At 71.3% G+C, this 57671-nt stretch carries 48 protein-coding genes and 1 pseudogene (2 of these 49 running past the window's edge); 28 read left to right on the top strand and 21 right to left on the bottom strand.

Annotated features, from left to right (window positions below; translation table 11 throughout):
- Positions 1 to 173, top strand: partial view of a sirohydrochlorin chelatase gene (locus OG780_RS35745; protein ID WP_328455184.1) — the end only. 748 nt of this gene lie to the left of the window's left edge; only the last 173 of its 921 coding nucleotides appear in the window; its start codon lies off the left edge, out of view; its stop codon occupies positions 171 to 173.
- 222 nt (positions 174 to 395) lie between these two features.
- Here the strand turns inward: OG780_RS35745 and OG780_RS35740 are convergent, their stop codons facing one another.
- Complete coding sequence (locus OG780_RS35740) at positions 396 to 1442, bottom strand: lactonase family protein (protein WP_328458618.1); 1047 nt, start codon at positions 1440 to 1442, stop codon at positions 396 to 398.
- A gap of 327 nt (positions 1443 to 1769) precedes the next feature.
- Positions 1770 to 3269, bottom strand: a complete 1500-nt coding sequence (locus OG780_RS35735; protein ID WP_328455181.1) for an FUSC family protein — start codon at positions 3267 to 3269, stop codon at positions 1770 to 1772.
- Between the two features lie 241 nt (positions 3270 to 3510).
- Between OG780_RS35735 and OG780_RS35730 the strand changes: the two genes are divergently transcribed.
- The 3 genes from OG780_RS35730 (at position 3511) to OG780_RS35720 (ending at position 5725) form a co-directional block, all read left to right on the top strand.
- The gene (locus OG780_RS35730; RefSeq protein WP_328455179.1) at positions 3511 to 3987 is read left to right on the top strand and encodes an Lrp/AsnC family transcriptional regulator; all 477 of its coding nucleotides are present in this window, start codon (positions 3511 to 3513) and stop codon (positions 3985 to 3987) included.
- A 150-nt stretch (positions 3988 to 4137) separates the two neighbouring features.
- The gene (locus OG780_RS35725; protein WP_328455177.1) at positions 4138 to 4833 is read left to right on the top strand and encodes an HAD family hydrolase; all 696 of its coding nucleotides are present in this window, start codon (positions 4138 to 4140) and stop codon (positions 4831 to 4833) included.
- Between the two features lie 253 nt (positions 4834 to 5086).
- A complete protein-coding gene (locus OG780_RS35720; protein WP_443062250.1) occupies positions 5087 to 5725 on the top strand; it encodes a TetR/AcrR family transcriptional regulator in 639 nt (212 codons plus the stop codon).
- Between the two features lie 91 nt (positions 5726 to 5816).
- Here the strand turns inward: OG780_RS35720 and OG780_RS35715 are convergent, their stop codons facing one another.
- Positions 5817 to 6446 (bottom strand): dihydrofolate reductase family protein, encoded by a 630-nt coding sequence (locus OG780_RS35715; protein ID WP_328455175.1) that lies wholly within the window; start codon positions 6444 to 6446, stop codon positions 5817 to 5819.
- A gap of 113 nt (positions 6447 to 6559) precedes the next feature.
- Positions 6560 to 7624, bottom strand: coding sequence for an NAD(+)/NADH kinase (locus tag OG780_RS35710; RefSeq protein WP_328455173.1), 1065 nt, complete (start codon positions 7622 to 7624; stop codon positions 6560 to 6562).
- Between the two features lie 621 nt (positions 7625 to 8245).
- Between OG780_RS35710 and OG780_RS35705 the strand changes: the two genes are divergently transcribed.
- From OG780_RS35705 to OG780_RS35695, 3 genes are all read left to right on the top strand, one after another.
- On the top strand, positions 8246 to 8926 hold the full coding sequence (locus OG780_RS35705; protein WP_328455171.1) for a class I SAM-dependent DNA methyltransferase: 681 nt from the start codon (positions 8246 to 8248) through the stop codon (positions 8924 to 8926).
- A gap of 195 nt (positions 8927 to 9121) precedes the next feature.
- Positions 9122 to 10762, top strand: a complete 1641-nt coding sequence (locus tag OG780_RS35700; protein WP_328458616.1) for a SpoIIE family protein phosphatase — start codon at positions 9122 to 9124, stop codon at positions 10760 to 10762.
- Positions 10763 to 11236: 474 nt separating this feature from the next.
- Complete coding sequence (locus tag OG780_RS35695) at positions 11237 to 12850, top strand: multicopper oxidase family protein (protein ID WP_328455169.1); 1614 nt, start codon at positions 11237 to 11239, stop codon at positions 12848 to 12850.
- Positions 12851 to 13561: 711 nt separating this feature from the next.
- Here the strand turns inward: OG780_RS35695 and OG780_RS35690 are convergent.
- Entirely contained in the window at positions 13562 to 13984 is a 423-nt protein-coding gene (locus OG780_RS35690; protein WP_326789272.1) for a secondary thiamine-phosphate synthase enzyme YjbQ, read from the bottom strand.
- A 194-nt stretch (positions 13985 to 14178) separates the two neighbouring features.
- Between OG780_RS35690 and OG780_RS35685 the strand changes: the two genes are divergently transcribed.
- Positions 14179 to 15267: an NAD(P)-binding domain-containing protein gene (locus tag OG780_RS35685; protein ID WP_328455165.1), complete on the top strand. Its 1089-nt coding sequence runs from the start codon at positions 14179 to 14181 to the stop codon at positions 15265 to 15267.
- A 198-nt stretch (positions 15268 to 15465) separates the two neighbouring features.
- Here the strand turns inward: OG780_RS35685 and mltG are convergent.
- Both mltG and OG780_RS35675 read right to left on the bottom strand, forming a co-directional pair.
- A pseudogene (gene mltG, locus OG780_RS35680) lies at positions 15466 to 16320 on the bottom strand (endolytic transglycosylase MltG); the annotation flags it as partial.
- A gap of 44 nt (positions 16321 to 16364) precedes the next feature.
- Positions 16365 to 18164, bottom strand: coding sequence for an ABC transporter ATP-binding protein (locus tag OG780_RS35675; protein WP_328455163.1), 1800 nt, complete (start codon positions 18162 to 18164; stop codon positions 16365 to 16367).
- A 114-nt stretch (positions 18165 to 18278) separates the two neighbouring features.
- Here OG780_RS35675 and OG780_RS35670 point away from each other — a divergent pair, with 114 nt between their 5' ends.
- Both OG780_RS35670 and OG780_RS35665 read left to right on the top strand, forming a co-directional pair.
- Positions 18279 to 18743: a MarR family winged helix-turn-helix transcriptional regulator gene (locus tag OG780_RS35670; protein ID WP_326789270.1), complete on the top strand. Its 465-nt coding sequence runs from the start codon at positions 18279 to 18281 to the stop codon at positions 18741 to 18743.
- A gap of 168 nt (positions 18744 to 18911) precedes the next feature.
- Positions 18912 to 21857 carry an FAD-binding and (Fe-S)-binding domain-containing protein gene (locus OG780_RS35665; protein ID WP_328455161.1) on the top strand — a complete coding sequence of 982 codons (2946 nt, stop codon included), beginning with the start codon at positions 18912 to 18914 and terminating at the stop codon, positions 21855 to 21857.
- 82 nt (positions 21858 to 21939) lie between these two features.
- Here OG780_RS35665 and OG780_RS35660 read toward each other — a convergent pair whose 3' ends face one another.
- Positions 21940 to 23589, bottom strand: a complete 1650-nt coding sequence (locus OG780_RS35660) for a peptide-N4-asparagine amidase (protein ID WP_328455159.1) — start codon at positions 23587 to 23589, stop codon at positions 21940 to 21942.
- A gap of 102 nt (positions 23590 to 23691) precedes the next feature.
- Complete coding sequence (locus tag OG780_RS35655; protein ID WP_328455157.1) at positions 23692 to 24441, bottom strand: L,D-transpeptidase family protein; 750 nt, start codon at positions 24439 to 24441, stop codon at positions 23692 to 23694.
- Between the two features lie 231 nt (positions 24442 to 24672).
- On the opposite strand from OG780_RS35655, the gene OG780_RS35650 reads away from it, so the two are divergent.
- The 4 genes from OG780_RS35650 to OG780_RS35635 all read left to right on the top strand — a co-directional run bounded on the left by OG780_RS35650 (position 24673) and on the right by OG780_RS35635 (position 29696).
- Positions 24673 to 26541, top strand: coding sequence for an ABC transporter ATP-binding protein (locus OG780_RS35650; protein WP_328455155.1), 1869 nt, complete (start codon positions 24673 to 24675; stop codon positions 26539 to 26541).
- The gene (locus tag OG780_RS35645) at positions 26538 to 28442 is read left to right on the top strand and encodes an ABC transporter ATP-binding protein (protein WP_328455153.1); all 1905 of its coding nucleotides are present in this window, start codon (positions 26538 to 26540) and stop codon (positions 28440 to 28442) included. The genes OG780_RS35650 and OG780_RS35645 overlap by 4 nt, the downstream gene beginning before the upstream one ends.
- A 471-nt stretch (positions 28443 to 28913) precedes the next feature.
- Positions 28914 to 29384 carry a DUF5709 domain-containing protein gene (locus tag OG780_RS35640; protein ID WP_326789264.1) on the top strand — a complete coding sequence of 157 codons (471 nt, stop codon included), beginning with the start codon at positions 28914 to 28916 and terminating at the stop codon, positions 29382 to 29384.
- A gap of 36 nt (positions 29385 to 29420) precedes the next feature.
- Positions 29421 to 29696 carry a type B 50S ribosomal protein L31 gene (locus tag OG780_RS35635; protein WP_328455150.1) on the top strand — a complete coding sequence of 92 codons (276 nt, stop codon included), beginning with the start codon at positions 29421 to 29423 and terminating at the stop codon, positions 29694 to 29696.
- A gap of 104 nt (positions 29697 to 29800) precedes the next feature.
- Here the strand turns inward: OG780_RS35635 and OG780_RS35630 are convergent, their stop codons facing one another.
- Positions 29801 to 30595 (bottom strand): metal-dependent hydrolase, encoded by a 795-nt coding sequence (locus OG780_RS35630; RefSeq protein WP_326789262.1) that lies wholly within the window; start codon positions 30593 to 30595, stop codon positions 29801 to 29803.
- A gap of 145 nt (positions 30596 to 30740) precedes the next feature.
- On the opposite strand from OG780_RS35630, the gene OG780_RS35625 reads away from it, so the two are divergent.
- On the top strand, positions 30741 to 33254 hold the full coding sequence (locus OG780_RS35625; RefSeq protein WP_328455148.1) for a DEAD/DEAH box helicase: 2514 nt from the start codon (positions 30741 to 30743) through the stop codon (positions 33252 to 33254).
- A gap of 19 nt (positions 33255 to 33273) precedes the next feature.
- Positions 33274 to 34140, top strand: a complete 867-nt coding sequence (locus OG780_RS35620) for an acyl-CoA thioesterase (protein ID WP_328455147.1) — start codon at positions 33274 to 33276, stop codon at positions 34138 to 34140.
- Here the strand turns inward: OG780_RS35620 and OG780_RS35615 are convergent.
- The 7 genes from OG780_RS35615 to OG780_RS35585 form a co-directional block, all read right to left on the bottom strand.
- Positions 34077 to 35138, bottom strand: a complete 1062-nt coding sequence (locus OG780_RS35615) for a DUF6397 family protein (RefSeq protein ID WP_328455145.1) — start codon at positions 35136 to 35138, stop codon at positions 34077 to 34079. The genes OG780_RS35620 and OG780_RS35615 overlap by 64 nt on opposite strands.
- A 127-nt stretch (positions 35139 to 35265) precedes the next feature.
- A complete protein-coding gene (locus OG780_RS35610; protein WP_328455143.1) occupies positions 35266 to 35679 on the bottom strand; it encodes a roadblock/LC7 domain-containing protein in 414 nt (137 codons plus the stop codon).
- A gap of 224 nt (positions 35680 to 35903) precedes the next feature.
- The gene (locus OG780_RS35605; RefSeq protein ID WP_326789257.1) at positions 35904 to 36509 is read right to left on the bottom strand and encodes a GTP-binding protein; all 606 of its coding nucleotides are present in this window, start codon (positions 36507 to 36509) and stop codon (positions 35904 to 35906) included.
- Between the two features lie 194 nt (positions 36510 to 36703).
- Complete coding sequence (locus OG780_RS35600; protein ID WP_326789256.1) at positions 36704 to 37117, bottom strand: DUF742 domain-containing protein; 414 nt, start codon at positions 37115 to 37117, stop codon at positions 36704 to 36706.
- Positions 37118 to 37136: 19 nt separating this feature from the next.
- Positions 37137 to 37574, bottom strand: a complete 438-nt coding sequence (locus OG780_RS35595; protein ID WP_328455140.1) for a roadblock/LC7 domain-containing protein — start codon at positions 37572 to 37574, stop codon at positions 37137 to 37139.
- Positions 37571 to 40117: a sensor histidine kinase gene (locus tag OG780_RS35590; RefSeq protein ID WP_328455138.1), complete on the bottom strand. Its 2547-nt coding sequence runs from the start codon at positions 40115 to 40117 to the stop codon at positions 37571 to 37573. The genes OG780_RS35595 and OG780_RS35590 overlap by 4 nt, the downstream gene beginning before the upstream one ends.
- 62 nt (positions 40118 to 40179) lie before the next feature.
- Positions 40180 to 40953 (bottom strand): MHYT domain-containing protein, encoded by a 774-nt coding sequence (locus OG780_RS35585; RefSeq protein WP_328455136.1) that lies wholly within the window; start codon positions 40951 to 40953, stop codon positions 40180 to 40182.
- 152 nt (positions 40954 to 41105) lie between these two features.
- On the opposite strand from OG780_RS35585, the gene OG780_RS35580 reads away from it, so the two are divergent.
- Entirely contained in the window at positions 41106 to 41705 is a 600-nt protein-coding gene (locus tag OG780_RS35580; protein WP_328455134.1) for a class I SAM-dependent methyltransferase, read from the top strand.
- A 72-nt stretch (positions 41706 to 41777) separates the two neighbouring features.
- On the opposite strand, the gene OG780_RS35575 is transcribed toward OG780_RS35580, so the two are convergent.
- A complete protein-coding gene (locus OG780_RS35575) occupies positions 41778 to 42536 on the bottom strand; it encodes an alpha/beta fold hydrolase (RefSeq protein WP_328455132.1) in 759 nt (252 codons plus the stop codon).
- A 109-nt stretch (positions 42537 to 42645) separates the two neighbouring features.
- Between OG780_RS35575 and OG780_RS35570 the strand changes: the two genes are divergently transcribed.
- The 3 genes from OG780_RS35570 (at position 42646) to OG780_RS35560 (ending at position 44606) form a co-directional block, all read left to right on the top strand.
- Positions 42646 to 43179 (top strand): PadR family transcriptional regulator, encoded by a 534-nt coding sequence (locus OG780_RS35570; protein WP_328455130.1) that lies wholly within the window; start codon positions 42646 to 42648, stop codon positions 43177 to 43179.
- Positions 43180 to 43288: 109 nt separating this feature from the next.
- Entirely contained in the window at positions 43289 to 43606 is a 318-nt protein-coding gene (locus tag OG780_RS35565; RefSeq protein ID WP_443062249.1) for a hypothetical protein, read from the top strand.
- Between the two features lie 133 nt (positions 43607 to 43739).
- Positions 43740 to 44606, top strand: a complete 867-nt coding sequence (locus OG780_RS35560; protein WP_328455128.1) for a hypothetical protein — start codon at positions 43740 to 43742, stop codon at positions 44604 to 44606.
- Between the two features lie 134 nt (positions 44607 to 44740).
- Here OG780_RS35560 and OG780_RS35555 read toward each other — a convergent pair whose 3' ends face one another.
- Positions 44741 to 44923, bottom strand: coding sequence for a hypothetical protein (locus OG780_RS35555; protein ID WP_151473737.1), 183 nt, complete (start codon positions 44921 to 44923; stop codon positions 44741 to 44743).
- 304 nt (positions 44924 to 45227) lie between these two features.
- Here OG780_RS35555 and OG780_RS35550 point away from each other — a divergent pair, with 304 nt between their 5' ends.
- Positions 45228 to 46571, top strand: a complete 1344-nt coding sequence (locus tag OG780_RS35550; protein ID WP_328455119.1) for an esterase-like activity of phytase family protein — start codon at positions 45228 to 45230, stop codon at positions 46569 to 46571.
- A gap of 62 nt (positions 46572 to 46633) precedes the next feature.
- Here OG780_RS35550 and OG780_RS35545 read toward each other — a convergent pair whose 3' ends face one another.
- Complete coding sequence (locus OG780_RS35545; RefSeq protein WP_328455118.1) at positions 46634 to 47197, bottom strand: hypothetical protein; 564 nt, start codon at positions 47195 to 47197, stop codon at positions 46634 to 46636.
- Between the two features lie 609 nt (positions 47198 to 47806).
- Positions 47807 to 48973, bottom strand: a complete 1167-nt coding sequence (xylA, locus tag OG780_RS35540; RefSeq protein WP_328455116.1) for a xylose isomerase — start codon at positions 48971 to 48973, stop codon at positions 47807 to 47809.
- Between the two features lie 217 nt (positions 48974 to 49190).
- On the opposite strand from xylA, the gene xylB reads away from it, so the two are divergent.
- From xylB to adh, 7 genes are all read left to right on the top strand, one after another.
- Positions 49191 to 50636: a xylulokinase gene (gene xylB, locus OG780_RS35535; RefSeq protein ID WP_328455114.1), complete on the top strand. Its 1446-nt coding sequence runs from the start codon at positions 49191 to 49193 to the stop codon at positions 50634 to 50636.
- 172 nt (positions 50637 to 50808) lie between these two features.
- The gene (locus OG780_RS35530) at positions 50809 to 52017 is read left to right on the top strand and encodes an ROK family transcriptional regulator (RefSeq protein WP_328455112.1); all 1209 of its coding nucleotides are present in this window, start codon (positions 50809 to 50811) and stop codon (positions 52015 to 52017) included.
- Between the two features lie 308 nt (positions 52018 to 52325).
- Positions 52326 to 53810, top strand: coding sequence for an APC family permease (locus OG780_RS35525; RefSeq protein ID WP_328455110.1), 1485 nt, complete (start codon positions 52326 to 52328; stop codon positions 53808 to 53810).
- Positions 53807 to 54820, top strand: a complete 1014-nt coding sequence (locus tag OG780_RS35520) for an acetamidase/formamidase family protein (RefSeq protein WP_328455109.1) — start codon at positions 53807 to 53809, stop codon at positions 54818 to 54820. Before OG780_RS35525 ends, OG780_RS35520 begins: the two co-directional genes overlap by 4 nt.
- A gap of 126 nt (positions 54821 to 54946) precedes the next feature.
- The gene (locus OG780_RS35515) at positions 54947 to 55546 is read left to right on the top strand and encodes an N-acetylmuramoyl-L-alanine amidase (protein ID WP_328455107.1); all 600 of its coding nucleotides are present in this window, start codon (positions 54947 to 54949) and stop codon (positions 55544 to 55546) included.
- A 99-nt stretch (positions 55547 to 55645) separates the two neighbouring features.
- Positions 55646 to 56983, top strand: coding sequence for a GAF domain-containing protein (locus tag OG780_RS35510; RefSeq protein WP_328455105.1), 1338 nt, complete (start codon positions 55646 to 55648; stop codon positions 56981 to 56983).
- Between the two features lie 360 nt (positions 56984 to 57343).
- Positions 57344 to 57671: the 5' portion of an aldehyde dehydrogenase gene (adh, locus tag OG780_RS35505; protein ID WP_328455103.1), read on the top strand. Its footprint extends 1196 nt past the window's final position; only the first 328 of its 1524 coding nucleotides appear in the window; its start codon is at positions 57344 to 57346; its stop codon lies off the right edge, out of view.

Raw genomic sequence — 57671 nt, 5'->3', positions numbered from 1 at the left:
TGATCGGTCCGGAGCTCGACGCGGGTCTGCTCGACGCGGCTGCCAAGGAGGCCGGCTGCAGCGCCGCCGAGGCCCTCGGCCCGTACCCGGCGATCGGCAAGCTCGCGCTCTCCCAGTACACGTCGGCGCTCGGCATCGCGCCGCCGCAGACCCAGGGAGCGCCGGCCTTCTAGTCGGCCGCCGCACACCCGCACCACCCGTACCGCCCGCACATCGAAAGGGCCCGCTCCTGAACCAGGAGGGGCCCTTTCCCGTTGGCGCGGGGTACACCCGGCAGAGCCCTCGGGTGTACCCGGCCGACCGGGCACGCGCCCCTAGGGCGCGTGCCCCTAGGGCGCGTGCCCCTAGGGCGCGTGCCCCTAGGGCGCGTGCCCGGTCGGCCACATCCGGCCTGATCAGCCGAAGATCACACAGGACGCGGCGGGCGCCTGGACGGAGCCGCCGCGACGCGGAACGCCGGTGTCCGGTTCGACGGCGAACCAGGTCACGTCGCCGGAGCGCTCGTTGGCCGCGTAGAGGAAGCGCCCCGAGGAATCGAGGGCCAGCGCACGGGGCCAGACGCCACCGCAGGGCACCTCGGCGACGAGCGTGAGCCCCTCGCCCCCCGCGTCGACTTCGAGCACGGAGACACTGTCCTGCCCGCGGACAGCGGCCCAGACGAAGCGACCGTCGGGCGAGACGACGATGCCCGAGGGGTACGCGTCGCCGTCCGGGACACCGGAGAGGAGCGGCGTCTCGCCGACGGGTCGCAGCGAGCCCTCCGCGGCGTCCCAGCGGCAGACGGTGACGGTCGGAGCGAGTTCGTTGAGGACGTACGCGTGCTCGCCCCGCGGGTGGAAAGCGAGGTGGCGCGGCCCTGAGCCGGGGCGCAGGGCGATCTCGCGGTGCAGGGTGAGCGTTCCGCCGTCGAGGGCGCACACCCGGACCGAGTCCGTGCCGAGGTCCACGCTGACCGCCCAGCGGCCGGTGGGGTCGGGCTGCACGTGGTGGGCGTGCGGTCCCTGCTGTCGCTGTGTGTGCGGACCGGAACCGGTGTGCCGCAGCACGCTGGAAGCGGTGGGCGCCAGTCCGCCGCCGGGGCGGACCGGTACCGCGCTGATGCTGCCCGAGCCGTAGTCCGCGGTCAGGACGTGTCCGTCGAAGACACTGAGGTGGGTGGGGCCGCTGCCGCCGGTCCGGGTCGGCGGACCGGTCAGTTCCGGCTTGTCGCCGTGCGCCCGGAAGGCGGCCACCGCGCCCTCGGCGGTCTCGCTGACCGCGTACAGGACGTCGTGCGCGGGCGCGAACGCGAGATACGAAGGGTCGGGTACGTCGTCGACGGCGCTCAGCACGGTCAGTGCCCCGGTGTCCGGGTCCACGGCCGCCGTGAGGACACCGAGGCCTCCCGCCGCCGTGAACGACCCGATGAACGCCCGCTGTCGCCGTCTGCCGCCGTACGCCACTTCTGTCCCCTCTCGGTCCCGCGTCGTCGGGGCGACGGTAGCAGTCACGACGCTGCGGTCTAGACCAAAGCGGGCCGACCGGCCGACGGGGACACGAGGGTGCGCGGAGCCCGCGAGACGGCCGCCACGAGCGTTCTCGGCGTGCGCCGGGGGGTTGGACGCCGGAGACCGCCGCGAGGCCGTCCAGCGGGCACCCACGCCCTATCTGTGGATCTTGAGGGTGCCTTTGGCCGGCGGAGCTTCACGGCAGCGGTGTCCACAGAGGAAAAAACGGCCCCCCGGGACGCCGGAGAGCATCCCAGGGGGCCGAGGAAGAGCCCGGCGGCGTCAGGCGCCGACGAGCCGCGAGCCGCGTCGCGGTCCGCGCAGCGGTGTCGCCATCGCGACGAGCGCCCGCTCCAGTCCGTGCAGGTGCACGAGGGCCTGCTCGGCACCGGGGTGGTGGCCGGGGACGCCGTGGTGGGTCGCCGAAGCTCCCCCCGGTACGGCGCCGACCAGGGACTCCATCGCGGTCTCGACCCGTCGGCAGGCCGCCGTGAGGCGGGCGTCGTGCGAGGCGTCCGGGTCGGCGGCGACAGCGGCGAGCCCTCGTACCTCGCGGGCGCAGTCGTCCAGCAGGGCGAGGATCGCGCGGGCCCGCTCCTTGCGCTGCCGCATCGGGTTGAGCGGATGCACCAGGGGTGCGAGAGCCATCCGTACACGCCCCAGGAGTGCTTCGAGCTCCCCCGCGAGCGGCGCGGGGTCGGCCTGGGCGTCACCCGCGAGCCGCCGGGCGGCCGCCGAGGTACAGCCGTGCACGGCGCGCAGGGCGCGCTCGATCCAGCGGTCGGTGACCGTGTGCGTGGTGATCGGCAGGACGAGCGCCACCGCGAGAGCGGCACCGAGCGCGCCGACACCGGTCTCGGCGAGCCGGAGGCCCAGCAGCCCCGGATGCAGGACGCCGAGCAGCCCGTAGAGGAGGCCCGCCATGACGGTCACGAAGAACATCATCCAGCTGTACGAGGGCGCGGCCGTGTAGAAGATCCCGAAGACGCTCACCGCGACGAGGGCGGCCGTGGGCGCGGGCGCGCCGTGCAGCGGTACGGCGACCAGGAGCCCGGCCCCGATCCCGACGAACGTGCCGACCACGCGCCGGAAGCCGCGGACCAGCGTCTCGCCGCGCGAGGCCGTGTTGACGAAGATCCACCATGCGGTGCCGACGGCCCAGTACCAGCGGTCGTGCGAGAGGAGCTGGCCCGCGGCGAGCGCGAAGGCGCAGGCCGCGGTCGCCTGGAAGGCCTGACGGGTGGCGGGGCGCGCCAGCCCGCGCCCCTCCAACGGCAGCGGCGCGGCCGGCAGGGGGCTGCGCCGCTCGATGCACCAGGCGCCGAACCGCACGGCCGAGGACGCCGCGAGCGACAGGGCGACGGCGGCGTACAGCTGCGGGAGCTGGCCGGGCACGGCGTGCAGGAACTGGGTCGTGAAGAACATCATGAACGCGAAGATGCCGAGCGCGTGCCCGCGCGGGCCGAAGCGGCGGGCGTACACCCCGGCGAAGACCACTGCGAGCCAGATCGTGTCCCGCAGCATCGGCGCCCCGTGCAGGGAGGTCGCCACCGCGAGGACCGGGAAACCGGCCACGGGGAGCAGCGCGGTGGTGCCGGCCTGGCCGCGCACGGTCGGGTCGCCGACCGTGAACATCGCGAGGAGCGCCGCGAGCCCGCCGGCGATCGAGGCGGGGAGCGAGAGTCCGGCCGACTGGCACAGCGTGACCGCGAGGCCGATGCCGAGCACCGCCCGGATCGAGACCCGCAGCCGGAACAGTCCCGGATCCGGCGCCATGAACATCTTCTTCACCTTCGGCGTCCCGCCCCCACTTCGCAGTTCAACACAGGTTTCGGCATGCGCGGCGCACATGCGAAAGGCGCCGCGGGTCCGGTACGGCGTCCTTGCCGTCCGGCGCTGCGCAGCGCCATCGATACGGACAAGGTACGCGGCAGCCCGGAACTGGCTCAACCGGCTCGGTTTCGACTGGGCCATTGGTACAGTCGAAGGAGAACATTGTCGGCCGCGAGGAGGCCAACGGACCATGCCCGTGGACGAGCTCGACACCCGCATCCTGCGGCTGCTCCTGGAGCAGCCGCGCACCAGCGTCCGTGAATACGCCCGCGTCCTCGGTGTCGCCCGCGGCACGCTCCAGGCCCGCCTCGACCGGCTGGAGCGGGACGGGGTGATCACCGGGACCGGCCCTTCGCTGTCCCCCGCGGCCCTCGGCCATCCCGTGCTCGCGTTCGTGCACATCGAGGTCACACAGGGCCATCTGGACGACGTGGGCGACGCGCTCGCCGCCGTACCGGAGATCATCGAGGCGTTCTCGATCACCGGCGGCGGCGATCTGATCACCCGGGTCGCGGCGCGCGACAACGCCCACCTGGAGGATGTGATCCAGGCCCTGATCAGCCTGCCGGGCGTGGTCCGCACCCGGACCGAGGTGGCACTGCGTGAACGGGTCCCGCACCGGCTGCTGCCGCTGGTGGAGTCGATCGGCCGGGCGGCACAGGGCTGACCGCGCCGCGGTCGGATCACTACCGGGGTCTCGCTGCGGGCGGGCCGCTCCCGGTCATCACTGCGGGCGGATCACTCCGGCACCTCACCGCGGGCCGATCACGCCCGCGCATCACCGCGGTTGGATCACTCCCGGGCATCCTTGACCTCTATGAGCACCCTCGACGGCACTTCGGTCATCTTCGATCTTGACGGAACGCTCGTGGACAGCGAGCCGAACTACTTCGAAGCCGGGCGCCGGACCCTCGCCGGGCAGGGCGTCACCGACTTCACCTGGGCCGAGCACGAGAAGTACGTCGGCATCAGCACCCAGGAGACGCTCGCGCTCTGGAAGGAGCGCTACGGCCTGACGGCCCCGCTCGAAACCCTGCTCGCCGAGAAGAACCGCCGCTACCTGGAACTGGCCCGCGCCTCCACCCGCGCGTACCCGGAGATGCGTGCGTTCGTGGAACTGCTGGCCTCGGCCGGCGTCCCGATGGCGGTCGCCTCCGGTTCCTCGCTTGAGGCCATCGAGGCCATCCTGGCCGGCACGGGCCTGGACTCCCGGCTCACGACCGTGGTGTCGGCGGACGAGGTGGCGCACGGCAAGCCCGCCCCGGACGTGTTCCTCGAAGCGGCGCGCCGGCTGGGTGCCGACCCGGCGGACTGTGTGGTGCTGGAGGACGCCGCGCCGGGCGCCGTCGCCGCGCACGCGGCCGGCATGCGCTGCATCGCCGTCCCCTGTCTCGCGGCGCAGGCCGACGATCCCGCCTTCGCGCGGGCCGATCTGCTCGTGCGCGGCGGCCAGGCCGAGTTCACGGCGCGGGCCGCGTACGACTGGCTGGCGAGCGGGGCCCCGCGTCCCTGAACCGGAACCCGTCGGCGGCCATTTCTGAAGTCTCCGGCCGGAATTCCGCCGGGTGCGCCAGAATGCCGGTCGGCGAGAGGTTCCGGACACCGCGCGGAGCGGTTCGGCCACCGCGGGGGCGGGCCGGCCGCTTCGGCAGGCGCTGGGCACACGGCGTCCGCGATCGCCCGCCTCGTGCCGGCCGTCCCGTCGCCGAGGGCGGTCCGGCCGTGTCACCGGGAGAGATCCGGCCGTCGTTCCGGAAGGAGTAGGCGTGCACCCCGACAAGGACGCACCCGCGGGCTCGGGGGCGCCGGCAGATCAGGACGGACCGCTGCGTTCGGACGCGCGACGCAATCGCGAGCGCATCCTGGCCGTGGCCCTGGCGGAGCTGACCCGCTCCGCCGACACGCCGCTGAGCGCGATAGCCAGGAAGGCGGGGGTCGGTCAGGGGACCTTCTACCGCAACTTCCACCATCGCGAGGCCCTCATCCTGGAGATCCACCGCCACGAGGTGCGGCAGGTGACCGACGCGGCGGCGCATCTGCTCGCCACCCGACCGCCGGATCGGGCACTGCGGGAGTGGACGGACCGTCTCGCACGGTTCGCCATGGCCAAGGCGGGCCTGGCCGAAGCACTGCGGACGACCACCGGCACACCTCGGGGCGTCCTCACGAGGCTCGACCACAAGCCCCTGAGCTCGGCCGTGGCACTCCTGCTGCGGACCAACGAGGAAGCGGGCACCATCCGGCCCGGTGTGACCGCCGACGACTTCCTGCTCGCCGTCGCCGGACTCTGGCAGCTCGACCGGCACGGGGACTGGCAGGCGCACGCCCGCCGCCTGCTGGACCTGGTGACGGACGGCCTGCGCGTCGGCGCACCCGGACCGGGCGGGCCCGCGCGGAAGGACTGAGCCCGCCGCTCGCCCACGGAGGCCGGCCGTACCGCCCGCCACCGCACCCGGGCCTGACCCTGGCGCGGGCCAGGCCTGGAAGGCGACCAGGTCAGCGGCGGACCAGCCTGACGTGCGTCGCGGCCGGCGATCCGACCAGCTCGGCCACCCGGTAGCCGTCGATCCCGTCCCCGAGGTTGTCGAACAGGCGCTCTCCCCGGCCCAGGAGCCGCGGGACTACGGCCAGGTGCAGTTCGTCGAGGAGTCCCGCGCGCAGGTACTGCTGGACGGTGCCCGGTCCGCCGCCGATCCGGACGTCCTTGCCCTCCGCCGCCTCGAAGGCACGGGCGAGAACCGTCTCCACGGGTTCGTCGGTGAAGTGGAAGGTCGTTCCGCCCTCCATGACGACCGAGGGCCGCAGATGATGCGTGTGCACGAACACGTCGTTGTGGTAAGGAGGGTTGGGGCCCCACCAGCCCGTCCACGACTCGTCCTCCCACGGTCCGCGCCGAGGCCCGAACATATTGCGGCCCATGATGGTGGCGCCGATGTTCTCCTCGCTGCGCTCCACGCACTCGACGTCGATTCCTCCCTTGCCGTCGGCCAGGTCGCGCATCGCGGCGAACATCCACTCGTGCATGCCCTCGAAGCCCTCGCCGAGCGGATGCTCGAGACACTGGCGGGGTCCGGCGGCGTAACCGTCCACCGAGACCGTGATGTTGTGTACGCGCAGCTTGGGCATGACCGTGCTCCTTGGGTCCGTGGTTTCCCGCTCTCACCCGTACGTCGAACGGGGCGCGCCTGGATCGACGACTTTCCGGAAAGTCCCCCGCCCGAGCGCGACGCGCCCCTCCGTCAGCGAGCCGCCGAAGGGGGCGGCAGGCGCAGTTCGGCGAGGTCCGGGGGGATGGGGGTGTCGGGGCGGAAGAACGGAGCGGCTTCGACGTCGGCGGCCGTGGCCGGTGCGTCGGTGAGGCGGAAACGGTCGCGCAGCCGGCCGTAGAAGTCGGTGGGGTGCAGGCGGATCAGACGGACCCGCTGCGGAGCCCGGAAGACCCCGATCCAGTCGCCGGGGTCGAGCACCCCGCGCAGTTGGCCGTCGATGCTGACGGCGGCCTGGCCCGAGTGGGGCAGCACCCGCAGGGCGACGGGCTCGTCCGGCGCGGCGACGACGCTGCGGTTGAAGGTCATGTGGGGCGCGATGGGAGTGAAGACGACCGCGTCCATGTGCGGGGAGAGCACGGGACCGCCGGCGGCGAAGCTGTAGGCGGTCGATCCGGTGGGGGTGGCGACGGCGAAGGCGTCCGCCGAGTAGGAGGCCAGCCGCCGTCCGGCGAGATAGACGCCGACGCTGACCTGACGGTCACGGGCCAGTTTCTCCAGGACGACGTCGTTCAGGGCCGCGACGTCCAGTGCCACCCCCCAGCCGTCACCTTCCGTCGTGTCGGCTCTGACCTGCGGCGGCGGCAGGGCGGGCCCCCGCCCGTAGCAGAGCACGGCCTCCATCGATCCGGGGACCTCCAGGACCCGGGAGGCACGCATGGTCAGCGTCATCCGTTCCTCGACGATGGCCTTCCCCTCGTGGACCGCTTGCAGCGCCCGCGTGACGTCGGCCGCCGGCACCTCGGTGAGGAACCCGACCTTGCCGAGGTCGACACCCAGCACGTTCGCACCGCTCTTGACGGCGATCCGGGCGCCACGCAGGAAGGTGCCGTCGCCACCGAGCGTGACGACGAGGTCCGGGTTGCCGGCCGCCTCCGCTTCCTCGCGTCCGCCGCGACGCCGCTGGTCCTTGGCCCAGACGTCGATCTCGGTGCACCGGATTCCTCGCGCGTCGCACCAGTCGTGCACGGCGCGGGCGGCATCGCGGGCCGCCGTCCGCCCCTGGTGGACGACCAGGCCGACACGGTGCACGGACACAGCGACCTCCAGGTCCACGTAGGGTATGACTCGATCCTTCCATGAATGCGACATTTCGGTACGGGCGGACGGGCAGACGGCGGGCAGACGGACCGTCCGGCCGCACCGGGCGCCCCCGCGGAGTCGTCGGACCGTGGGGAGCCGCCGTGCGGGCGTCGCTTCGCGGGTGGGAGGCGCGAGGGGACACCGGTCCCCGCCACCCGCGCCACCGCCACACGATCCGGCGCCGAAGAGCGAGGCGTGCGACCGGGCCAGAGCCTCAACTCCGCATATGGAGCGTCGACTTCGGCATGTCACTTACTACAGGCAGAAGTTGGCGCCAGAAGCCGCATCAGGTCACCCTTTTCCTCCGGACGGATTCCAGCCGTATCGACGTCATCAGGTGCGGCGACTCGCTTCCGTTCGCGGCGCGTTCGGGTGCTGTCAGCGGCGGAGCAGAGGGCAAGGGAACGGTTCCGCGGGTCGAACATTTTTGGACACTTGGGCATCCCGCCGAACACTGAACGACTATCGTCTCGAATTGACGTCTCCTGAGCGACCGACATGGCTCGGAGATCCAGTCATGGCCGTTTTCATCCGCATCACGGACCGCTTCGACAGCCCCCATGAAAGGTTCCTTTCGTGATCAACAGCAATCCCGGGCCTGATTACGAGAGCGTCCTGCTCGACCGCAAAGGCCAGGCCGAAGCGTTCGACGCCATCGGTGACCGCTACGACGAGGCCTTTCCGCACAAGGAAGGCCAGGTCACCGCAGGCGAGTGGCTGATCGGATCACTGGGCGAGGGGGCGCGGGTCCTGGATCTCGGCTGCGGCACGGGCGTACCGACCGCGCGCCAGCTGACGGACGCCGGGTTCGAGGTCGTGGGGGTCGACCTCTCCGGCACCATGGTGAAGCTCGCGAGCGCCTACGTCCCCGACGCGACGTTCCATCAGCTGGACCTGGCCGACCTGCGCCCGGGCGGACCGCGCGACCTCGGCCGCTTCGACGCCGTCGCCGCCTTCTTCTCGCTGCTGATGCTGCCGCGCGCGGAGATTCCCCTCGCTCTGCGGACCGTCCGTCATCTGCTGGCGCCCGGCGGCCGGTTCGTCCTGTCCATGGTCGAGGCCGATGTGGACAACTTCGCGATCCCGTTCCTCGGGAACACGATCAGGGTCTCCGGCTATCTGCGGGAGGACCTGCACAAGGTCATCGAGGAAGCGGGCTTCGAGATCGTCAAGGAGACCTCGTACACGTACGCCCCCGCGGTGACCGATGTCCCACCCGAGGAACAGGTCTTCCTGTGCTGCCGGCGGTGTGACTGAGGAGGCGGAGTCCGAGCCGCGGACCGGCGCCACCCACCGGACGGGACAGAACGCGTGACCGAGCATCACACCCACCACGAGGGCACCGCCCCGGCACAGGACCTGCTCCCGCCTGCCGCGGTGGCGGACGACGGCCTGCCACAGACCGACCGCCTCCGGTATCTCGACGTGGCGACGCGGCGGATCGCCCGCGGGATGGACCTCGACGAGACGCTGCGGGAACTGAGGCAGGCGGCCGTACCGGCGTTCGCGGACGCGGTCTTCATCCACCTCGACGATCCGCTGCCGGTGGGCAGGGAGCGGTCGACGGCACCCGTCGTACTCCGCCTGCACAGCTCCGAACGGGCACTGCCGGCGCCGCCGCACGCCGCCGGGGCCCCGCACGCCGGTCCGACCCCGCCTCCACCGCCGTTCCCCGAGGTCGCCGAGCGCGTGGATCCGGCCGGCGCCGGCCGGCTCGCGGAGCTGCTGCGGGACGGGCGTCCCACGTTCGGTGACGCGCCGGGCAACGCGCCCGCCGTCGCCGAACTGCTCGCGGCGGGGACCGACCCACGGTGCACCCTGCCGCCGGGCCACCGTCTGATCATCGCGCCGCTGCGCGGCAGCCATCACGTCATGGGCACGGTCGTCCTGTTCCGGGGCGCCGAACGCCCGGCCTTCACCAGCGACGATCTGCTCGTCGCCTCGCAGCTGGCCACGCACACCGCACTCGGGGTCCAGAAGGCGGTGATGTACGGCCACGAGGCCGCCGTGGCGGACACCCTCCAGCACACCATGCTCCCGTCGTCGCTGCCCGAACCCACCGGGATCCGGCTGGCCAGCCGCTACCTGCCCGCCTCGAAGACCGCCCAGGTCGGCGGCGACTGGTACGACGCGATCCCGCTTCCCGGCAACCGCGTCGCACTGATCGTCGGCGACGTCATGGGCCACTCCATGACCTCCGCCGCGATCATGGGCCAGCTGCGCACCATCGTGCAGACCCTGGCCGGTCTCGATCTGCCGCCCGACGAGGTCCTGCACCATCTCGACGAGCAGGCCCAACGGCTGGGCAGCGACCACATCGCGACCTGCCTCTACGCGATCTACGACCCGATCTCGCACCGCCTGCTGATGGCGAACGCCGGCCACCCGCCCGCGGTACTGCTCCACGAGGACGGCCGGGCCGAGGTGCTGGGTGTTCCGCCCGGCGCCCCGATCGGCGTCGGCGGTGTCGTCTTCGAGTCGGTGGAGATGGCCGCGCCCACCGGGGCGACCCTGGTGCTGTACACCGACGGACTCGTCGAGTCCCGTGACACGGACATCGGAAGCGGCGTCGAGGCACTGCGGATCCGTCTCCAGAGCACCGCCCGGGGACTCGCCTCGCTGGAAGTGCTCTGCGACCACGTGCTGGGAACCCTGGGCCCGGGGTCCCGCGACGACGACATCGCCCTGCTCGCCGCCCGGTTCGACGGCTTCCCGCCGGACAGCGTCGGTTACTGGTACCTGGCTCCCCACCCGATGACCGCGGGCCAGGCACGCCGGCTGACCCGCAGGGCCCTGCGCCGCTGGGGCCTCGAGTCCCTGGTCGACCCGACGGAACTCATGGTCAGCGAGATCGTGACGAACGCCGTGCGGTTCGCCTCGCGGCCCCTCTCGCTACGGCTGCTGCGCACCGACGTGCTCCGCTGCGAGGTGACCGACGACTCGCCCCAGGTGCCCAGGATGCGGCAGGCCGGCTTCGGGGACGAGAGCGGTCGCGGCCTGTTCCTGGTCAATCAACTCGCCCTGCGCTGGGGCGCGACACGCCTGAGCAGCGGCAAGGTCGTCTGGTTCGAGCAGAAGATCCCGGCGAAGTAGCGGCCGCTCCGGTCCCATTCGGCCGATTTCTGATCGACGGTTCCGGGGCACACATACCCAGCCAGGGTATCGTGGCGGTCCTAGGGCCTGCCGTTCGGATCAGGCCCCCGGGACGCGGGGCCTGATCCGAACGGCAGGCCCTAGCTCGCAGGAAGTGCGGACGCCCCTGATGACGGTACGAAGGTTGCCCCGGGCCAGGTTCGACGGCGCCGCCCGCCGGGTTCGCGGCCTGGCCGTCACACCGTGCCCCGTGGCCGCCGTACCGCTCCGTCACGACATCCCCGGCACGACCGCCGGCGCGATGCGGCCGGCCTCACCGCACGCCCTGCCGGGATCGGTCGCCCGACCCGCCGTTCCTCTCCCCGTCGTGCACATAGGCCACGTCCCCACGGCTCTCCGCGTCGCCTGACGCCGTCCGTCCAGCCGTGTGGACCGTCCCGAAACGCCTGTCGCGCATCGAGAAGAGGACTCTTCGTGAACAGCATCAACCGTCGCACCGTCCTCGCGGGCCTGGGAGCGGCAGGTACCGGCCTGCTCGCCGCCTGCGGCAAGGACGTCCCCCACACGCCCTCCCTCCTCAGCCCCACCGGATCCCAGGTCGCCCGCGCGGAGAAGAAGCGCGGCGCCACGGGCAGGGTCGTGAGCATCAACGTGACCTCCGCGCCCGCCACGCTCGACCTGGGCGGCGGCGTACTGGCCAAGTCCTGGGCCTTCAGCGGCCAGGTTCCCGGCAAGGAGATCCGCATCTCCGCCGGCGACACGCTCTCCGCCGAGCTGTCCAACCAGCTGCCCGGTGCCACCACGACGTCCCTCCACTGGCACGGCATCTCGCTGCGCAGCGACATGGACGGCGTTCCGCCGGTCACGCAGAACCCGGTGCGGGCAGGCTCCAACTTCACGTACCGCTTCGTCGCCGACAAGCCCGGCACGTACTTCTTCCACCCGCACGTGGGTGTCCAGGTCGACCGCGCAATGTACGCGCCGCTGATCATCGAGGACCCCAAGGAGCCGCTGTCGTACGACGACGAGTGGGTCGTCGTCCTCGACGACTGGCTCGACGGCGTGACCGGGACGCCCGACGACGTCTTCGCCGAGCTCAGCCATCACATGTCCGGCATGGACATGAACAGCACGGGATCGAGCCGGGCGACGTCCTCACGGTCCCCGTCCATGCCGATGTCTCCGTCCATGCCGATGTCCGCGTCCACCCCCGGGTCCCCGTCCGCGTCCTCCGGCGACGGCCCGTCGACACGCTTCAGGCTCACCGGCACCGCCAGTCCGCTGCTCGGCCGTGACGCCGGCGACGTGAACTACCCGTACCACCTGATCAACGGACGCGTGCCGACCGACCCGGCCGTCTACACCGGCACCCCCGGCAGGCGGGTCCGCCTCAGGATCGTCAACGCGGGCGCGGACACCGCGTACCGTGTGGCGCTCGGCGGCCACAAACTGACCGTCACCCACACCGACGGCTTCCCCGTCGAGCACGAGGAGGTCGACACGCTGCTGGTCGCCATGGGCGAGCGGTACGACGTACTGGTCACCCTCGACGACGGCGTCTTCCCGTTCGTCGCACTCGCCGAGGGCAAGGACGTCACGGGCATGGCCCTCGTGCGGACCGGATCGGGAGGCCTGCCGGATCCGGCCGTGCGACCGAAGGAACTGGACGGCCGCACGGTGACCGCCGGGCAGCTGCGCGCGAGCGACGGCGTGCGGCTGGAGACGAAGGATCCCGACCAGGTTCTGCGCGTCAAGCTCACCGGCAGCATGGGCACGTACGACTGGGCCATCAACGGCAAGCGGTTCGACATGGCCGACCCGACCTCGAACCCGCTGCTGGTCCAGGAGGGCCAGCGGGTCCGGTTCGACTTCGTCAACGCCACGAACATGTGGCACCCGATGCACCTGCACGGCCACACGTACCAGCTCGGTGATACCGGACCGCGCAAGGACACGACCATCGTGCTGCCCAGGTCGAAGGTGTCCGTCATCTTCGACGCCGACAACCCCGGGCAGTGGATGCTGCACTGCCACAACGCCTACCACAGTGAGGCCGGGATGATGGCGCTCGTGGCCTACGGGGCCTGAATCCACGGAGCGTCGGCACGGGGTCGTGGCCGGGACGCGACGCCGACGGCACTCGCTCTCCTCGTCCCACGGGTCGCCGGGCACACCCGGTGACCCGTACACCGTGGCTCCGGCAACAGCCGCCCAGCCGTCAGGGAACAGGTGTCAGCGAATTCGCGGTGTTCGACAAAGCTGCCGGATCCTGCCGAAATCGCCTGCGGCGGCGGACGTTTCCGACAAGATCCGTCCATGCACACCAAGGGGGACCGACTTCGTGCCTGGGTGACCGGCCCGGACGACCGCACCCTCCGAGAACTGCTCATGATTCCAGGCATGTCGGTGCACATTCCGGGGGTCGCGACCGCCTTGAACGGGCAGTCGCCGCGTCTGAGGCGCCACGAGATGCCGGCCGCTCGTACCTGGCTGAGCCGCACCGGCGCAGCCGGCCTCGCGGCGATCGTGCAACACGCGACGGACCGGACGCTGTTCCGCCTGGAGCGGTGTCACGGACATCCGGGCGGAAGAGCTGTCGGCACCCGCCACGGAGCATCTGCGAGAGGTCGATTCCGTGCTCGCGCAGATAAACCCTGTACAGCCTCTCCGACAGTCCCGTCGCCGACGGCGGGAGCGATCACGAGCACAGCGTGCGCACCCTGTGCTCCTGAGGCCGCGGCAACCTGCCGGCCTGCCCGGGTGACGAGCGCCGCGACCACAGCCGTCAGGGCCGACCGCTCAGCCCAGGAAACTCAGCCGCACCTGGCGATTCGGGTTGTCCCGGTTCGTGTCCACCAGGCACACCGACTGCCATGTCCCCAGCTCCAGAGCCCCGTCCACCACCGGCAGGGTCGCGTGCGGCGGGACGATGGCGGGGAGGACGTGGTCGCGGCCGTGCCCGGGGCTGCCGTGACGGTGCTGCCAGCGGTCGTCCGCGGGGAGCAGGGAGTGCAGCGCGGTGAGGAGGTCGTCGTCACTGCCCGCGCCGGTCTCGATGATGGCGATTCCGGCGGTGGCGTGCGGGACGAAGACGTTCAGGAGGCCGTCACGGCCCGCCGCGACCTCGCGGAGGAAGGCCTCGCAGTCGCGGGTGAGGTCGACGACCGTCTCCGACGAACCGGAGGAGATGTTCAGGACCTGCGTGGTGAAGGCATCGGACATGCCTCAATCCTCTCCCATACGGGGGCTCCCGGCTTGCGGCGACGGCGCTCGGCGCGGGTCGTGGACAACCGGCCACCGAGCGCCGACCGCCGGCGGCTCACGGCGCGAGGCACGAGGCACGGTTCGTTCGTCAGGTGGCTCACAGCGAGGTGCCCGGCGGGAAGATCCCGGACCCCGGTCCGGTTCGTAGAAGCGTGAACAACACCGGGGTGAGCGCGCGTGAGGTCGAAGTGGTCGTCGTCGGGGCGGGTCAGGCCGGTCTGGCGGCCGCCTACCACCTGCGGCGCACGGGCTTCGAGCCCGAGCGTGACTTCGTCGTGCTCGACCACGCGCCCCACCCGGGCGGAGCCTGGCAGTTCCGCTGGCCGTCGCTGACGTACGGCAAGGTGCACGGGATGCACTCCCTGCCCGGCATGGACCTGATGGACGCGAACCCGGACCGCCCCTCCTCCGAGGTCATCTCGACGTACTTCGCCGCCTACGAGCGCGCCTTCGACCTGCGGGTGCAAAGGCCGGTCGACGTCAGGACCGTCAGGGAGGGGGCCGGCGGCCGGCTGCTCGTGGAAGCCGGCGACCGTACGTGGTCGACGCGGGCGCTGATCAACGCGACGGGTACCTGGGACCGCCCGTTCTGGCCTCGCTATCCGGGCCAGGAGACCTTCCGTGGGCGGCAGTTGCACACGGCGCAGTATCCGGGCCCCGAGTGGTTCGCCGGGCGGCGCGTGGTCGTCGTGGGCGGTGGCGCCTCCGGGACCCAGCATCTGATGGAGATCGCCGCCCACGCGGCCGGGACCACCTGGGTCACCCGGCGTCCCCCGGTCTTCCGCGAGGGCCCCTTCACCGAGGAGTTCGGGCGGGCCGCCGTCGCTCTCGTCGAGGAGCGGGTCCGGCAGGGGCTGCCGCCACGGAGCGTGGTCTCGGTCACCGGGCTGCCGCTGAACGACGCGATCCGCCAGGCGCTGGCCGACGGCGTGCTGGACCGGCGGCCGATGTTCGACCGGATCACCCCGGACGGTGTGGAGTGGGCGGACGGTACGCGTGTGGACGCGGACGTGATCCTTTGGGCGACCGGTTTCCGGGCGGCCATCGATCATCTGGCGCCGCTGCGGCTGCGCGAGCGGGGTGGCGGCATCCGGGTCGAGGGAACGCGCGCGGTCGCCGACCCGCGCATCCACCTGGTCGGCTACGGGCCCTCCGCGAGCACCATCGGTGCCAACCGGGCCGGCCGGGCGGCCGTACGGGACATCAGGCAGTTGCTGGCGAACGCGCCGGTCGCCGTGTGATGCCCCGCACGCCTGTCAGTTCGTGGGAATGACCGTGGGAGTCACCGTGGGGGTACCCACGGGCGTGACCGAGGGCGTGACCGCGGGAGAAGCCACGGGAGGGGCTGCGGCAGAGGTCTCGGGCGTGACCGCGGGAGAAGCCGGGGACGTGACCGCGGGAGAGGCCGCCTGGGGGAGCTTGGACGAGGCGGGAGAGGTGGACGCGGTGGGCGGTGCGGCCGTGGGGGACGCGCTCTTGTGGTGCAGCCGGTTGAACTCGGCCACGTTGCGCTGGTGTTCCTCGTAGCCGGCCGTGAAGCGTGTGTCGCCCGGCTTGACCGTGACGAAGTACAGCCAGTCGCCCGACGGCGGGTTGACCGCGGCGCGCATCGCCTCCTCGCCGGGGTTGGCGATCGGCGTGGGCGGCAGGCCCATGCGCCGATACGAGTTGTACGGGCTGTCGAGCCTGGTGTCCGCCTCGCTGGTGTTCAGCGTGGAACGGTTCAGCGTGTAGTTGATGGTCGAGTCCATCTGCAACGGCATACCGCGCTGCAGGCGGTTGTAGATGACCCTGGCCACCTTGCCCATGTCCGTCGCGGTCGCCGCCTCCGCCTGCACGATGCTCGCGACGGTGACCGCCTGATAGACGTTCATCGTGTTGCGCTGCGCGCCGGCGGCGATCGGCGCCCCGTTGAACCTCTTGTTCGCGGTGTCGACCATGAACGTCAGCAGGGACTCCGGAGTCGCCTTCTCGCCGATCGGATAGGTCGCCGGGAAGAGATAGCCCTCGGGGTTGCCCCTGGCGTCGTCCGGAAGTCTGAGGTGGGCTTTCGCCAGGGACTTCTTGGTGGTTCCCGCGGGAACCCGGAGGGCCTTGTCGACGGCCGCGTAGACCTGTCCGGAGCGCCAGCCCTCCGGAACGACGAGCGACGTCGGGCGGGCGTCGTCGTCTCCCATGCTCAGCAGCGGCACCGCCACGGCGGTGGCCGCCACGACGGCGCCGGTCGCGATGAGGGCGACCCGGCCCCGGCGCGTCAGTCGAATCGTGCTCCGTGGCGGAGTGTTCATCTGCATAACGGGCACGGTAACGCGCTATTGCCAACAAACCCGGCATATCGTCATCTTGTCGGTGCCAGTTGGGCGTCCCGGTGGACGAGAGCGGCATAGCGCCCCTCCCCCGCCAGCAACTCCTCGTGCGTGCCTCGCTCGACCGCGCGGCCCGAGTCGAGGACGACGATCTGGTCGGCGCCGCGGATCGTGGACAGCCGGTGCGCGATGGTGAGCGTGGTGCGGTTGGCCGACAGGGCGTCGATGGCCTCCTGGACGGCATGCTCCGTGCGGGTGTCCAGGGCACTGGTCGCCTCGTCGAGGATGAGCACGGGCGGATCACGCAGGATCGTGCGGGCGATGGCGAGGCGCTGCTTCTCGCCGCCGGAGAACCGGTGGCCGCGTTCACCGACGACCGTGTCGTACCCGTCGGGCAGCGACGCTATGTGGTCGTGGATCTGGGCCGCCCGCGCCGCCGCGTGCAGTTCCTCGTCGGTGGCGTCCGGCTTGGCGAAGCGCAGGTTCTCGGCGACCGAGGCGTGGAAGAGGTACGTCTCCTGGGAGACGACGCCGACCGCGCGCGCGAGGGTGTCGAAGTCGAGGTCCCGGACGTCGACCCCGTCGAGGGTGACCCGCCCACCCGTGACGTCGTACAGCCGGGGCACCAGATAGCTGAGCGTCGACTTTCCGGAGCCGGTCGGACCGACGACGGCGAGGCTGCCGCCGGCCGGGACGGTGATGTCGATGCCGTCGAGGATCGGGGTGCCCTTGTCGTCGTAGCGGAACTCGACGTCCTCGAAGCGAATCTCGCCCTTGACCTGGTCCAGGTGGACGGGGTTCTCGGGCTCGGTGATGTCGATGGGCAGGTCGAGGTACTCGAAGATGCGCTGGAACAGCGCGAGCGAGGTCTGGATCTGCACGCCGGTGGACAGCAGGCTGACCGTCGGCCGGAACAGGCCCTGCTGGAGCGAGACGAAGGCGACGAGCGTGCCGATCGATATCGAGGGGCCGCCGAGTTGAAGGGCGACGCCCGCGGTCCAGTAGATGACGGCGGGCATGGCGGCCATGACGATGCCGATGACGGACATGCGCCAGCGTCCCGCCATGTTCGACCTCACCTCGAGGTCGACGAGGCCCTCGGACTCCTCCGCGAAGGACTTCGTCAGCGAGTCGGCACGGCCCATGGTGCGCCCGAGCAGGATGCCGCTGACGGAGAGCGATTCGGTGACGGTGGCGGCCATCGCCGCCATCTGCTTCTGACGCTGGGTGGTGATCTTCTTGCGTTCGTTGCCGACGCGGCGGCTGATCCACACGAACACCGGCAGCAGGAGCAGGGAGACGAGGGTCAGGCGCCAGTTCAGGGCCACCATCGCGACGATCGTGGCGACCACACTGGTGAGATTGGAGACCAGCGAGGTGGCGGTGGACGTGACGGTCGCCTGCATGCCGCCGATGTCGTTGGCGATGCGGGACTGGACCTCGCCCGTGCGCGTCCTGGTGAAGAAGGCGAGCGACATGCGCTGGAGGCGGCCGTAGACCGCCGTGCGCAGGTCGTGCATCACGCGCTGGCCGACGGTCGTGGAGATCAGCGTCTGCAGGACGCCGAAGACACCGCTCAGGACGGCGCTCGCGATCATGCCGAGCGCGAGCAGGGTCAGCAGGCCCGTACGCCCTTGAGGGATCGCGGTGTCCAGGATCGCCTTCAGCAGGAAGGGCGTGGCGACGCCCACGAGGGACGCGGCGCCGACCAGCAGGCCGACGATCGCGAGGCGGCCTCGGTAGGGCCGGAAGAGGCTCAGGATGCGGCGCACCTGCCGTGGCTGTTGGCTGTCGGCGGGTGGCGGGCTCCAGGCGGACAGTTCGGGGCGCAATGGACTCCTAGGAAAACGGGACGACAGGGACATCGATGAGGATCCGACGACTGACGGACCCTAGCTCATTGTTACCTATACTCACAATGAACGGCATCCTGATATTGTTCCCGCATGACCACCCCCGATGCCGACGGCCTGCTCGCCGAGCAGCTGCTGCGTCTGACGCGCCGCGTTCACCGCATCCAGAAGCGCCATCTGGAGCAGCGCGAGCTGGGCATCACCCCCGCCCAGTCCCGACTCCTGCGTACCCTCGCGCACTACGCCTCACCTCCCCGTATGGCCGATCTCGCGGAGCGCCTCGAAGTGGTGCCGCGTGCCGTGACCACGCTGGTCGACGGCCTGGAGGCGAGCGGCAAGGTCCGCCGGGCGCCCGATCCCACCAACCGCCGGGTGATCCGTATCGAGGTCACGGACGAGGGGCGCAAGGCGCTGCGCGAGCTGCGCGCCGCGCGCCGCGGCGCCGCGGAGGAGATCCTGGCTCCACTGACGGACGAGCAGCGCGAGGTGCTCGGCGGGTTGCTGGACACGTTGGTGGACGGCATGCCGAGGGTGGACCAGGTGGAACACCGGTGCTGAGCGGGTTCGGGACGGCACGTCGCCACTGAGGCGCTCTGGCAGCCCGGGACGGCGCGTCGCCACTGAGGCGGCTCAGCCGGCTCGGGGCGGAATGGGCGCTTCTGGGCCGGTCGGCCACGGCACACCGCGCCGCCGCCGGTCGGCCGAGCCTGTGAGGAGTGGTCCGCGATGCCGCTGCTGGAGCCCGATCCCGACGCCCTGCGCCCCGACGCGCGCCCCGAGGTCCCGGCGGCCGACCGGGTGCCCGAGGACCGGGCCGGGGGGACTCCCGAGCCGCTGCGCGGCGACCTGATCGCCCTGCTCGGCCGCGAGAAGGTGCTGACCGGGATCTCCGACCTCGTGCGCTACGCGTCCGACGCCAGCCCCTACCGCTTCGTGCCGCGGGTCGTCGTGGTCCCCGAGGACGTCGACGACGTCTCGGCGGTGCTCTCGTACGCCCACGGCAAGGGCCGCGAGGTGGTGTTCCGCGCGGCCGGGACCTCGCTCAACGGCCAGGCGCAGGGGGAGGACATCCTCGTCGACGTCCGTCGGCACTGGACGGGCGTCGAGGTCCTCGACGGCGGAGCGCGGGTCCGGATCGCTCCGGGCACGACCGTCGCCCGCGTCAACGCCGCGCTCGCCCGGCACGGGCGCGTGCTCGGCCCCGATCCGGCGAGCGCGGTCGCCTGCACGGTCGGCGGCGTGGTCGCGAACAACGCCTCCGGCATGACGGCGGGCACCACCCGCAACTCCTACGTCACCCTCGCCTCGCTCACGTTCGTCCTGCCGTCCGGCACGGTCGTGGACACGGCCGAACCGGACGCCGACGAGCGTCTGGCGCGAGCGGAACCCGCCCTGTGCGCCGGACTCATGGAGCTCAAGGCGGAGATCGAGGCGGACGCCGGGCTGGTCGACCGGATCCGCGCCAAGTACACGATCAAGAACACCAACGGCTACCGTCTGGACGCCTTCCTGGACGGCTCGACACCCGTCGGGATCCTGCGCGGTCTGATGGTCGGATCACAGGGCACCTTCGGCTTCATCTCGGAGGTCGTCTTCGACACCCTGCCACTGGACCGCAGGGTGTCCGCCGCGCTGCTCTTCTTCGGCTCGCTGCCCGCCGCGGCCGCCGCCGTGCCCCTGTTCACCGCGGCGGGCGCCTCGGCCGTCGAGCTGATGGACGGCAACACCCTGCGTGCCTCGGTGGCCGTCGAGGGGGTGCCCGGGGACTGGGCCGGTCTGCCGGGTCCGACGACCGCTCTGCTCGTCGAGTTCCGCGCCCCGGACGAGGCCACGCAGGAGGCGTACGAGGAGCGGGCCCGCGCGGTGCTGGAGGGGATTCCCCTGGTGTCGCCCGTGCCCTCGGTGACGAACGCCCTCACCCGGGACCAGCGGACCGTCGCCGGCTACTGGAAGGCCCGCAAGGCGTTCGTGACGGCGGTCGGCGGAGCGCGTCCCTCCGGTACGACGCTGATCACGGAGGACTTCGCGGTACCGCCCGAACGGCTCGCCGAGGCCTGCGAGGCACTGCTGGAACTCCAGACCCGGCATGGCTTCGACGCCGCCGTCGCGGGCCATGCCGCCCACGGCAATCTGCATTTCCTGCTGGCTTTCGACGCGTCCAGGCCCGCCGACGTGGAGCGGTACGCCGCGTTCATGGACGCGTTCTGCCGGCTCACGGTGGAACGCTTCGACGGCTCGCTCAAGGCCGAACACGCCACCGGGCGCAACATCGCCCCCTTCCTGGAGCTCGAATGGGGTCCCAGGGCGACGGAGTTGATGTGGCGCACCAAACGGCTGGTCGATCCGGACGACGTGCTCGCACCGCGTGTCGTGCTCGACCGGGATCCGCGTGCGCACGTACGGGGCCTGAAGACGATCCCGCGTGTCGAGGCGATCGCCGACCCGTGCATCGAGTGCGGCTTCTGCGAACCGACCTGCCCCAGCCAGGACGTGACGACGACGCCGCGCCAACGGATCGTGCTGCGCCGCGAGATGATGCGCCAGCCCGAGGGCTCGCCCGTCGAGAACGGGCTCCTGGAGGCGTACGGATACGACGCCGTGGACACCTGCGCGGGCGACTCGACCTGCAAGCTGGCCTGCCCGGTCGGCATCGACACGGGCGCCCTGATGAAGACGTTCCGGCACGCCCGGCACACTCCGCGCGAGGAGAAGGCGGCCGCGCTGGCCGCGCGGCACTTCCGTGTGCTCGAAGCCTCCGCGCGGCTGGCCGTGGCCGTCGCGGACCGGATCGGCGACCGGCGGGTGAATGCCGTGACGCGGGCGGTCCGCAAGGGCGTACGCCCCGATCTCGTGCCCGAGTGGCTGCCGCGGATGCCCGGAGCCGCCCCCTCCGCCCTGCCCCGCACCGCACGCGTGGGGGCCGTCGCCGTCTACTACCCGGCCTGTGTCAACCGCATCTTCGATGGTCCGGGGGACGCGTCGCTCTCTCGGGCCGTCGTCGCGGTCTCCGCGCGCGCGGGAAAGCCGGTGTGGATTCCGGACGATGTCCGGGGGACGTGCTGCGCGACGATCTGGCACTCCAAGGGGTACGAGGCGGGCAACGCCGTGATGGCCAACCGTGTCGTCGAGGCGGCCTGGGGCTGGACCGCCGGCGGCAGACTGCCGCTCGTCGTGGACGCCTCGTCGTGCACGCTCGGCATCGCGCGCGAGGTCGTACCGTATCTGACCCCCGACAACCGGGAACTGCACGCCGAGCTGCTGGTCGTCGACTCACTGGTCTGGGCTGCGGAGGAACTCCTCCCCCACCTCACCGTGCGTCGCACCCTGGGCTCCGCGGTCCTCCACCCGACCTGCTCCATGCGGCACTTGGGCGACGAGGCACAGCTGCGCGCCGTGGCCGAGGCGTGTGCGGACGAGGTGGTGGTGCCCGACGACGCCGGGTGCTGCGCCTTCGCGGGCGACCGCGGCATGCTCCACAGGGAACTCACCGAGTCGGCCACCCGGCGGGAGGCGGCGTTCGTCACCTCCCGCGACTTCGACGCGCATCTGTCGGCCAGTCGCATGTGTGAGGTGGGCATGGATCACGCGACGGGCCGTGGCTACTATTCCGCGCTCCTGGCGCTGGAGCACGCGACCCGCCCCGGCGCCGGACGGGCCGACCGGTCACCATGACCCGGCCGGCCCGCGTCCGTTCCTCGTCCTCGCCCTGGACGGCCGGGCTCGTCACCCCCGCCGTCGGGCCCGTCGCCCGGGCTCAGCAGCGGGCGCGGTCCTGCGTGAGCGTCCCTTGCACGGTGACCAGGGAGCGGTCGTAACAGCCGGCCGAACCGTGGCGCCGGTAGCGCTCGCTCGTCGTGGCGACCGCGTGACGCTGGTCGCGCGGCACGCCGGCCGTGTACGTGGCGTCGCCCGTGTAGGTGTCGTCGAGCCGTGACCACGTGGTGGGCCGGCCGCCCGACTCCTCGGCCACGGCGGCCCGGTCGCCGAGCGTCAGCACGGTCCGCAGCCGGTCGTCCGCGCCGAGGGTCGTCGTGCCGTCCATCGTGTACGTGCGCCGGGTGCGCGTCGTCGTGGCGGGTCCGCGTCCGTCGGCGGTCACCACCTCGTCGTCGGTCCACGTCGCCTCGAGGCCGTCCGTGTTCTCGCCCTCGGTCCAGCGGTGCGTGGAGTTGTTCGCGAGGGTGCGGCTGACCGTCGTCACCACTCTGCCGTGCGAGGTGTCGAGGTACCCGGCGACCGTCAGCCGGTGCCGTCCCGCGGTGTCCACCCGGTGCTCCGAACCGGGCGTGTACGTCGAGGAGTCGGCGAGATCGCCCGCCTCGGCCCGCAGGAGCGCACCGCTCACATGACCGCGCCGGGCGTCCTGCCGGACCAGCACGTTGACGGGCAGGCTCCAGCCCGACTGCCCCTCGGGAACGCCTACGACGGAGACGTCGATCCGGTGCGGACGCCCGTCGTTGAGGAGTCCGGCGAACGGGGTCAGGTCGTACTCGATGGGCTTGACGGCGAAGGCGCGGGGCCCCGGAATCACGTACCAGAGGAAGGGATTGGACCAACCGCCGGTCCACACGGTCGGAAACGGTTCGGCGATACCGGCGAGTCGGCCGTCGACCTCGATCTGCACCTCACGGTAGGGGCCGTTGTCCGCCTTGCAGGAATACGGTGCCGCGGCCGGGACCGTCAGATACCAGACCTCCTCGCAGCCACCGCCGGACCCGGTCGCGTACACCTCGGCGATCACGCGCTCGCTGTTGCGCGGGGTGGTCAGGGTGCCGTCCTCGAGGGTCAGGACACGGTCGGGGGTCACGGCGGGCCTGCCCGTGTAGAACGTCAGCGTGGCCTTGACGTCGAGAACCCCGGTGTACGTGTCGTCGACGACGTTCCCGATCAGCATCTCGACGTCGTGGCTCCGCCGGAACGTGTCGCTGTAGCGCGTCACATCCGTCTCGACGGACCACTCGATCCCGTCGGGCGACGGCTCCGGGGTGGACGTACGGAGAATCTCGACCCCGCCGACGTGCAGATAGCCGAGACGGTCGAACTGGCGCCCCTTGACCTTGCCTTCGAGCCGGAGCACGACCTCGCTCCAGCGGTCGCCGCAGCCCGACGGCGGGGTGTACGTGCCCGTGTAGGGCGTGAAGTCACGGAACTGCGCCTCGGCGAGCGTCACTTCGCAGGACGGCACGGACGGCCTGGCGACGGGCGGGGCGGCGGTGACGGGGTCGTGCCAGTCGCTGCCGAACTCGGCGGGCACGTCGGACGATCGGGCGACGGGCGCGGTGGGGGCCGCGGACGCACGAGCCGCGACGGACGCGGTGGCCGCCGGAGCCGGGCCCGCCCCGAGGAGGGCGCTCGCCACGAGGATCACTCCGGCGAGCATGGACATGATGACCGGTCTACTCATGTGCGGTGTTCTACGGGGCGGTCGAGCCGGCCGCAATGGCGCACCGACGCCCCCCGGCCACCCCGCCCGGGGCCCAGCGACGCGGCCGGGGGCGCCGGACCACTAAGCCTTGAGGTCCACTTTGTCCCCCATCACCACCACGGGGTGCTCTTCCGGGTCGAGTGTGCGCAGGAGGTACTCCATGCCCTCCTTGGGCAGACTCACGCACGCCGACGTGCCGCTGCCGTGGTCCATGTGCAGCCAGATGCCACCGCCCTTGTCATCGCCCCAGGGCCGGGTCGGATCGTCCGGAGGATTGCCCTCGACGCGGTTGTAGTCGATGGCGATGACGTAGTCGAAGTCGTGCCAGTACGACTCGGGCCAGTCATGGGGAGCCTGGTACGTCTCCGACTGCGCGTACGGCAACCGGGCACCCGGGTCCTCGAGCACGCCACCGGCGTCGCTGAGCGTGAACACACCGACGGGGCTGCGCTTGTCGTCCTCGTGATGGTCGGTGGTCCAGCCCTTCGTCCCGTTGTGCGCCGCCCAGCTGCGCGTCTTCTCCCAGGCCGTACCGGACTTCGTGTACAGCACGGCCGTGGAGTCCGCGGAGTCCTTGCCCTCGCCGTACACCGCCAGCACCTGGCCCGAGTCGGAGGGGATCCGCCGCTGGAGCCGGGCGCCCACGTCGGGGATGCGTGTCGGGTCGACCGCGGGCGCACTCGTACGAGCGACCGCGCCGGGGGCTCCCGCGTGGCCCTTCGCCCCGCTGCCGCTTCCCCCCTCCACTCCACCGCAGGCCGTGAGAGTGACCGCGACGGCTCCGCAGACCATGGCCGCGAGCCCCGTGCGCATCGCACCGTTCTTTCGCATGCCGTCCATCCTCGCACCACGTATCGGGCGAATCGCCCTTCCCTCCCGTTCCGGCCAGTCGCGGTCGCCGCGGTCTGGTTCGCGGTCCGGTTCCTTGCGGCAGGGCGGAAAACCGTTTGCTTTCGACCACGCTCCGACGCGAACCTTTCACGGTTTGCTGTCGGCCCCCGGCCGGACGGCTGCCGAAATCCGGAGCACTCTCCATCGCCTGACACGAGCCACTGGGACGTCATGCAGATCCAAGACCTTCCGTATCCCGACCCGGGTGTGCCCGACGCCCGCTCAGGTCCCCGATTCCTGTGGTGGCTCGGGCGGAATCAGCTCGGCGGACAGTTCAAGGCCCTGGCCTGGGGTCTGCTGCACTTCCTGGCCGTCTCCACGCTGCCGTTCTGCGTCGGTCTGGCCGTCCAGTCCGTCGTCGACCACTCCGGCACCCGGCTCGCCCTGACCGGCGCGCTGATGGCGGTGTGCGGCGCCTGCATCGCCCTCGGCGAACTCATGCTCCACCGCACCGCGGTCACCAACTGGATCACCGCGGCCGCGCGCGTCCAGCAACTGCTCGCCCGCAGAACCGCGCTGCTGGGCTCCGCGCTCACGCGGCGCGTCGCGGCCGGCGAGGTGGTCGCGGTCTCCACCGGCGACGTCGAGAGGATCGGCTGGTTCGTGGAGGGCGTATCACGGTTCTCGGCTGCCGCCGTGACGGTCGCGATGGTCTGTGTGGCCCTGGTCGTCTACCAGCCGGCCCTGGGTGTGATCGTCGCCGTGGGCGTGCCCGTGCTGGCGGTGGCCGTACTGCCGCTGCTGCCCCGCGCCACCCGGCGCGCCGACGTCCAGCGGGAGAAGGCGGGCCGCGCGACCGAACTGGCCTCCGACACCGTGGCGGGCCTGCGGGTACTGCGCGGCATCGGCGGCGAGGAACTCTTCCTCGACCGCTACCGCCGAGCCTCCCAGGAGGTGCGCCGGGCCGCCGTGCGCAGCGCGCGCATGTGGTCGGCGATCTCGGCGATCCAGGTGCTGCTGCCCGGTCTGCTGATGATCGCCGTCGTCTGGCGCGGTGTGCAGTTGGCCCGGGACGGCCGGATTGCGGTCGGTGAACTGGTCACCGTGTACAGCGCCGTCATGCTTCTCACGTACCCGTTGCGGCATTTCGAGGAGATCGCGATGGCCTACTCCTTCTCGCGTCCGGCGGCCAAGCGAGCCGCTGGGGTGTTGTCTCTGGAACGGGCCATGGACAGCGGCGGCTCACGCGCCGCCGAGGTGCCGGGCGGCGATCTGTACGACCCGGTGACCGGTCTGCTCGCTCCCGAGGGCCGGTTCACGGCCGTGGTGTGCGGGGACCCGGACGCGGCGGGGCTGCTGGCCGAGCGACTCGGCGGCCACGCCTCCCAGCAAGGTGAGGTGGCTCGCGCCGAGGGCGGGCCGGGGAACACCTCGGTGGTCCTCGGGGGCGTGCCGTTGGACGAGTTGCCCCTGGAGTGCGCCCGCACCGCCGTTCTCGTCCAGGACAAGGATCCGGTGCTGCTGTCGGGCTCCCTGCGGGAGCTGCTCGACGTGCCCGCCTCGGGTCTCGTGAGCGCCGAGGCAGCCCTGTCCGCGGCCCAGTGCGGCGACGTGCTGGACGCACTCACCCAGGGATCGCTCGACACCGAGGATCCGATGGACGCCCGCGTCACGGAACGCGGCCGCTCCCTGTCCGGAGGCCAGCGCCAGCGGCTCGCACTGGCCCGGTCCCTGATCACGGACCCGGAGGTACTCGTCCTGGACGAGCCGACGTCCGCGGTCGACTCACACACCGAGGCCCGGATCGCCGACGGAGTGCGCTCCCTGCGCGCCGGGCGCACGACCGTGGTCTTCACCTCCTCACCGCTGCTCCTGGACCACGCGGACCGGGTCGTCCTCGTCCACGAGGGCGAGGTCGTCGCGGTCGGCGTGCACCGCGAACTGGTGCACAGCGAGCCGCGATACCGGGCTGTGGTGACCCGCGAGACCGAGGAAGAGGCCGCCGCGGAAGCCGCGGACCGGACCGCTCTCGGCACGGTGACCGTGGACGACGAGGCCGTTCTCGACGGCGTACTGGAAGAGATCGAGGAGACCGCATGATCGGCGTGGCGCCACCCGTGTACGACCCGGCCGCCCCGACGACGGCGAACACGTTGCCCGTCGGCGCGCCCGCGACCGTACGCGCCTACGTGACCGAGCTGTTCCGACGGCACCGCAGGGCCTTCCTGCTCCTGGTCGCCGTCAACACCGTGGCCGTCGTGGCCTCGATGGCCGGGCCCTATCTGCTGGGCTCGGTCGTCGAACGCGTCTCGGACCACGCCGACGACCTCCATCTGGAGACCACCTCCGCCTTCTTCGTCGTCGCGCTCGTCATCCAGGCCGTGTTCGTCCGGCAGGTGCGGCTGCGGGGTGCCATGCTCGGCGAGCGGATGCTGGCAGACCTGCGCGAGGACTTCCTCGTACGGTCGGTCGGTCTGCCGCCCGGCGTCCTGGAACGGGCCGGGACGGGCGACCTGCTGTCCCGCATCACCACCGACATCGACCGGCTCGCCAACGCGATGCGCGAGGCCGTCCCGCAGCTGGCCATCGGCGTCGTGTGGGCGGCACTGCTGCTCGGCGGACTCGCCGTGACCGCCCCCGTACTCGCTCCCGCCGTCCTGGTCGCCGTTCCGGTGCTGGTGATGGGGTGCCGCTGGTACTTCAAGCGGGCGCCCGCCGCCTACCGCTCGGAGGCGGCCGGCTACGCCGCCGTCGCCGCCGTCCTCGCCGAGACGGTCGACGCCGGGCGCACGATCGAGACGCACCGTCTGGACAGGAGCCGCATCGAGCTGTCGGACCGCCGGGTCCGGGAATGGACGGCGTGGGAGCGCTACACGCTCTGGCTGCGGTCGGTTCTCTTCCCGGTCGTCAACATCACGCATGTCACGGTGCTCTGCTCGGTCCTGATGATCGGCGGGTGGCTCGCTCTCCAGGGCTGGATCGGGGTGGGGCAGCTGACGACGGGTGCACTGATCGCCCAGATGCTCGTCGACCCGGTGGGACTGATCCTGCGCTGGTACGACGAGCTCCAGGTCGCCCAGGTTTCGCTGGCGCGGCTGGTCGGTGTCCGGGACATCGAGCCGGACGCGGGCGACCCGGCCGTGAAGCCGGAGGGACGCGACGTCCACGCGGACCGGGTGCACTTCGGCTACCGCGAGGGCGTGGACGTACTGAGGGAGGTCTCCCTGGCGGTGCCGCCCGGCACCCGGCTCGCCCTGGTCGGCCCGTCCGGCGCGGGGAAGTCCACCCTGGGCAGGCTGCTCGCCGGGATCTACGCGCCCCGGGACGGCCGCATCACCCTCGGCGGCGCCGAGCTGTCCCGGATGCCCGCGGAGGAGGTCCGGGCGCACGTGGCTCTGGTCAACCAGGAGCACCATGTGTTCGTGGGCTCCCTGCGCGACAACCTGCTGCTCGCCGTCCCCCGCTCCCGGCAGCATCAGGACGACGAGCAGGAGCAGCACCGTCAGGGGCAGGCTCCGGCTGCTGCTGGCGCTGGCACTGGCACTGGCACTGGCACTGGCGCCGAGGCTGCGGGTGAGGGCGCTGCCTCCGTCGACGCCCAGCTGTGGGCGGCGCTCGGCGCGGTCGACGCGACCGGCTGGGCGCAAGCGCTGGACGACGGTCTGGACACCGAGGTCGGCTCGGGCGGGTTCGCGCTCACGCCGGCCCAGGCCCAGCAGATCGCGCTGGCCCGGCTTGTCCTGGCCGACCCGCACACCCTGGTCCTGGACGAAGCGACCTCGCTCCTGGACCCGCGGGCAGCCCGCCATCTGGAACGCTCGCTGGCCCGTGTCCTCGACGGCCGTACCGTCGTCGCCATCGCCCACCGCCTCCACACCGCTCACGACGCGGACGTCATCGCCGTGGTCGAGAACGGCCGCATCAGCGAACTCGGCAGCCACGAACAGCTGGTCGCGGCGGACGGCGCGTACGCGGCGCTGTGGAGGTCCTGGCACGGGTGATCGGGATGCCCGGCCGGGGCCACCGGCCCGCGAGCCGGGTGCCGAGCGGGACCACCTGCCCGCGACGCGTGGGGCGGGTGCCGGCCAGGGCTGCCAGGGCTGCCAGGGCTGCCAGGACATGCGACAGGCGTCGCACCAGTCCGTTCCCACGTTCACCGTGTACGGGCCCGTTCCGGCACGGGGGACGGCCGTGCCCCCGTTTCCGCCGCTCGCCGGGAACTGGGGCACGGCCGTCCCCCGCACGCCCCGCGAGGGGCCCGGCGAGCGGGCGTCGGTCCCTGCGACGCTGCTGGTCGGCCCCTGTGGCGTTGCGCGGTGCCGAAGGGGGGTGGAAGGCTGGACGTGGGCACCCGCTCGGGGGACTCCCGCGGACCAACCGGTTCGCGGGGAGCGACGACTGTGTCCTAGGGTCCGCGCGCCCGCCGTCGAACACGGCGGCTCCGGTCCCGTCCGCACCCCCTGGAGGTACCCGTGGACAGCGCCGACGGATGGGGAGACGACGTCTACCAGCCCGACGGATCCGAGGTACAGGACGACGCGGGGCTGCTCGACGCCGAGGACACACTGGTGACGGACGGCGTGAGTGACCCCCTGGACCGCGGCTGGTCCCCGCCGGAGCGGCCGTGGGCGGTGGAGCACCGTGGGGTGACCGCCTCGGAACGCCGGGCGGGCGAGACCCTGGACGAGCGCCTCGCCGACGAGCTGCCCGACATCGCCGGATCCGACGGAGACGGCATCGGCGACTGCGAGGGCACCGACGGAGAGCCCCTCGACAACGAGGTGGGTGCCCTGCGCTCCGGCCGACTGGTGGCCCCGAACGAAGGCGCGCACGAGGACGAGGAGAGCGGGCTCATCGCCACGGACATCGGCATAGACGGCGCCGCGGCCTCGGCGGAGGAAGCCGCGATGCACATCGTCGACGAGGACGCCGTGTCCGGCTGACCGGCACGCGTCCCGCTTCTCCCCCAAGGAGTCGCCATGCAGCAGGACAAGCAGCCCGACTACCGCCCCGTGGTGTTCCGCGACCGCGTCGCCGGATACGCGTTCCTCACGCGCTCCACCGCCACGAGCGACCGGACCATCGACTGGGACGACGGCGAGACCTACCCGGTCGTGGACGTCGAGATCTCCTCGGAGAGTCATCCCTTCTACACGGGCAAGGCCCGCACGGTGGACTCCGAGGGCCGCATCGCCCAGTTCGAGCGGCGTTTCGGAGGCGGGGACCAGGGGTCCGGCACAAAGGACAACGGCTGAATGGACGACGGCTGACCGTAACGGGCGCCCCGCGTCGAGCCATGGGCGCCGGTACGGCCACGAAGGAGTCGCGCGACGGTGGTGCGATCCGGGAGGCTCCGGACTCAGATGTAGTTCAGCGCGGCCGCGCAGCCCACGGCTCCCAGCACCATGAACACCGGCGTCAGCACCTTGAGCTCGACCCAGCTGCCCGCGCGGAAGCGCATCGCCTTGGGCGGGCCTATCGGGTACCAGCGCTTGCGGCCGATCGGGATGGGCCAGAGGACCGGGCAGCCGGACACCGTCAGCGCGTCCCCGATGTCGTGCACCAGGGCACCGAGAATGACCGGCAGCCCGAGCCAGAGGTACTCCTGGCCCGGCGCCGTGAACAGCCAGTCCGAGCCGTTGCCCGGCTTGTCCAGAGTCTGCGCGAGGATCCACGAGCTCGTCGCGGCGAGCAGCCAGACCAGGACGTTGCTGCTCGAACCGCGGGCGGCCCGCCAAAGCAAGCCCTCGATGGCGAGCACCATGTGCACGAAGAGGATGCCGAGGACCGCCCAGCGACCGCAGGTGATCGCCAGCGCCGCCGTGCCCGATCCGATCGCCACCGCCCACACCCAGGTGTGCGTCAGCGTGCGGTGACCGCCGCTGCGCCGGGGGTCGCCCGGCTTTCGGGTCCCCTTGTAGGCGGCGTAGGAGAGCTTGTCGACGATCTCGCACAGCCTTCGTGACACCGGTCCGAAGGCATTGGAGATCGTGGCGGCCTTGTGGTCCAGGTCCGGGGCGAGAGCGGCGCCCGCGCAGATCAGGGCGCCGACAAGCAGGACCGGCCAGGGCATGGCATGACCGGCCGCTGCTGCCGCCGCTCCGACGCCGAGCCAGGCCGCGGCCCCCGACAGTGAGTGTGCTGGTCCCATCATGGCCGTTCCCCGCCCCATTCCTCTTGTAACGCTGTCCAGTTGCCCGTGCACGCTGACGCGTCACCGGCGCCACAGCGTAGCGGTCGTGATCTTTGCCCGAACATCCGATTCCCCCATCACGTGCATCGACAGGCAAGATGGGGGCGTGACCCTTATCGATCAGCTGCCGCAGACCGCAGACCCCGACGCCCTCTACGAAGCCTTCGAGTCGTGGGCCGGGGAACGCGGTCTCACCCTCTACCCCCATCAGGAGGAGGCGCTGATCGAGGTTGTCTCGGGTGCGAACGTGATCGTCTCGACGCCCACCGGCTCGGGCAAGAGCATGATCGCCGCAGGTGCGCACTTCGCCGCGCTCGCCCGGGACGAGGTCACCTTCTACACGGCGCCGATCAAGGCGCTCGTCTCGGAGAAGTTCTTCGAGCTCTGCAAGATGTTCGGCACCGAGAACGTCGGCATGCTCACCGGCGACGCCTCCGTGAACGCCGACGCTCCGGTCATCTGCTGCACCGCCGAGGTCCTCGCGTCCATCGCGCTGAGGGACGGCAAACACGCTGATGTCGGTCAGGTCGTCATGGACGAGTTCCACTTCTACGCCGAGGGCGACCGGGGCTGGGCCTGGCAGATCCCGATCCTGGAACTTCCGCAGGCGCAGTTCATCCTGATGTCGGCGACCCTCGGCGACGTCTCGATGTTCGAGAAGGACCTCACGCGCCGCACCGGCCGGCCCACGACCGTGGTCCGCTCGGCGACCCGGCCCGTCCCGCTCTCCTACGAGTACGTGCTCACTCCGCTGACGGAGACCCTCACCGAGCTGCTCGCCACCAAGCAGGCCCCGGTCTACATCGTGCACTTCACCCAGGCGCAGGCCGTGGAACGGGCGCAGGCGCTGATGAGCATCAACATGTGCACGCGTGAGGAGAAGGACCAGATCGCCGAGCTCATCGGCAACTTCCGGTTCACCACCAAGTTCGGCCAAAACCTCTCCCGCTACGTACGCCACGGCATCGGTGTGCATCACGCCGGCATGCTGCCCAAGTACCGGCGGCTGGTGGAGAAGCTGGCCCAGGCCGGTCTCCTGAAGGTCATCTGCGGCACGGACACGCTCGGTGTCGGCGTCAACGTCCCCATCCGTACGGTGCTGTTCACCGCGCTCACGAAGTACGACGGCACTCGGGTGCGCACGCTGCGCGCCCGCGAGTTCCACCAGATCGCGGGCCGGGCCGGACGCGCGGGCTTCGACACGGCGGGCTACGTCGTCGCTCAGGCGCCGGAGCACGTCATCGAGAACGAGAAGTCGCTCGCCAAGGCCGGCGACGACCCGAAGAAGCGCCGCAAGGTGGTGCGCAAGAAGGCTCCCGAGGGCTTCGTGGGCTGGACCGACAACACCTTCGAGAAGCTGATCGCCTCCGATCCCGAACCGCTGACCTCGCGCTTCCGCGTGACGCACACGATGCTGCTCTCGGTGATCGCACGGCCCGGCAACGCCTTCGAGGCGATGCGGCATCTGCTGGAGGACAACCACGAGCCGCGCAAGCAGCAGCTGCGGCACATCCGCCGGGCCATCGCGATCTACCGCTCGCTGCTCGACGGCGGCATCGTGGAGAAGCTCGACGAGCCCGACCCGACGGGCCGCGTCGTGCGGCTCACCGTCGATCTCCAGCAGGACTTCGCGCTCAACCAGCCCCTGTCGACGTTCGCGCTCGCCGCCTTCGACCTGCTGGACCCCGACTCCCCGTCGTACGCCCTCGACATGGTGTCCGTCGTGGAGTCCACGCTGGACGAACCGCGGCAGATCCTCGCGGCCCAGCAGAACAAGGCCCGTGGCGAGGCCGTGGCCGCGATGAAGTCCGACGGCATCGAGTACGAGGAGCGCATGGAGCGGCTCCAGGACGTGACGTACCCCAAGCCGCTGGAGGAACTCCTCTTCCACGCGTACAACACCTACCGCAAGAGCCATCCGTGGGTCGGCGACCACCCGCTGTCGCCGAAGTCCGTGATCCGTGACATGTACGAACGGGCCATGTCCTTCACGGAGTTCGTCTCCTTCTACGAGCTCGCCCGCACCGAGGGCATCGTCCTGCGCTACCTGGCCAGCGCCTACAAGGCCCTCGAGCACACCATCCCGGACGACCTCAAGTCCGAGGACCTGGAGGACCTGATCGCCTGGCTGGGCGAGATGGTGCGACAGGTCGACTCCAGCCTGCTCGACGAGTGGGAACAGCTCGCCAACCCCGAGGTGATGACGGCCGAGGAAGCTCAGGAGAAGGCCGACCAGGTCAAGCCGGTCACCTCGAACGCCCGAGCCTTCCGTGTCCTCGTCCGCAACGCGATGTTCCGCAGGGTCGAGCTGGCCGCTCTGGACAACGTCGACGAACTCGGCGAGATGGACGGCGACTCCGGATGGGACGTCGACGCGTGGGGCGAGGCGATGGACAAGTACTGGGACGAGTACGAGGACCTCGGTACCGGTCCCGACGCCCGTGGCCCCAAGCTGCTCTCGATCGTGGAGGAGCCGCAGAACGGTCTGTGGCGCGTCCGTCAGACCTTCGCGGACCCGAACGGCGACCACGACTGGGGCATCAGCGCGGAGGTCGACCTCACGGCCTCGGACGCCGAGGGCCGTGCCATCGTCAAGGTCACCGACGTCGGACAGCTGTGAGCACAGGAGAATCCCACCGATGACGAACCCAGCCGAGAGGCTCGTCGACCTGCTCGACCTGGAGCAGATCGAGGTCAACATCTTCCGCGGCCTCAGCCCGCAGGAGTCGCTGCAGCGGGTCTTCGGCGGCCAGGTCGCGGGCCAGGCGCTGGTCGCCGCCGGCCGTACCACGGAGGGCGACCGGCCGGTGCACTCGCTGCACGCGTACTTCCTGCGTCCGGGCCGCCCCGGCGTCCCGATCGTGTACCAGGTCGAACGGGTTCGGGACGGACGGTCGTTCACCACACGGCGCGTCACCGCCGTGCAGCAGGGCCGCACGATCTTCAATCTGACCGCCTCCTTTCACAAGCCCGAGGAAGGGAGCTTCGAGCACCAGTTGCCGCCGGCCCGCGAGGTGCCGGATCCCGAGTCCCTGCCGACGGTGACGCAGGAGATCAAGGAGCATCTGGGCGCTCTGCCCGAAACGCTGGAACGCATGGCGCGGCGCCAGCCGTTCGACATCCGCTATGTGGACCGGCTGCGCTGGACGCCCGAGGAGACCAAGGACGCCGAGCCGCGCAGCGCCGTATGGATGCGTGCTGTCGGGCCGCTGGGTGACGACCCGCTCGTGCACACCTGTGCTCTCACCTACGCGAGCGACATGACTCTGCTGGACGCCGTCCGGATCCCGGTGGAGCCGTTGTGGGGACCGCGCGGTTTCGACATGGCGTCGCTGGACCACGCCATGTGGTTCCACCGGCCGTTCCGCGCGGACGAGTGGTTCCTGTACGACCAGGAATCACCGATCGCGACGGGCGGCCGTGGTCTGGCCCGCGGGCGCATCTACGACCTCGAAGGACGCCTGCTCGTCTCGGTCGTGCAGGAGGGACTGTTCAGAGCGCTGTAGGCGGACTCGTCCGGGCTCCTTCGGCGCAGCCGTGCGAGCAGCCTCCGCGACCGCGCGGACTCCGGCGGCGTGAGCGGGGCGTCCGTGACGGTGAGGCGCTCTCGCACGGCGCGCGGAGCACCGGTCGGTGAGAGCCGGGCGGCCGTCGGTGGAGCCGCGGTCGGCCGGCCTGGCGACGACACGTACGCCGGGGCCGGTGCCGGGACGGTCGGGGGGTCCGATGTCGGGCGGGGCACGGGGCGGTCTTCCCTGGCTTCCAGAACGCTCTGCCCCAGGTCGGCCCTCAGCCAGCCGATCTCGTCCGGGTCGTCCGCCCTCGTGATGCGTTCGACGATCAGCGCTCCGGGCGAGTCCGGTGCGGCCTGTGAAACAGGCCCGGGCCGAAGGCGGTTGAGATGGGCGCGCTCGTAGGGGTCCTTGACGACCTCGGCCACGTGGACGGGGTCGAGCAGGGACGCCACCACCGCGGCACGGGCCCAGGGGTCCTGTGTCTGCCTCAGCAGGAACCCCAGGTGGCGGCCACGCCAGTTGCGGGGACGAAGGTCCAGCCCTTCACTCAGCTGATCCCGAAGGGCTTCCGGTGTACGGCCGCTCAGGAGCGGCGCGTTGTGCTCGTCGGTCGCGAACTGCCGCAGTTCCTCGGCGAGGTAGAGCCAGACGACCATCCTGTAGCGGTTGAGATAAAACTTGACCGGCACCACCAGTCCCAGGCGTGCGAGGCGTGCGAAGCGGGCGTTCGTCACGCCCACGAGGGCGGCGCCCTCCGTGGCGCCGACGGCCTTGACCCTCTCGCGCAGCGCCTCCGGGAACCCGGCTTCGGCTCGCACTCGGTCGATCTCCGCACGTGTGATCCGGCGTCCCCCGCCTCCCTCGTCGGGAACCGAGCGCACACAGCCGAGGTTCAGGGCCAGGTCGAACTCGCCTCGCCTGAGTTCCAGTTCCCGTGCGGCCCGGCTGATCGAGAGGGTGGCGGACTGTGTGATGGTGGTCCCGGACATGACGGTCTCCCCTGAGGTGTGGGAGGCTCGCGCCGGTGTGCGCTCGCCTCGGGAAAAACCGTATCCGGCTTGTCGGACATCGTGGCGAGCCTGTGGAAAACCTCAGCCGCGGCGCGGTACCTGCAGGTCAGAGGTCCGAAACGGGCTTGCCTTCCGGCTGTCGAGCGTCCACACGAAGGTGTTCGCCGACGCGGTTCACCAGCAACGTCATCTCGTAGGCGACCTGGCCGATGTCCGCCTCCGCCCCGCTGAGGACGGACAGACAGCTCCCCGTGCCGGCCGCGGTGACGAAGAGCACCGCGTCGTCGAACTCGACCATCGTCTGCCGTACCCGCCCGGCGCCGAAATGGCGGCCGGAGCCCTTGGCCAGGCTGTGCAGTCCCGACGAGACCGCGGCGAGGTGTTCGGCGTCCTCGCGTCGGAGTCCTGTGCTCGCGCCCGTCACCAGCCCGTCGTTGGACAGCACCAGCGCATGCCGAACGTGCTCGACGCGCTCGGTGAGGTCGTCCAGCAACCAGCCGAGTCCCGTGTTCTGTTCCATGATCCGGTCTCCCCGTGTGGTGTTCCCCCCTGGCCGGAGGATTCGACCAGCAAGCCTTCCCCACTGCCGCCGTCCGGGCAAGGCGGATGGGTGGCATGGCAGAGAAGATGGCCGACGAGCAGACGTGAGCGGTGGCGCCGCGGGGCAGCCGCGCGATGGTTCCGCAGGCAGCCGTGCGATGGTGTCGTGGCGCCGGGTGGGGTCGACCAGGATGGCGGGCAGCCTCAGCTGACGGATTCGAGCAGCCGGGCTGTGTGCACTCTCCCCGCGTATTCGACGAGCCGGATCAGCACCTCCTTCCCGGATTCCCGGTCGCGGGCGTCACAGAGGACGACCGGCGTACCTCGGTCGAGGTCGAGGGCGCGGGAGACGTCCTTGGTGCCGTACGTGCGGGCTTCCGGGAAGCAGTTGACCGCCACCACGAAGGGAATCCGGCGGTGCTCGAAGTAGTCCACCGCCGGGAAACAGTCCTCGAGCCGTCGGGTGTCGGCGAGGACGACAGCACCCAGAGCGCCCGTCGACAGTTCGTCCCACAGGAACCAGAAGCGGTCCTGACCGGGTGTTCCGAAGAGATAGAGCGAGAGCCCGGACCGGATGGTGATACGTCCGAAGTCCATGGCCACGGTCGTGGTGATCTTCTGTCCCACGCCGCCGGTGTCGTCGACGGACCGGCCGGCCTCGCTCAGCAGTTCCTCGGTACGCAGCGGCCGGATCTCGCTGACCGCGCCCACCAGGGTGGTCTTCCCGACGCCGAACCCGCCGGCGACCAGTATCTTCAGCGCCATGGCGGTCGGGTCGCCACCCGTGGCGTCGGAGTTCTCGGAGACCATGGATCACTTCTCTCGGGAGTGCCGGCGACCGCCGGCATCGGTGCGTGTGGTACGGGTGAACGAAGCCAGCATCATGACAACTACGGCTCCATCGGGCAGGCTTGGACCGCACATTGCCCCTTGTGACCGGAACACGTCCGTTCCGTGCCCAGGAGCGAGCGCGAAGGACCGTTGTACCGACCGATGTTCATCGTCTAGAGCGCCCTCAGCCCCTCGATCACCTCGCGGAGGATTCGTTCGTCGGGCAGGTGCGCGGGCGGCACCGGCCGGCTGACGATGACGCAGCCGCGTTCCAGGAGGTCGCCCAGAAGCACCCTGACCACACCCACGGGAAGACCGGTGCCCGCGGCCAGTTCGGCGACCGACAGGGTCTCTGTACGGCACAGTTCGACCAGGGTCCGGTGCTCCGGGCCGAGCGAGCTGTCCCCATCGGCTCCCGGCGCTGCCCTGTCGAGCGTGACCAGGGCGATCAGATCGAAATGCGTCCCGGCGGGACCGGCTTTGGTGCGCCCGCCCGTCACGGCGTAGGGGCGGACGAGTGGGCCCGCCTCCTGGTCGTACCACTGGCTGCCCGGCAATGGCGGGGTGCCCGGTGCGTCCTCGGTCATCTGTACAGGCCGTCCTCGGTCATCCTGCCTCGGGCGGCTGTGCGCCGACCCGGGGCGGGGCGTGGAGATGCTCGCCGACACGCTTGACCAGAAGCGCCATCTCGTACGCCACGAGTCCGATGTCGGCGGTGGCGGTGGTCAGGACGGCGAGGCACGAACCGTCCCCGGCCGCGGCCACGAACAGGAAGCCCTCGTCCATCTCCACCATCGTCTGGCGCACCCCGCCCGCGCCGAAGTGGCGGCCGGCTCCCTTGGCCAGGCTGTGGAATCCGGAGGCGACGGCCGCGAGGTGTTCGGCGTCCTCGCGCCGCAGGGCGGTGGACGCGCCCACCGCCAGTCCGTCGTTCGACAGCACGACGGCGTGCCGTACTTCGGTCACACGCAGCACCATGTCGTCCAGCAGCCAGTCGAGTTCGCCGGACCGCTGGGCGCTGCCCGTGCTCGGGTCCTGGATCATGAGGGGTCTCCTTCGCTGCTGTCGCCGCCCTCTTCGGGGCCGGCGGTTGCTCCGACGCCGGGGGACCGGCCGCCGCCGCGTGCCCATCCGGCCCGGTACGCGGCCATGCGCGCCCGTACGAGTTCGGGTGTGCGCTCGTCGTCCTCCGGGGACACCGGGGGTTCCGCCGGCTCGTCGGAACGCTGTCCGCGCAGTTGGGGGGCGAGGTTCGCCTGGCGCACCCGGCGTGGAAGTGCGCCGGAGTCCGCGGAGTCCTCCTCGGGGCGGTGCAGGCGCAGCGGCGCCACTCCCGAAAACGCGGTCTCCTTCGTACCGTTCGTCTGGGGCGGTGCTCCCCGTGATCCGTTCGCCGGCTCCTCGGAAGCCCTCGGTCGCGGTGGGACCAGCGCGGGCCGATCGGTGACGGCCTGGACGGCGTCGCGCACCGGGGCGACCGGCACGCGCGTGTACTCCCTCTCCGGCGGCCCGTCCGTGTCGTGCTCCTGGAGGGAACGTTCCATCGGGCCATCCTGCAGCAGTGCCGTGGGCAGCAGTACTACCGCAGTCGTACCCCCGTAGGGCGAGGTCTGCAGGTGCACCTTGATGCCGTGCCGGGCCGAGAGCCGGCTGACCACGAAGAGGCCCAGCCGGTCGCTGTCGTACAGGTCGAGGGCCTCGGACCGCTCGATACGCAGATTGGCCTCGGCGATCCTCTCCTTGCCCATGCCCAGTCCCCGGTCCTCGACCTCGATCGCATAGCCGTTCGCGACCGGTTCGCCGGTGATCCGCACCCGGGTGTGCGGGGGCGAGAACTGGGCGGCGTTCTCGACGAGTTCCGCCAGGAGATGGGTGAGGTCGGCGACCGCTCCGCCGGTCACGGCCGCCTCGGGGAGTTGCCGTACCTCCACGCGCGCGTAGTCCTCGACTTCGGAGACCGCCGCCCGGACCACGTTCGTGAGCGAGACGGGCCTTCGCCACGCCCGTCCCGGCGCGGCTCCGGAAAGGATGATGAGGCTCTCCGCGTGACGGCGCATCCGCGTGGTGAGGTGGTCGAGGCGGAACAGGTCGCTCAGCTCGTCCGGGTCGTCGGACCGGCGCTCCATGGCGTCCAGGAGATTCAGCTGGCGGTGCACGAGTACCTGGCTGCGCCGGGCCAGGTTGACGAAGACTCCGGAGATACCGCCGGCCAGCTCCGCGCGCTCGACCGCGGCGCGCAGAGCAGCCCTGTGCACGGTGTTCAGCGCCTGGGCGACCTGCCCGGTCTCGTCCTCCGAGGGCCGTCCCGGCGGGGCCTCGTCGTCGACGTCCACCGGCTCTCCCGCGCGCAGCCTGCGCATGGCTTCGGGAAGTTTCCGGCGGGCGATGTCGAGGGCGCCGTCGCGCAGTCCCACGAGTTCGACGACGAGGTCGCGTCCGATGCGTACGGAGATGATCAGCGAGGCGATGACGGCGGCGAGGCCGAAGAGGACCGCGGCGCCGGCCGGGGTGAGCAGGGCGTGCCCGAGCGGGTCGGTCGCGTCCGCGGCACGACGGCCCGCGTCGGCCTCGACCGTACGCATTCCGTCGCTCACCCGCTCGTGAGCGATGCTCCAGGCGGCCTCCGGCGCGGCATCGAGGGCCTTGGGGCCGGGGCGCGAGAGAAGCACCTTGCCCTCGACGGCGCGCACGTCGTCGTAGGCGCTCCCCTGCACGAGGTCGTTCCAGGCGGTTCGTTCGGGCCCGCCGAGGTCCGGCGTCGCGGCATCCGTCAGGGTGCGGCGCGTGTCCACGGCTCCCGTGAACAGCCGCAGCCGTTCACCGTCGAGGGTCCCGGCGAGCCGGGCTCCGCCGAGCACGGCGTCCTCCTGTGCGAGCGCCTCTCGCGCCCGGGAGAATTCGAGGAGGACACGTGCGTCCGTGCGCAGGCCCGTTCCGGAGATGCCGGTGAGCGCACCGTCGACTCCGAATGCCGTCGAAATGGCCCTGGTGTACTCGCCGTACGCCTCTTCCCATCCGGTACGGCGCTCCAGCACACCGGTGCGCAGCGACCGCAGTCGCTCCGTGTCGGCGACGAAGGCGGCGAGGCGCCCGGCGACTCCGTCCGGCAGGTCCGCGCCGTCGGCGACGGTGTTGTGGTCTCCCAGGCGGAGCCTCGCCACGGCGCGGTCGGTGAGTCGAGAGAGGTCCTTGAAGTCGCTCGGCGACAACGCGGCGGGATCGGTCGCATAGCGGACGGCTTCCGCCCGTTCGGCCTGGAGCGCGGCGACCGCGGCGTCCACGGGGGCGCGGACCGTCGAGTCCACGCGCTGCGACTGCCGCAGCCGCGCGATGTCCTGCGCCGTGCTCACGGTGGCGTAGGCCCACAGTGCGAGCAAGGAGACGATGGGCACCATCAGCAGGCTGACGATCTTGGCCCGGACGGTACGGGGCCGGACATGCCACCGTCCCGCGCGCGTGAGCGCTTCGGGCGAGGGTCCGGCGAGGAGGTCCCCCTCGTCCGCCGGCGGACCGGCGTGCGCGCGTCGGCCGCGCCGCGGGGGCGGCGGCTGGGCGCCTGCCGTGATGGTCCTGCGGGGTGTACGCATGGCCTCCTCGATCGGAGAGGTTCGGGGCGTGCCGTCCGGGCCGCGCGGCTCCGGTACCGGCGTCAGCGGGCGGCGCCCTCGACCGGGCGCCGGGCCGACGGGGATGCTTCGGTTCGGCCGGACATCGGGGACAGCGCGACGAAGGCCGCTGTCAGGAAGAGGTAGGAGCCGAGGCCGACGGCGAGGGGAAAGATGAACTGCATCGCCGTGGCACCGGACAGCGGTACGCCGGAGGGGGCGACTCGTACGCTCACGGCCATCATTCCGGTGTAGTGCATGCTGCTCACCGCGCCGCCCATGACGAGGGAGGCGGCGGCGACCGCCACGGGGGACCTGATGGAGAGCGCGGCCCACAGTGCGGCGGTCGCGGCCACCACGGCGATCACGACGGAGAGGGCGACGAGTGCGAGGTCGTAGCGCACCTGGCCGTGCAGCTGCAGTGCCGCCATTCCCAGGTAGTGCATGCTCGCCACGCCGACCCCTGTGGTGAGCCCGCCGAAAACGAGTGCGCGGTGCCGGTCGCGACCGTAGCCGACGGCGAAGAGGCCCGCGCCGACGACGGCCATGGCGACCAGCAGACTGAGGATCGTCAGTGGCACGTTGTAGCGGATCTGCGTGCCCGTGACGCCGAAGCCCAGCATCGCCACGAAGTGCATCGTCCAGATGCCGGTGCCGATCGCGGAAGCAGCCGCGATCAGCCAGTTGCGGCGCGACCTTCCGGTGGCGTCGAGTCCGCGGACCGTGCAGCGCAGCCCCAGTGCGGAGCCTGTGCACGCCATCGCGTACGACAGTACGGGGGTCAGCCAGCCGAAGGCGGCGTGGTCCAGGTGTCCCATGGCCCCGGGACGCTAGTGCGCGCTGGGGCGCACAACTGGGGCGCGTTTCGAAAGCTGTTGCAAAGTGACGAAGGTGTGCGCCCGAGCGATCGCGGCAGGCTCGAACATGTGCACCGCGTCGTCCTTCGTGTCGGTGAGAGATCATGCGGCACATGAGCGACGACCACACACACGTCCAGGAGTTCTTCGGCGCGCGCGCCGCCGACTGGGACAGCCGTTTCCCCGACGACGGGCCCGCCTACGCGGCAGCGGTGGCCCGTATGCGGTTGCGCACGGGTGACCGCGTGCTCGACGCGGGCTGCGGCACCGGGCGCGCCCTGCCCCCGCTGCGAGCGGCCGTCGGCGGCACCGGAGTGGTCGTGGGAGCCGATCTGACCCCGGCCATGCTGGAGGCCGCGGTCCGGGCCGGACGGGACCGCGACGGGAGGCTGCTGCTGGCCGATGTCACCGCGCTGCCGCTGCGCGATGCGTCGCTGGACGCGGTGTTCGCGGCCGGGCTCGTCGCGCACCTGCCGAACCCCGCCGAGAATCTGGTGGAGTTGGCCCGGGTGGTGCGGCCCGGCGGCACACTGGCCCTCTTCCACCCCATCGGCCGGGCTGCGCTCGCGGCCCGCCAGGGCCGGCAGATCACTCCGGACGACCTGCGCGCCGAACACAACCTGGGCCCCTTGCTGGCCGCTTCGGGCTGGGACATGACCTCGTACGTGGACGAGGACGCCCGCTTCCTCGCGCTGGCCGCACGCAGGGGATGACCGCCGGCCCTTCGCCGGAGGCCGCGGGCCCTCCGCCGGGGACGACCGCCGGCCGGATCCGGTGATCAGCCGTCAGGCCGTGCCGGCGACGGCCGCCGCGAACGCGTCGGGGTTGTCGAACATGATGTTGTGTCCGGCACCCGGCACGGCCACGACACGCACCCCCGCCGCTTCCAGACCATCGGCACCCGGCAGTTCGCCACTGAGCTCGCCCTGAAGGAAGACGCGCTCGGCCGTCAGCCCCATGAGCATCCGACGCATCGTCGGGGTGCTGCCCTGGGCGAGTCCTGCCGCCGAGCGGTGCAGGGCGCGTGGATCGGCGAGTCGCATGGTCGCGGCCCAGAGGGGGCCGATCTTTTCGAGCACGCGCGCGTGACCGCCGTTGTCGACATAGTCGTCTTCCTCGTAGGAGGTGATGCCGCTGCTCCCTGCGGTGACCGGGGGACGCGGATCGAGGTTGGCCTCCACCAGGACGAGACGTGAGACGAGCTCGGGGCGGCGATGGGCGAGCACGACCGCGACGGAGCCGCCCATGCTGTGCGCGACGAGTTCCGCCCCGGCGACATGGGCCGCGTCCAGGACTGCCGCCAGAGCCGTGGCATGGTCCTCCAGGGTGTAGCCGAAGTCGGCGGGCCGGTCGCTGATGCCGTGGCCGGGCAGGTCGACGAACAAGGTGCGCCGCCCCGCCAGTTCGGGCCGGGCCGCGATGTGGGCGTTGTAGACCGTCGAGGCCGACCCCAGGCCGTGCACGTACACGCGTGCGGGTCCACCACCCGCCGCCTCCGTCCAGCGGATCATGCTGCCCCTGCCGTCGAACTCCGCCTGTCGCATAGCGCTCTCCCCTGTCGCAGTTCCTTCGTCTTCCACAGCCCGAAGAGCATACATCGGTTACGATGTATTGCTGGAGCGATGTACAACGTTGGTGCGGCAGAATGTGGTCATGCTGGAGCTGGCCATCCTCGGATTCCTGTACGACGCCCCGTTGCACGGCTATGAGCTGCGAAAGCGCATCACCGCGCTGACGGGGCATGTGAAGCCGGTGGCGGAGAGCACGCTGTATCCCGCGATCAAGCGGCTGGAGAACACGCAGCTGCTGGAACGCGCCACACAGCCCGGCTCCGTCGCCGCCCCCCGTCACGTCCTGACGCTCACCGAGGAAGGCCGGCGCGAGCTGCGCCGCAGGCTCGCGGAACCGTCGCGGCGGGACATCACGGACGAGAACCGCTGGTTCGCGGTGCTCGCCTTCCTCAGACATCTGCAGGACCCCGTGGCGCAGGCCGGCGTGCTGCGCCGCAGGCTGGCCTTCCTGGAGGAGCCCGCGAGCTTCTTCTACGACGGCGACCGACCATTGCGAGCCGAGGAGCTGGACGACCCCTTCCGGCGCGGCATCCTCACCATCGCGCGGGCCACCAGCCAGGCCGAACTGGCCTGGCTGCGGACCACCCTCGGCTCCCTCGACGCGGCCGGCCACTGACACCGGATCCCGGTTCACCGGGCCGCCCCCCTTCTGCCGCCGCAGCTCCATCTCTACGTTGAGTAGCAGCAACCGCACGATCGGCGATCACGCAGGGGACGGTGACCGGATGTCCGGCATATTCGGCAGGCTCCGCTCCATCGGGCGCAGGACCGCGGCCGAGCGGCCCGAGAGGTCCGCGCGGGAGTCGGCCCGGAAGGAGAGAAAGCGCACATACAACCTGTTCGAGGCGGCCGCGGTGTACGTGGCCGCGTGCGCGGAGGACGACCAGGAGCAGATCGACGAGGCAGCCGCCTGGGTGTCGCCGGAGGCGCTGTCCTTCGGGGTCAACGAGCTGGCCTGCCGGGCCGTTGTCGCTCTCGCCCGCGAACGCGACGAGTCGCCGCAGGCGGTCGCCCGCACCCTGCTCGGACTGCCCGCGGCCTGACCGGGCGGGTCCGCAAGGGCGTTTCGCCCCCGTCCAGCCGGATAGCTGCAGCTCCACACGGGTTTCGGGCCCGTGACAAGCGCCTTCCCGTCGCTTAGGGTGCGCCGACAGATGGAGCGATCGGGAGGCTGGAATGGCCGGGACGGACGAAGACGCCGTCGCCACCGTGGACGACGACGCGCTGTATGTGCTGACCGCGGTGTTGCTGACGCCGGCGAAGTTCCCCAGCGTGCTCGGTGACGACTACCCGGAGGCCTGCGCGACGCTCGACCTCGCGCCTCTCGCGGAGGGGTACGGGCTGGTGCTCGGCCAGGACGGGGAGGGCGCACGCTGGACCGTCGTCATCGACGACGTCTCCCTGGTCGCCGTCGCCATCGCGTCCTGGGACTGCGGGATGGAGCACGAGCTGTCGCCGGACGAGCGGACGGTCGTGGCCGCGCTGCCCGGCTGGCCCCTCGATGTCGCCGTCTCGGCCCCCGGGGTACCGGCTCCGCACGACCCCTCGGCCGAGCTCACGGAGCGGTCTCCGCTCAGCCCGCCGGACACCACCTCCTGGGGGCCGGCCCAGCGACGCCTCGGTGCCGACGAGATCGCGCTCCAGTGGGCCATGTGGCGCGACCAGATCGACGACAGCGAGTTCGCGGCCTCGGAGGGCGCCGAGAACGCTTCTGACGACGCTCAGGACTCTCAGGGCGGAGACGGGAAAGAGGGCGAGGACCAGAAGGGCGTGAACCGTGCCGGGATCCGCCGCGTTCTCGCCGAGGTCCGCTCGTACGTGGACACACCGCCCCCGCTGGGCCGTGTCCGCTCGTCCTTCGCGACGGGCGACGCCCGTACCCTGCGCGCCGACGGCCCCGGCTGGTCACTGGTCGCCAGGACCGACGACATCGCTTTCGTCCTGCTCGACGAGGAACCCGGCGAGGTTCTGCCCGTCGGACGCGGGCCGGAACTGCCCGGCCTCCTGGAGGCCCTGGACAAGATGGCGGTGCGCCCGAGCTGAGTGGCCGCGTCACAGGAATCCCGGTGACGCGGCCTTGCCCGTTCCCCTGCGTCAGTCGCGTCGGTCCCTCCGCTCACCGGCCACGGTGAGCGGAGGGACCGCCGACGGAAGACCTGGCGCCGGGCGGCCACTCCTCAGCGGCCGAGCTCCTTGCGGGTGACACGGCGCAGCCTGCGCCGCTGCGAGGGATCCAGCGCCAGATACGCGGCCGCCGGAACTCCCAGCACGATCAGGAAGGCGGCCCACCAGGGCAGCCAGATCAACAGAATCAGGCCGACCGCCACACCTCCTGCGGCGATCTTCGCGTTCTTCGACATGTGTCGCCTCCTCCGCGGCTGCTGCCGCTCTCTGTCCTGAGAACGGGTCCCCGCGTCCCACGGTTCCGGACCGCGACCCTGATACGTCCCTGACGCGTGCCCCCTACTCAACCCTGAGAGGACACCGGGTGGCCCCGCACACCGGGGCCATCGGGCCCGGTGCACAGGATCATGACTGGCCGCGCGGCGTTCGACGGAGACCCGATCATTGGTTGACGCGCGGCGTTCACCCTCGCGTCGCAATCCGTTCGGCATCGAGGCCAACTCTGACCGCTGTCAACGAAGTTGTGGCTCAGGAGGCCTGATGTCCCCGCATGTCGCCGGCAAGCACCGCATCCACCGATCCGTCACCCTGGGCGTGCCGCTCGCCGTGCTGGCCGCCTTCGTGATGGCCGGCACCGCGGACGCCACGTCCGGACCGGCGCAGCCGCGCGTGACGCACACCGCGACGCTCGGGAACATCCCGCTCGGCACGTTCAGCAACGCGCTGCTGCCCGGCACCGTGGGCGACGACCGCGGTGTCGACCTCGGCGGCATCGGCAGCGACATCTACCCGACCGGACGCAAGGGCGAGTTCTGGACGGTCACCGACCGGGGGCCCAACGGCCAGATCAAGGTGGCCGGCACGAAGCGGCGGACGTTTCCGGTTCCGGGCTTCGACCCGGCGATCGTGAAGATCCGGGTGTGCGGTGACAGCATGAAGGTCATCGACTCGATCCCGATCACCACATCGTCGGGGAAGCCGGTCACCGGGCTGCCCAACCAGGCGGGACGCGACGAGGCGCCGTACTCCTACGACGCCCAGACCTCCCTTCCGTACAATGCGAACGGTCTGGACACCGAGGGCATCGTGCGGGCGAAGGACGGCTCGTTCTGGCTGGTCGACGAGTACAGCCCGTCGCTGGTGCATGTCTCCGCGCGTGGGAAGGTCCTCACGCGCTATGTTCCCAAGGGTCTCAAGCTGACCGGCACGGACTATCCGGTCGTCGAGGCACTGCCTGCCGTACTGCTCCACCGCAAGACCAACCGCGGTCTCGAAGGGCTCGCCCAGCTCCCCGACGGTGATCTCGTGATGGCGCTGCAGAGCCCTCTCTCGCTGCCCGACGCGGCGGCGGGCGAGGCGTCGCGCACGACGAGGCTGCTGCGCTTCTCCCCCAGGAAGCACGCCGTGACCGCCGAGTACGCGTACCGCTTCGACCCGGTGAACGTGGTCGACCCGAGCGAGGACGACACGTCCGAGCTGAAGATCTCCTCCGTGGTGGCCATCGGCGGCGACCGACTACTCGTGGAGGAGCGCACCGACAAGGCGGCCCGTCTGCAGTCGGTGCGGCTCACCCGGGACGCGAACATCCTCGGCGGCCCGTACGACAGCGACACCACGTCGCCGTCGCTGGAGCAGCTGGACGACCCGGCGTCGGCCGGCGTTCCGGTGCCGGCGAAGCGTCTGGTCGTCGACCTGGGGACCGTCGCCGGGGTGCCCGGCAAGATCGAGGGCGTCGCGCGCGTGGACCACGACACCCTCGCCCTCATCAACGACAACGACTTCGGGATGACCGACGGGACGGGCGCCTTCGACGCACAGGGGCGGCTCGTGGACAGCGGTATCGAGACGACCGTCACCTACGTGCGGCTGCCGCGCGGGATCTGATCCCGAAACCCTTCGGGGCGGCACGCGTGCGTGGACGATGGACAGACACGCGCGCGTGCCGCTCACTTCAGCGGCCCGGTGAGCTTGTGGGTCCCCTTGCCGACGCCCGCGGCCAGGCTGCACGTGACTTTGTCGATGCCGGTCTCGTAGCTCCCGGTGTCCGGGTACTGCACGAGTGTCTCGCGCACCGTACCGGCCGCTTGATACGTCGCCTTTTGCTCCAAGGGGGCCTTGCACAGCGCGGACGCTGCCTTCTTGAGGGCCGCCTCCGTCGTGTAGGTGCCGTTGAGCTCGGAGACCTTCACGACCTCGGCGTCGTGCGGCTGGGTGCACTCGCGCCTGGCGGCCTGTCCGGGCAGGGCGTCGTCCGTGTCGAAACAATCGCCCTTCCGAAGCAGGTAATAGGGCACCTCGTCGTCCGCGAGGGACGGGAAGAGGGACCGCAGGTCGCTGGGTACCAACCCGGTGGGCAGGTCCGAGGGAAGCGACGGCACGACGCTGGGCAGGCTCGAGGGAAGCGACGGAAATCCGGACGGGAGACTCAGCGAGGGACCGGGAGACCGCTCGGTGCTCTCGGTGGGGGACTTCTTGCCCTTGCCGCCGCCACCTGTGGCCGCAACGGCCACGGCCACGATGATGCCGACGCCGACGATCACTGCGATGACAAGGAGCAGGCTGTTGCGCCGCCGCCCTCCGCGGTGACCACCGGGCCCGAACGGCGGTCCGGGCGGCGGTCCAGGTGGCGGAGGTGGCGGCCATCCGCCGCCGCTCTGCCCCGGAGGCAGGCCGCCGCCTTGATCCGGCGAACCGTGGTCCCCGGATGAAGGGCCGTAACCCCCCGGAGGAGGGCCGAAGCCACTCGGTGGAGGTCCGTACCCCCCAGAGGACGGAGGGCCATAGCCACCCGACGCCGGAGGACCGTACCCCCCGGATTCCGGAGGACCGTAACCCCCTGACGACGGAGGCCCGTAGCTCCCTGAACGCGAGCCTTGGACATCACTCCCAAAAGGGTCTGTGTCTCGCTGTGACCGTGGAGACTGAGGCGGTTCGGGCGGCATGGCCATACCACCAAGAGTCGCCTCGAATCCGGTCATCGCGCGACCCCTGTGCGGAAGTTGATACGGACTCATGCCCTGGATCGCATGATTCCGGGAATCTCCACACGAGGACCGGACACTGAGGCGTGCGGGCCGGACCCGCCGGAGGGCGGGTCCGGCCCAACGGGAGCGGTTCGGTCAGCCGCGCGCGCCCAGGAGGTGGTCCATCGCCAGCTGGTCGAGCTGCTCGAAGGCCATGCCGCGCGCGGCGGCGGCCTCGACGTCGAAGTCCTCGAACGCGGCACGGTCGGCGAGCAGCCCCGCGAGGCCGTCCTCGGCGGTCGGCTGCGCCAGCTCGTGCAGACGCGAGGCGCGCAGTGCCGCCTGGACCTCGGGGTCGGCACGGAACGCCGCCGTGCGCTCGCGCAGGATCAGGTAGTTGCGCATGCAGCCCGCAGCCGACGCCCACACGCCGTCGAAGTCCTCGGTCCGCGGCGGCTTGAAGTCGAAGTGCTTCGGGCCCGCGTAACCGGCGGTCTCCAGGAGGTCGACCAGCCAGAAGGCGGACCGCAGATCGCCCGCGCCGAACCGCAGGTCCTGGTCGTACTTGATGCCCGACTGACCGTTGAGGTCGATGTGGAACAGCTTGCCCGCCCACAGCGCCTGCGCGATGCCGTGCGGGAAGTTCAGTCCGGCCATCTGCTCGTGACCGACCTCGGGGTTGACGCCGTACAGCTCCGGACGCTCCAGGCGCTCGATGAAGGCGAGGGCGTGGCCGACCGTGGGGAGCAGGATGTCGCCGCGGGGCTCGTTCGGCTTGGGCTCGATCGCGAACTTCAGGTCGTAACCCTGTGAGGTCACGTACTCACCGAGGAGGTCGAAGGCCTCCTTCATGCGGTCGAGGGCTACCCGCACGTCCTTGGCTGCGCCGGACTCGGCTCCCTCGCGGCCGCCCCAGGCGACGTACGTCTCGGCGCCGAGCTCGACCGCCAGGTCGATGTTGCGGACGGTCTTGCGCAGCGCGTAGCGGCGCACGTCACGGTCGTTCGAGGTGAACGCGCCGTCCTTGAAGACGGGATGCGTGAACAGGTTGGTGGTGGCCATCGGCACCTTGAGGCCGGTGGCGTCCAGGGTCTGCCTGAACCGCTTGATGTGCGACTCGCGCTCGCTGTCCGAGGATCCGAAGGGGATCAGGTCGTCGTCGTGGAAGGTCACTCCGTAGGCACCGAGCTCGGCCAGTCGCTGTACGGACTCGACCGGGTCCAGGGCGCGCCGGGTGGCATCGCCGAACGGGTCCCTTCCCTGCCAGCCGACGGTCCACAGGCCGAAGGTGAACCTGTCATCGGGGGTGGGCTGGTAGTTCATGCCGCGGCTCCTTGCTAGCTCCGACTATTTCGTCATGGCAGTTTACAAATTAGTATGCGGACGCATCTCTGGGAAGAGACGAAGTAGGAAACCTGGTCACATCGGTCCGGGGACGAACCGCGGGATCCGGGCCGCGGCAGGTCCGGACACCCCCGTGAACAGCACAGATCCCATGACCAGCACAGATCCCGCGGAGCCGCGGAAGAGGGAGAGTCCGATGTCAGCAGCCGAGGGTCCGCTCGTCATCGGGGTGGACTCGTCCACCCAGTCCACCAAGGCCCTGGTCGTCGACGCGTCGACCGGACAGGTGGTGGCGAGCGGCCAGGCGCCGCACACCGTCTCCACCGGAGCGGGCCGCGAGAGCGACCCCCGCCAGTGGTGGGACGCGCTCTGCGAAGCGCTGCGCCAGTGCGGCGACGCCGCCCGTGAAGCGGCGGCCGTGTCGATCGGCGGGCAGCAGCACGGGCTCGTGACGCTCGACGCCCAGGGCGAGCCCGTACGCCCCGCCCTGCTGTGGAACGACGTGCGCTCGGCGCCCCAGGCCCGTCGGCTGGTCGCAGAGCTCGGCGGCCCGAAATCCTGGGCCGAGCGGACCGGCAGCGTGCCGACCGCGTCCTTCACGGCCACGAAGTGGGCCTGGCTGGCCGAGCACGAGCCCGACGCCGTCCGGGCGACGGCAGCGGTGCGGCTGCCCCACGACTACCTCACCGAACGGCTCACCGGACAGGCCACCACCGACCGCGGGGACGCCTCGGGCACCGGGTGGTGGGCCTCCGGGAACGAGGCGTACGACGAGGAGGTCCTCGCCCACATCGGGCTCGACCCCGCTCTGCTCCCCCGCGTCGTCCGGCCGGGCGAGGTGGCTGGGACAGTGCATGCCAGGGGAGAACTGCCGTTCTCCAAGGGCACCCTGGTCGCGGCCGGAACCGGGGACAACGCGGCCGCCGCACTCGGCCTCGGGCTGCGCTCCGGCACCCCGGTGATCAGCCTCGGCACTTCGGGGACCGTGTACGCCGTCTCGACACACCGCCCGGCCGACCCGACCGGCACGGTGGCCGGGTTCGCGGACGCGCGCGGCGACTGGCTCCCGCTGGCCTGCACGCTGAACTGCACGCTGGCCGTCGACCGGTTCGCCGCGCTGCTCGGCCTCGACCGCGAGGCCGTCGAGCCCGGCTCCTCGGTGACGTTTCTCCCGTTCCTGGACGGCGAGCGCACACCGAACCTGCCGCACTCCTCGGGGCTGCTGCACGGACTCAGGCACGACACGACGGGTGGGCAGCTGCTCCAAGCCGCGTACGACGGCGCTGTGCACTCCCTGCTGGGCGCCCTCGACCTGGTACTGGACGCGGACGCCGACCGTTCGGCGCCGTTGCTCCTGATCGGTGGCGGGGCGCGGGGCAAGGCCTGGCAGCAGACCGTACGCCGGCTCTCGGGTCGACCCGTGCAGGTGCCCGAGGCCAGAGAACTGGTCGCACTCGGCGCCGCTGCGCAGGCGGCAGGTCTGCTGACGGGCGAGGACCCGGCAGCGGTGGCCCGGCGCTGGGACACCGCCCGCGGGCCGGTGTTCGATGCCATGGAACGGGACGAGGAGACGCTGGCGCGGATCACCGGGGTACTCTCCGACGCGGCCCCGCTGCTCGAACGGGAGCCGAACAGGAACTGACCAGGACCAGGCGTGCCGCCCCGGCGTGACCGGCTCTCGCGAGTTGGCGTCCCCTCCCGCGTGAGCGGTACCGGCCCGGGGCGGCCCGGTGGCCCGCTCGAAGCGGGACCACCCGGTGGGAACCCGCACCGAGACAGGCCGACGGGACGGCCGGACGAGGACTGACGGAAGCATGACCGCACCGCTGCACGAGGCCCATCCGACCGGTTCCGGCCGACGACTGCCCGACACCCAGCAGGGCATGCGCCGCCGCAACCTCTCGCGCGTCATGCACACCGTCAGCGACGAGGGGCCGCTGTCGCGTGCCGCCGTCGCCTCCCACATCGGTCTGACCCGGGCGGCCATATCCACCCTGGTGGACGAACTGATCCGCACGGGGCTCCTCGAAGAACTGGGGCCCGAGCGGCCGGGCAGAGTGGGACGTCCTGGCTCGGCGCTCGCCGTCAGCGGGCACGGTCCCGCCGGGATCGGCGCCGAGGTGGGCGTCGACCATCTCGCGGTGTGCGCGGTCGATCTCCGGGGCGCCGTGCGGGCCCGTGCCGTACGGCACGGCACGAACCGCGGCCGGGCGGCCGGGCCGGTGATCCAGGAACTGACGGCGCTGGTACGGCAGATCGTCGCCGAGGCCGACCGGGAAGGGCTGTGGCCCGCCGGCCTCGCCGTCGCCGTCCCCGGGCTCGTCGCCCGTGACGCCCGGACGGTGGTCCAAGCCCCGAACCTCGAGTGGCACGACACGGACCTCGGTGAGCTGCTGCCCGCCGAGTGGCCCTTGACCGTGGACAACGAAGCGAACTTCGGCGGCCTCGCGGAGCTCTGGCTCGGCGACACGACCCCGCGCGACTTCCTGCACGTGTCCGCGGAGATCGGCATCGGTGCCGCGGTACTCGTGGACGGGCAGCTCCTGCGCGGGACCCGTGGTTTCGCGGGCGAGTTGGGGCACGTTCCGGTACGTCCGGAGGGACCGGAGTGCCCGTGCGGCGGCCGCGGTTGCCTCGAACAGTACGCGGGCGAGGAGGCCGTTCTGCGTGCCGCCGGTCTCGAACCCGGCGAGGACCGGGTCGGGCTGCTGTCCCGGCGTGCCGCCGACGGCGATCCGGACGTGCGCCGTGCCCTGCGCGACGCCGGCACCGCGCTCGGCATCGCTCTGACCGGGGCGGTCAACCTGCTGGACCCGGAGACGGTCGTGCTGGGCGGGGCCCTCGCCGGGCTCGCGCCCTGGCTGCTTCCCTCGCTGGAGGACGAGTTGGCGCGGCGTACGGCGGGTCCCGCCTGCCCCGTGTCCGTATCCCGTCTGGGATCCGAGGGGCCGCTGCTCGGTGCGGCGCATTCGGTGGTGCGCGCGGTGCTCGACGACCCGGCGGCGGTGGCGGGCCGGTCGTAGGCGGAACGCCGACCGGTCGCAGTCGGGACCCCGGCCGGCCGTCGGCGAACCCCTACCAGTCGCAAGCGGCACGCCTCCCGGCCGTGTACGGGACGCCGGAGAGGCGTTGCACGGAACGGCCGGATGGACACGAAAACATCGGCCGGGGGCGTTCCCCCTCGCGGGTGATCGCGTTGTCCACAATCCGCGGGCCGTCCACGGACTCGCGCCCGCCTCTTCCTGCCCAACCGGCAAGCGCCGTACCGTAATTCACGCGAGGCGCAGCCGTCCTGCCGGGGGCTGTGTTCCGGTCGGATCGGGGGGTTCAGATGTCGGAGGAGGCAGTTCCGGGTCTGCGGCGTGAGGCGATCGGCCTGCGCGAGGTCCTGTTCCAGAGCATCACGGCGATGGCACCGGCTGCGGCCGTCGCCGCGTCCATCCCGTCGGGAGCGGCGTTCGCGGGCGGCAGTCTTCCTCTGTCCGTGCTGATCGCCCTGGTGGCCTGTCTGTTCACCGCGTCGTGCGTGGCCGAACTGGCACGGGAGATGCCCGCCGCGGGGTCGGTGGCCACCTACACCGCGCAGGGGCTGCATCCGTCCGCGGGATTCCTCGTGGGCTGGGGCTATGTGTTCGTCGAGGCCCTGGTGCCGCCGCTGCTCCTTCTCCAGCTCGGGTTCACCACCGCGGGCACACTGCACCAGGAATGGTCCTCGTACCCGGGCGACCTGTGGTGGCCCTGGTCGCTCGCGGGCGCGGCGGTCATCGCGCTGGCGGGCTATCGGGGAGTGCGCGCCTCGGCCCGCTTCGGTACCGTCCTCGGCGTCTTCGAGGTGCTGGTCTTCCTCGTCTTCGCGGTGTGGCTGATCGTCAAGGCCGGCGGGGACAACACGCTGTCGGTGTTCGGCACGTCCCACACCGCCACGGGCTACGACGGGATCAGCGGCGTGTTCGCGGGATCGGTGTACACCGTGCTGGCCTTCGCCGGGTTCGAGGCGGCGGCCCCGCTCGCGGAGGAGACCAAGGACCCGCGCCGCACGATGCACCGGGCCGTCCTCGGCGCGGCGCTCGCCATCGGTCTCGTCTACGTCCTGACGACGTACGCCATGTCGGTGTACTTCGGTCCCGACCGGTTCGCGGGATTCGGGGCCTCCGGTGCCGCCTCGTGGGAAGGAGTCGCTCGCGCCTCCTTCGGGCTGTTCTGGGTGCTCGTGTTCCTCGCTGTGGTCAACTCGACGATCGCCAACGCCAACGCGTGTGCCACCGTCTCCACGCGCACGGCCTTCGCCTTGGCTCGGATCAGGGTCTTTCCCGCGCTCTTCGCGCGCGTGCACCCCAGACACCGCTCCCCCGCGGCCGGGGTAGCCGTACAGACCGCCGTGACCGTGGCGGCGATGCTGGGACTCGGCCTCGCGTACGACCCCGTGACCGCGTTCCTGCTCCTCGCGACCGTGATCGTCACCGTGGTGATCGGCGTGTACATCGTGGTCAATCTCGCCTGCGCTGGCTACTTCCTGCGCCGCAGACGCGAGTTGCTCAAACCGGTGCGGCACCTGGTGTTCCCGCTGCTCGGCATCATCGCCTTCGTTCCCGCCCTGCTGACGGCCGCGGGTCTGCCGGTCTTCGACTTCGTGACCGAGCTGACCCCGCCCGTGTCGTACGCCGGACCGGTCGTGGGTGTCTGGATGTCGGCCGGTGTCGTGATATTGATCTTCCTGCTGCGCCGCCACCCCGGGCGCATAGCCGAGACCGCCCGTGTCCACCTCGACGAGACCTCGACCCCCGCCCCTTCGCAGAGCGGAGTTGTGCAGTCATGAGCGACCCCCGGATCCTGACCGTGCGCCCCACGCCGGACGAGTTCGCCTGGACGTTCGGCGGGGCACCTCCCGTGGCGCGCATCGCACCGGGCACGGTCCTCGATCTCTACACCGAGGACTGCTTCGCGGGACGGGTGCGCTCCGAGAAGGACTTGGTCTCCGAGGTGTGCGAGTTCCCGTTCCTCAATCCGCAGACAGGTCCCTTCCATGTCGAGGGAGCGGAGCCCGGTGACACGGTCGCGGTCCACTTCGTCTCGATCGAACCGGCCCGTGACTGGGCGGCGTCGACGACGGTCCCGCTCTTCGGCGCCCTGACCTCCACGCACACCACCGCGTCCCTCCAGCCACCGCTGCCGGAGACCGTGTGGATCTGGCAGCTCGACCGGCAGCGGCGGACCGCGCTGTTCAGCGCGCGGGACAGCGACCTCCAGGTCGAACTGCCGATGGATCCGATGCACGGCACCGTGGGTGTGGCGCCCGCGAACCTGGAGGTCCGCTCCGCCCTGGTGCCCGACGCGCACGGCGGAAACATGGACACGCCGGAGATGCGGGCCGGAGTGACCTGCTACCTCGGGGTGAACGTCGAAGGCGCCCTGCTCAGTCTGGGCGACGGGCACGCGCGCCAGGGTGAGGGCGAGACCTGTGGAGTCGCGGTCGAATGCGCGATGAACACGGTGGTGATCGTCGAGCTTCTCAAGGGAGTCGCCACCCCCTGGCCGCGTATCGAGTCCGACACCCACATCATCTCGACCGGCTCGGCACGCCCGCTGGAGGACGCCTTCCGGATATCCCAGCTCGACCTCGTGCAGTGGCTGGTGCGCGACTACGGGTTCAGCGAGCTGGACGCGTACCAGTTCGCGACACAGACGGTCGAGTCTCCCCTCGCGAACGTCTGCGACACCAACTACACGTGCGTCGCCAAGCTCCGCAAGGAATGGCTGCCCGCGCGTGAGACCCATCGCGGACTGCACGCCCGGCTGCGGGAGACAGCCGCGGCACTCCGGCACTGATCGCGCGCTCCGCGCGGTCCGGAACCTGAACCGGCACCCCCGCGTCCGGTATCCGCGCCGGCATGCCCGACTCCGGGCCGCGGATTCACGGCCCCGACCCCCCAACCGACGAAAGGCCAACTCTCCATGGAACGAGCACGGTCGTTCCCGAGCCGACGGCGGCTGCTCAAGGGCGCGGCCCTCGCGGCCCTCCCCTACGCGTTGCTACCCGATACCAAGGCGGCCGCGCAGCCGGCGGCCGTCGACTATCCGGGCGCCGACTGGAATCCGGCAACCAGCTCCAACTACACGGAGTCGGACCGCCCCTACAGCTACGAACTCGACTATGTGGTCATCCACGTCACCCAGGCCACGTATGCCACGACCCTGTCCATCTTCCAGAATCCGCAGAAGAAGGTGTCCGCGCACTATCTCGTGCGCTCGGCCGACGGCCATGTCACCCAGTGCGTGAGAGAGCGCGACGTCGCCTGGCACGCGGGCAACTGGGACTACAACACCAGAAGCATCGGTATCGAGCACGAGGGCTGGGTGGACCGGCCCGCCTACTTCACCAACGCGCTCTACGAGGAGTCGGCCAGGCTCACCGCCACGATCTGCGACCAGTACGGGATCCCCAAGGACCGCGCCCACATCCTCGGTCACTACGAGGTGCCGGGCACCGATCACACCGATCCCGGGCCGAACTGGGACTGGACGCGCTACATCAGGCTCGTCAACTTCGCCTGACCAGGGGCGGCCTCGCGGTGATCCGGACGGACGAGCCGCGAGGCACCGGGCGGAAGGGGAGCGTCACACGGGTTGTCCAGGCCCGCACCGGGAGTGACGATGGGACCCAGTCGCATCGCCTTCCGGGAGGCCGAGTTGACCGATCCTTGGGTGGCCCTGGAACCGGGCGCCGATCCCGCCGAACGGGTTCGGCTGATGCGCCGCGCGTACGAGTCGTTCACCGAGGCCGGCACGGTGCCGCGGCCGGTGCGTGCCGTGGTCGCCGAGTCGTGGCGGCGTTCGGCGCGGGCGGGCGTCGTTCCGGAGGGCACCGCAAGGGTGGAACTCATGGACGGGGAACTCGGTTCCTACCGGGCGGAGCATCCGCTCGCGCGGGTGATGCCGCTGTTCCGGGAGCTCATGGGGACGTTCGCGGCGGACGGGGAGCACCTGCTGGCCGTATGCGACGCGCAGGGCAGGCTCCTGTGGGTCGAGGGCCATCCCGGAACACGACGGCAGGCCGGACGGATGAACTTCGTGCCGGGCGCGCGGTGGTCGGAGTCGGCGGTCGGAACGAACGCGCCGGGCACGGCGGTCGCCGTCGACCGGCCGGTGCAGGTGTTCGCGGCCGAGCATTTCTTCCGGCGGGTGCAACCCTGGACCTGTGCGGCAGCCCCTGTGCACGATCCACGTACCGGACGGGTGCTCGGCGCGGTGGACATCACCGGCGGGGACGGGCTCGCGCATCCGCACAGCCTCGGCTTCGTACAGGCGGTGGCGCGAGCCGCCGAGGCTCATCTGGCGCTGCTCGCACCGCCGCAGGCCCTAGCCGACTCCCTCGAACTGACCGCACTGGGACGCGACGAGGCTCAACTGGTGTCGGACGGGCGGAAGATCAGGCTCAGCCGTAGGCACAGCGAGATCCTGGTGCTGCTGGCCCGGCACCCGGAAGGCATGACGGGCGACGAGTTGCAGTGCGCGCTCTATGAGGACGAGTCGGTGACGCCGGTGACTCTGCGGGCCGAGCTGGCGCGGCTGCGCAGAATTCTCGGTCCCGGGCTGCTGGGGTCACGTCCCTACCGGCTCACCCGGCCGGTCGAGTCCGATGTGGCGGTGGTGGAACGGCGGCTCGGCAGCGGCTCGGTGACGGCGGCCGCGGCGGTGTACGCCGGGCCGCTGCTGCCGGGCTCGACGGCACCGGCGGTGACCCGGTTGCGGCGACGCCTCGCCGACGGGCTGCGCACGGCGATCATCGCCCGGCGGGATCCCGACCTGCTGGCCGACTGGGCCCGTGCGCCCTGGGGCGAGGACGATCTCGACGTCTGGCGGGCGCTGTCCGCACTGCGCCCGGCGGCGTCGGTACACGCGCGGGTGGCGGAGCTGGAGTCCGAGCAGGCCGCACCGGCCGGATGGGCACACTCCGCACGCAACGGCCGGATGCGAACGCAACCGCGCTGACGGAGCGGGACGGGCCACTTGCGGGGCGGAGCGGCGTGCCTGGGCCCAAGTCCGAGATCGGGCCCAGTACCGAAGCCAGGCCCGGGGCGCCGGGGCGCCGGGCTTAAGTTCGGGCTCTGTTCCAGGTCCAGGCCTGGTTCCAAGTCCCGGGTCCGAGTCGGGGGCGGCTCAATTCCGGGCCCGGTTCCAAGTCCCGGGTTCAGGTCCGAGGCCGGGTTCGAGTCCGGTTTCGGTCGCAGGTCCTGGTCCTGGTGCCGGTCCCGGCCCTGGTCTGCGCAACGTCCTTGCAACGTCCGGGTTTCTAGCCTCGTGGCGAGAGCTGCCCAACGGCGGGCAGCGCTTCTCCGGGAGGCAACCAGCATGACCCGTTACGCGGCACCCGGCACCGAGGGCGCGATCGTCTCCTACCAGGCGCGGTACGACCACTTCATCGGCGGAGAATACGTGGCGCCGGCTCGCGGTCAGTACTTCGAGAACCCGAGCCCGTTGAACGGGCAGCCGTTCACCGAGGTCGCGCGAGGCACGGCCGAGGACGTGGAACGCGCACTGGACGCGGCCCACGCGGCGGCGCCCGCGTGGGGGCGCACCTCCGTGACCGCACGCGCCGACATCCTGCTCAAGATCGCCGATCGGATGGAGGCGAATCTGGAGAAGTTGGCGGTCGCCGAGAGCTGGGAGAACGGCAAGC

Origin of the sequence: Streptomyces sp. NBC_00386 (genome assembly GCF_036063235.1) — a bacterium.
GTDB lineage: Bacteria > Actinomycetota > Actinomycetes > Streptomycetales > Streptomycetaceae > Streptomyces.
Note: the sequence above shows the minus strand (reverse complement) of the source record. Positions and strands in the feature narration are given on the sequence as shown.

What these genes read in the sequence shown, in the direction of transcription:
- OG780_RS35735 (WP_328455181.1), bottom strand. Translation starts at nt 3,269, where the DNA reads ATGTTCATGGCGCCGGATCCGGGACTGTTCCGGCTGCGGGTCTCGATC.
- OG780_RS35730 (WP_328455179.1), top strand. Translation starts at nt 3,511, where the DNA reads ATGCCCGTGGACGAGCTCGACACCCGCATCCTGCGGCTGCTCCTGGAG.
- OG780_RS35725 (WP_328455177.1), top strand. Translation starts at nt 4,138, where the DNA reads ATGAGCACCCTCGACGGCACTTCGGTCATCTTCGATCTTGACGGAACG.
- OG780_RS35715 (WP_328455175.1), bottom strand. Translation starts at nt 6,446, where the DNA reads ATGCCCAAGCTGCGCGTACACAACATCACGGTCTCGGTGGACGGTTAC.
- OG780_RS35700 (WP_328458616.1), top strand. Translation starts at nt 9,122, where the DNA reads ATGGACCTCGACGAGACGCTGCGGGAACTGAGGCAGGCGGCCGTACCG.
- OG780_RS35690 (WP_326789272.1), bottom strand. Translation starts at nt 13,984, where the DNA reads ATGTCCGATGCCTTCACCACGCAGGTCCTGAACATCTCCTCCGGTTCG.
- OG780_RS35670 (WP_326789270.1), top strand. Translation starts at nt 18,279, where the DNA reads ATGACCACCCCCGATGCCGACGGCCTGCTCGCCGAGCAGCTGCTGCGT.
- OG780_RS35665 (WP_328455161.1), top strand. Translation starts at nt 18,912, where the DNA reads ATGCCGCTGCTGGAGCCCGATCCCGACGCCCTGCGCCCCGACGCGCGC.
- OG780_RS35660 (WP_328455159.1), bottom strand. Translation starts at nt 23,589, where the DNA reads ATGAGTAGACCGGTCATCATGTCCATGCTCGCCGGAGTGATCCTCGTG.
- OG780_RS35655 (WP_328455157.1), bottom strand. Translation starts at nt 24,441, where the DNA reads ATGCGAAAGAACGGTGCGATGCGCACGGGGCTCGCGGCCATGGTCTGC.
- OG780_RS35650 (WP_328455155.1), top strand. Translation starts at nt 24,673, where the DNA reads ATGCAGATCCAAGACCTTCCGTATCCCGACCCGGGTGTGCCCGACGCC.
- OG780_RS35645 (WP_328455153.1), top strand. Translation starts at nt 26,538, where the DNA reads ATGATCGGCGTGGCGCCACCCGTGTACGACCCGGCCGCCCCGACGACG.
- OG780_RS35635 (WP_328455150.1), top strand. Translation starts at nt 29,421, where the DNA reads ATGCAGCAGGACAAGCAGCCCGACTACCGCCCCGTGGTGTTCCGCGAC.
- OG780_RS35630 (WP_326789262.1), bottom strand. Translation starts at nt 30,595, where the DNA reads ATGATGGGACCAGCACACTCACTGTCGGGGGCCGCGGCCTGGCTCGGC.
- OG780_RS35620 (WP_328455147.1), top strand. Translation starts at nt 33,274, where the DNA reads ATGACGAACCCAGCCGAGAGGCTCGTCGACCTGCTCGACCTGGAGCAG.
- OG780_RS35615 (WP_328455145.1), bottom strand. Translation starts at nt 35,138, where the DNA reads ATGTCCGGGACCACCATCACACAGTCCGCCACCCTCTCGATCAGCCGG.
- OG780_RS35610 (WP_328455143.1), bottom strand. Translation starts at nt 35,679, where the DNA reads ATGGAACAGAACACGGGACTCGGCTGGTTGCTGGACGACCTCACCGAG.
- OG780_RS35605 (WP_326789257.1), bottom strand. Translation starts at nt 36,509, where the DNA reads ATGGTCTCCGAGAACTCCGACGCCACGGGTGGCGACCCGACCGCCATG.
- OG780_RS35600 (WP_326789256.1), bottom strand. Translation starts at nt 37,117, where the DNA reads ATGACCGAGGACGCACCGGGCACCCCGCCATTGCCGGGCAGCCAGTGG.
- OG780_RS35595 (WP_328455140.1), bottom strand. Translation starts at nt 37,574, where the DNA reads ATGATCCAGGACCCGAGCACGGGCAGCGCCCAGCGGTCCGGCGAACTC.
- OG780_RS35590 (WP_328455138.1), bottom strand. Translation starts at nt 40,117, where the DNA reads ATGCGTACACCCCGCAGGACCATCACGGCAGGCGCCCAGCCGCCGCCC.
- OG780_RS35585 (WP_328455136.1), bottom strand. Translation starts at nt 40,953, where the DNA reads ATGGGACACCTGGACCACGCCGCCTTCGGCTGGCTGACCCCCGTACTG.
- OG780_RS35580 (WP_328455134.1), top strand. Translation starts at nt 41,106, where the DNA reads ATGAGCGACGACCACACACACGTCCAGGAGTTCTTCGGCGCGCGCGCC.
- OG780_RS35575 (WP_328455132.1), bottom strand. Translation starts at nt 42,536, where the DNA reads ATGCGACAGGCGGAGTTCGACGGCAGGGGCAGCATGATCCGCTGGACG.
- OG780_RS35570 (WP_328455130.1), top strand. Translation starts at nt 42,646, where the DNA reads ATGCTGGAGCTGGCCATCCTCGGATTCCTGTACGACGCCCCGTTGCAC.
- OG780_RS35565 (WP_443062249.1), top strand. Translation starts at nt 43,289, where the DNA reads ATGTCCGGCATATTCGGCAGGCTCCGCTCCATCGGGCGCAGGACCGCG.
- OG780_RS35560 (WP_328455128.1), top strand. Translation starts at nt 43,740, where the DNA reads ATGGCCGGGACGGACGAAGACGCCGTCGCCACCGTGGACGACGACGCG.
- OG780_RS35555 (WP_151473737.1), bottom strand. Translation starts at nt 44,923, where the DNA reads ATGTCGAAGAACGCGAAGATCGCCGCAGGAGGTGTGGCGGTCGGCCTG.
- OG780_RS35550 (WP_328455119.1), top strand. Translation starts at nt 45,228, where the DNA reads ATGTCCCCGCATGTCGCCGGCAAGCACCGCATCCACCGATCCGTCACC.
- xylA (WP_328455116.1), bottom strand. Translation starts at nt 48,973, where the DNA reads ATGAACTACCAGCCCACCCCCGATGACAGGTTCACCTTCGGCCTGTGG.
- xylB (WP_328455114.1), top strand. Translation starts at nt 49,191, where the DNA reads ATGTCAGCAGCCGAGGGTCCGCTCGTCATCGGGGTGGACTCGTCCACC.
- OG780_RS35530 (WP_328455112.1), top strand. Translation starts at nt 50,809, where the DNA reads ATGACCGCACCGCTGCACGAGGCCCATCCGACCGGTTCCGGCCGACGA.
- OG780_RS35525 (WP_328455110.1), top strand. Translation starts at nt 52,326, where the DNA reads ATGTCGGAGGAGGCAGTTCCGGGTCTGCGGCGTGAGGCGATCGGCCTG.
- OG780_RS35520 (WP_328455109.1), top strand. Translation starts at nt 53,807, where the DNA reads ATGAGCGACCCCCGGATCCTGACCGTGCGCCCCACGCCGGACGAGTTC.
- OG780_RS35515 (WP_328455107.1), top strand. Translation starts at nt 54,947, where the DNA reads ATGGAACGAGCACGGTCGTTCCCGAGCCGACGGCGGCTGCTCAAGGGC.
- OG780_RS35510 (WP_328455105.1), top strand. Translation starts at nt 55,646, where the DNA reads ATGGGACCCAGTCGCATCGCCTTCCGGGAGGCCGAGTTGACCGATCCT.